50 protein-coding genes and 2 pseudogenes (1 of these 52 cut by a window edge) are annotated in these 57,671 nt (G+C 65.4%); 27 read left to right on the top strand and 25 right to left on the bottom strand.

The window, feature by feature from the left end:
* The 13 genes from NFX52_RS02355 to NFX52_RS02295 form a co-directional block, all read right to left on the bottom strand.
* Nucleotides 1-1,124: part of a condensation domain-containing protein coding region (locus tag NFX52_RS02355; protein ID WP_252635363.1), annotated on the bottom strand (this coding region is incomplete at its 3' end). Its footprint begins 923 nt before the window's first position; the window shows 1,124 of its 2,047 annotated nt.
* A gap of 9 nt (nt 1,125-1,133) precedes the next feature.
* The gene (locus NFX52_RS02350; protein WP_055397014.1) at nt 1,134-5,687 is read right to left on the bottom strand and encodes a type I polyketide synthase; all 4,554 of its coding nucleotides are present in this window, start codon (nt 5,685-5,687) and stop codon (nt 1,134-1,136) included.
* Entirely contained in the window at nt 5,684-11,023 is a 5,340-nt protein-coding gene (locus NFX52_RS02345; protein WP_252635362.1) for a non-ribosomal peptide synthetase, read from the bottom strand. The genes NFX52_RS02350 and NFX52_RS02345 overlap by 4 nt, the downstream gene beginning before the upstream one ends.
* 25 nt (nt 11,024-11,048) lie before the next feature.
* The gene (locus tag NFX52_RS02340; RefSeq protein WP_055397018.1) at nt 11,049-12,026 is read right to left on the bottom strand and encodes a TauD/TfdA family dioxygenase; all 978 of its coding nucleotides are present in this window, start codon (nt 12,024-12,026) and stop codon (nt 11,049-11,051) included.
* Nucleotides 12,027-12,072: 46 nt separating this feature from the next.
* The gene (locus tag NFX52_RS02335) at nt 12,073-12,798 is read right to left on the bottom strand and encodes a 4'-phosphopantetheinyl transferase family protein (protein ID WP_055397020.1); all 726 of its coding nucleotides are present in this window, start codon (nt 12,796-12,798) and stop codon (nt 12,073-12,075) included.
* On the bottom strand, nt 12,776-13,516 hold the full coding sequence (locus tag NFX52_RS02330; RefSeq protein WP_055397195.1) for a thioesterase II family protein: 741 nt from the start codon (nt 13,514-13,516) through the stop codon (nt 12,776-12,778). Before NFX52_RS02330 ends, NFX52_RS02335 begins: the two co-directional genes overlap by 23 nt.
* Before the next feature lie 8 nt (nt 13,517-13,524).
* Nucleotides 13,525-13,797, bottom strand: coding sequence for an MbtH family protein (locus tag NFX52_RS02325; RefSeq protein WP_055397022.1), 273 nt, complete (start codon nt 13,795-13,797; stop codon nt 13,525-13,527).
* A gap of 308 nt (nt 13,798-14,105) precedes the next feature.
* Complete coding sequence (locus tag NFX52_RS02320) at nt 14,106-14,354, bottom strand: hypothetical protein (protein WP_055397024.1); 249 nt, start codon at nt 14,352-14,354, stop codon at nt 14,106-14,108.
* Between the two features lie 172 nt (nt 14,355-14,526).
* A complete protein-coding gene (locus NFX52_RS02315) occupies nt 14,527-15,051 on the bottom strand; it encodes a sigma-70 family RNA polymerase sigma factor (protein WP_055397198.1) in 525 nt (174 codons plus the stop codon).
* Between the two features lie 237 nt (nt 15,052-15,288).
* Nucleotides 15,289-15,858 carry an acyl-homoserine-lactone synthase gene (locus tag NFX52_RS02310; protein WP_055397026.1) on the bottom strand — a complete coding sequence of 190 codons (570 nt, stop codon included), beginning with the start codon at nt 15,856-15,858 and terminating at the stop codon, nt 15,289-15,291.
* Nucleotides 15,859-16,219: 361 nt separating this feature from the next.
* Complete coding sequence (locus NFX52_RS02305) at nt 16,220-16,633, bottom strand: DUF4902 domain-containing protein (protein ID WP_162239759.1); 414 nt, start codon at nt 16,631-16,633, stop codon at nt 16,220-16,222.
* Nucleotides 16,634-16,707: 74 nt separating this feature from the next.
* Nucleotides 16,708-17,406, bottom strand: a complete 699-nt coding sequence (locus NFX52_RS02300; protein WP_055397030.1) for an autoinducer binding domain-containing protein — start codon at nt 17,404-17,406, stop codon at nt 16,708-16,710.
* 260 nt (nt 17,407-17,666) lie between these two features.
* Entirely contained in the window at nt 17,667-18,647 is a 981-nt protein-coding gene (locus NFX52_RS02295; protein WP_055397032.1) for a tyrosine-type recombinase/integrase, read from the bottom strand.
* 746 nt (nt 18,648-19,393) lie between these two features.
* Between NFX52_RS02295 and NFX52_RS02290 the strand changes: the two genes are divergently transcribed.
* The 3 genes from NFX52_RS02290 (at nt 19,394) to NFX52_RS02280 (ending at nt 26,680) form a co-directional block, all read left to right on the top strand.
* On the top strand, nt 19,394-24,406 hold the full coding sequence (locus NFX52_RS02290) for a helicase-like domain-containing protein (protein ID WP_202907149.1): 5,013 nt from the start codon (nt 19,394-19,396) through the stop codon (nt 24,404-24,406).
* A gap of 219 nt (nt 24,407-24,625) precedes the next feature.
* Nucleotides 24,626-26,194 carry a Fic family protein gene (locus NFX52_RS02285; RefSeq protein ID WP_055397034.1) on the top strand — a complete coding sequence of 523 codons (1,569 nt, stop codon included), beginning with the start codon at nt 24,626-24,628 and terminating at the stop codon, nt 26,192-26,194.
* A gap of 78 nt (nt 26,195-26,272) precedes the next feature.
* Nucleotides 26,273-26,680, top strand: a complete 408-nt coding sequence (locus tag NFX52_RS02280) for a hypothetical protein (RefSeq protein ID WP_156358681.1) — start codon at nt 26,273-26,275, stop codon at nt 26,678-26,680.
* A gap of 88 nt (nt 26,681-26,768) precedes the next feature.
* Here NFX52_RS02280 and NFX52_RS02275 read toward each other — a convergent pair whose 3' ends face one another.
* The gene (locus NFX52_RS02275; protein WP_341928378.1) at nt 26,769-27,065 is read right to left on the bottom strand and encodes a helix-turn-helix transcriptional regulator; all 297 of its coding nucleotides are present in this window, start codon (nt 27,063-27,065) and stop codon (nt 26,769-26,771) included.
* Between the two features lie 406 nt (nt 27,066-27,471).
* On the bottom strand, nt 27,472-28,281 hold the full coding sequence (locus NFX52_RS02270) for an AcaB family transcriptional regulator (RefSeq protein WP_055397038.1): 810 nt from the start codon (nt 28,279-28,281) through the stop codon (nt 27,472-27,474).
* A gap of 474 nt (nt 28,282-28,755) precedes the next feature.
* On the opposite strand from NFX52_RS02270, the gene NFX52_RS02265 reads away from it, so the two are divergent.
* The 7 genes from NFX52_RS02265 (at nt 28,756) to NFX52_RS02235 (ending at nt 35,068) form a co-directional block, all read left to right on the top strand.
* Complete coding sequence (locus NFX52_RS02265) at nt 28,756-29,316, top strand: hypothetical protein (RefSeq protein WP_202907150.1); 561 nt, start codon at nt 28,756-28,758, stop codon at nt 29,314-29,316.
* 68 nt (nt 29,317-29,384) lie between these two features.
* The gene (locus NFX52_RS02260) at nt 29,385-29,627 is read left to right on the top strand and encodes a hypothetical protein (protein WP_156358682.1); all 243 of its coding nucleotides are present in this window, start codon (nt 29,385-29,387) and stop codon (nt 29,625-29,627) included.
* A 9-nt stretch (nt 29,628-29,636) separates the two neighbouring features.
* On the top strand, nt 29,637-29,960 hold the full coding sequence (locus tag NFX52_RS02255) for a hypothetical protein (RefSeq protein WP_055397044.1): 324 nt from the start codon (nt 29,637-29,639) through the stop codon (nt 29,958-29,960).
* Nucleotides 29,961-30,032: 72 nt separating this feature from the next.
* Nucleotides 30,033-31,634 carry an ATP-binding protein gene (locus NFX52_RS02250; protein ID WP_055397046.1) on the top strand — a complete coding sequence of 534 codons (1,602 nt, stop codon included), beginning with the start codon at nt 30,033-30,035 and terminating at the stop codon, nt 31,632-31,634.
* Nucleotides 31,635-31,802: 168 nt separating this feature from the next.
* On the top strand, nt 31,803-32,816 hold the full coding sequence (locus tag NFX52_RS02245; protein WP_055397048.1) for a DUF7146 domain-containing protein: 1,014 nt from the start codon (nt 31,803-31,805) through the stop codon (nt 32,814-32,816).
* Between the two features lie 287 nt (nt 32,817-33,103).
* A complete protein-coding gene (locus NFX52_RS02240) occupies nt 33,104-34,162 on the top strand; it encodes a DUF932 domain-containing protein (RefSeq protein WP_055397050.1) in 1,059 nt (352 codons plus the stop codon).
* A gap of 189 nt (nt 34,163-34,351) precedes the next feature.
* Nucleotides 34,352-35,068, top strand: a complete 717-nt coding sequence (locus NFX52_RS02235; RefSeq protein ID WP_055397053.1) for a DUF5983 family protein — start codon at nt 34,352-34,354, stop codon at nt 35,066-35,068.
* A 97-nt stretch (nt 35,069-35,165) separates the two neighbouring features.
* Here the strand turns inward: NFX52_RS02235 and NFX52_RS02230 are convergent.
* Nucleotides 35,166-35,378 (bottom strand): annotated as a pseudogene (locus NFX52_RS02230) (MocR-like pyridoxine biosynthesis transcription factor PdxR); the annotation flags it as partial.
* Between NFX52_RS02230 and NFX52_RS02225 the strand changes: the two are divergent.
* The 10 genes and pseudogenes from NFX52_RS02225 to NFX52_RS02180 form a co-directional block, all read left to right on the top strand.
* Nucleotides 35,369-35,491: pseudogene (locus NFX52_RS02225) on the top strand (IS5/IS1182 family transposase); the annotation flags it as partial. The pseudogenes NFX52_RS02230 and NFX52_RS02225 sit on opposite strands and share 10 nt — an antisense overlap.
* A gap of 275 nt (nt 35,492-35,766) precedes the next feature.
* The gene (locus tag NFX52_RS02220; protein WP_055397056.1) at nt 35,767-36,090 is read left to right on the top strand and encodes a flagellar transcriptional regulator FlhD; all 324 of its coding nucleotides are present in this window, start codon (nt 35,767-35,769) and stop codon (nt 36,088-36,090) included.
* Complete coding sequence (locus tag NFX52_RS02215) at nt 36,087-36,734, top strand: FlhC family transcriptional regulator (RefSeq protein WP_055397058.1); 648 nt, start codon at nt 36,087-36,089, stop codon at nt 36,732-36,734. The genes NFX52_RS02220 and NFX52_RS02215 overlap by 4 nt, the downstream gene beginning before the upstream one ends.
* Nucleotides 36,735-36,812: 78 nt before the next feature.
* Nucleotides 36,813-38,552, top strand: a complete 1,740-nt coding sequence (mobH, locus tag NFX52_RS02210; RefSeq protein WP_055397060.1) for a MobH family relaxase — start codon at nt 36,813-36,815, stop codon at nt 38,550-38,552.
* Between the two features lies 1 nt (nt 38,553).
* Nucleotides 38,554-40,461, top strand: a complete 1,908-nt coding sequence (gene traD, locus NFX52_RS02205; RefSeq protein ID WP_055397062.1) for a conjugative transfer system coupling protein TraD — start codon at nt 38,554-38,556, stop codon at nt 40,459-40,461.
* A complete protein-coding gene (locus NFX52_RS02200) occupies nt 40,458-41,081 on the top strand; it encodes an IncC plasmid conjugative DNA transfer DtrJ family protein (protein WP_055397064.1) in 624 nt (207 codons plus the stop codon). The genes traD and NFX52_RS02200 overlap by 4 nt, the downstream gene beginning before the upstream one ends.
* Nucleotides 41,082-41,258: 177 nt before the next feature.
* Nucleotides 41,259-41,753: a sigma-70 family RNA polymerase sigma factor gene (locus NFX52_RS02195; RefSeq protein ID WP_238385554.1), complete on the top strand. Its 495-nt coding sequence runs from the start codon at nt 41,259-41,261 to the stop codon at nt 41,751-41,753.
* On the top strand, nt 41,740-42,792 hold the full coding sequence (locus NFX52_RS02190) for a FecR family protein (RefSeq protein ID WP_082437379.1): 1,053 nt from the start codon (nt 41,740-41,742) through the stop codon (nt 42,790-42,792). The genes NFX52_RS02195 and NFX52_RS02190 overlap by 14 nt, the downstream gene beginning before the upstream one ends.
* On the top strand, nt 42,789-43,310 hold the full coding sequence (locus NFX52_RS02185) for a sigma-70 family RNA polymerase sigma factor (RefSeq protein ID WP_055397066.1): 522 nt from the start codon (nt 42,789-42,791) through the stop codon (nt 43,308-43,310). Before NFX52_RS02190 ends, NFX52_RS02185 begins: the two co-directional genes overlap by 4 nt.
* Nucleotides 43,297-44,376, top strand: coding sequence for a FecR family protein (locus NFX52_RS02180; protein ID WP_055397068.1), 1,080 nt, complete (start codon nt 43,297-43,299; stop codon nt 44,374-44,376). The genes NFX52_RS02185 and NFX52_RS02180 overlap by 14 nt, the downstream gene beginning before the upstream one ends.
* A 48-nt stretch (nt 44,377-44,424) precedes the next feature.
* On the opposite strand, the gene NFX52_RS02175 is transcribed toward NFX52_RS02180, so the two are convergent.
* Nucleotides 44,425-44,937 carry a hypothetical protein gene (locus NFX52_RS02175; protein ID WP_055397070.1) on the bottom strand — a complete coding sequence of 171 codons (513 nt, stop codon included), beginning with the start codon at nt 44,935-44,937 and terminating at the stop codon, nt 44,425-44,427.
* A 36-nt stretch (nt 44,938-44,973) separates the two neighbouring features.
* A complete protein-coding gene (locus tag NFX52_RS02170; protein WP_055397072.1) occupies nt 44,974-45,345 on the bottom strand; it encodes a hypothetical protein in 372 nt (123 codons plus the stop codon).
* A 138-nt stretch (nt 45,346-45,483) separates the two neighbouring features.
* Between NFX52_RS02170 and NFX52_RS02165 the strand changes: the two genes are divergently transcribed.
* Nucleotides 45,484-47,913: a TonB-dependent siderophore receptor gene (locus NFX52_RS02165; RefSeq protein WP_162239760.1), complete on the top strand. Its 2,430-nt coding sequence runs from the start codon at nt 45,484-45,486 to the stop codon at nt 47,911-47,913.
* A 143-nt stretch (nt 47,914-48,056) separates the two neighbouring features.
* On the opposite strand, the gene NFX52_RS02160 is transcribed toward NFX52_RS02165, so the two are convergent.
* The 5 genes from NFX52_RS02160 to NFX52_RS02140 form a co-directional block, all read right to left on the bottom strand.
* Entirely contained in the window at nt 48,057-48,299 is a 243-nt protein-coding gene (locus tag NFX52_RS02160; RefSeq protein WP_055397076.1) for a PIN domain-containing protein, read from the bottom strand.
* Between the two features lie 5 nt (nt 48,300-48,304).
* Entirely contained in the window at nt 48,305-48,724 is a 420-nt protein-coding gene (locus tag NFX52_RS02155) for a type II toxin-antitoxin system VapC family toxin (RefSeq protein ID WP_055397078.1), read from the bottom strand.
* A complete protein-coding gene (locus NFX52_RS02150; RefSeq protein ID WP_055397080.1) occupies nt 48,721-48,981 on the bottom strand; it encodes a FitA-like ribbon-helix-helix domain-containing protein in 261 nt (86 codons plus the stop codon). The genes NFX52_RS02155 and NFX52_RS02150 overlap by 4 nt, the downstream gene beginning before the upstream one ends.
* Nucleotides 48,982-49,050: 69 nt before the next feature.
* A complete protein-coding gene (locus tag NFX52_RS02145; RefSeq protein ID WP_055397082.1) occupies nt 49,051-49,479 on the bottom strand; it encodes a type II toxin-antitoxin system VapC family toxin in 429 nt (142 codons plus the stop codon).
* Nucleotides 49,476-49,748 carry an antitoxin gene (locus NFX52_RS02140; RefSeq protein ID WP_055397084.1) on the bottom strand — a complete coding sequence of 91 codons (273 nt, stop codon included), beginning with the start codon at nt 49,746-49,748 and terminating at the stop codon, nt 49,476-49,478. The genes NFX52_RS02145 and NFX52_RS02140 overlap by 4 nt, the downstream gene beginning before the upstream one ends.
* 144 nt (nt 49,749-49,892) lie before the next feature.
* On the opposite strand from NFX52_RS02140, the gene NFX52_RS02135 reads away from it, so the two are divergent.
* The 6 genes from NFX52_RS02135 to NFX52_RS02110 all read left to right on the top strand — a co-directional run bounded on the left by NFX52_RS02135 (nt 49,893) and on the right by NFX52_RS02110 (nt 57,040).
* Nucleotides 49,893-50,402, top strand: a complete 510-nt coding sequence (locus tag NFX52_RS02135) for a sigma-70 family RNA polymerase sigma factor (RefSeq protein WP_202907151.1) — start codon at nt 49,893-49,895, stop codon at nt 50,400-50,402.
* A complete protein-coding gene (locus tag NFX52_RS02130; protein ID WP_202907152.1) occupies nt 50,399-51,490 on the top strand; it encodes a FecR domain-containing protein in 1,092 nt (363 codons plus the stop codon). Before NFX52_RS02135 ends, NFX52_RS02130 begins: the two co-directional genes overlap by 4 nt.
* A gap of 115 nt (nt 51,491-51,605) precedes the next feature.
* The gene (locus NFX52_RS02125; RefSeq protein ID WP_202907153.1) at nt 51,606-54,032 is read left to right on the top strand and encodes a TonB-dependent siderophore receptor; all 2,427 of its coding nucleotides are present in this window, start codon (nt 51,606-51,608) and stop codon (nt 54,030-54,032) included.
* Nucleotides 54,033-54,079: 47 nt separating this feature from the next.
* Nucleotides 54,080-55,327: a PepSY-associated TM helix domain-containing protein gene (locus NFX52_RS02120; RefSeq protein WP_055397212.1), complete on the top strand. Its 1,248-nt coding sequence runs from the start codon at nt 54,080-54,082 to the stop codon at nt 55,325-55,327.
* 110 nt (nt 55,328-55,437) lie between these two features.
* Nucleotides 55,438-55,956 (top strand): sigma-70 family RNA polymerase sigma factor, encoded by a 519-nt coding sequence (locus NFX52_RS02115; RefSeq protein ID WP_202907155.1) that lies wholly within the window; start codon nt 55,438-55,440, stop codon nt 55,954-55,956.
* Nucleotides 55,946-57,040: a FecR domain-containing protein gene (locus tag NFX52_RS02110; RefSeq protein ID WP_055397090.1), complete on the top strand. Its 1,095-nt coding sequence runs from the start codon at nt 55,946-55,948 to the stop codon at nt 57,038-57,040. Before NFX52_RS02115 ends, NFX52_RS02110 begins: the two co-directional genes overlap by 11 nt.
* A 41-nt stretch (nt 57,041-57,081) precedes the next feature.
* Here NFX52_RS02110 and NFX52_RS02105 read toward each other — a convergent pair whose 3' ends face one another.
* Together NFX52_RS02105 and NFX52_RS02100 are read right to left on the bottom strand one after the other, a co-directional pair.
* Nucleotides 57,082-57,366, bottom strand: a complete 285-nt coding sequence (locus NFX52_RS02105; protein ID WP_055397092.1) for a type II toxin-antitoxin system RelE/ParE family toxin — start codon at nt 57,364-57,366, stop codon at nt 57,082-57,084.
* Nucleotides 57,366-57,644: a CopG family ribbon-helix-helix protein gene (locus NFX52_RS02100; RefSeq protein WP_055397094.1), complete on the bottom strand. Its 279-nt coding sequence runs from the start codon at nt 57,642-57,644 to the stop codon at nt 57,366-57,368. The genes NFX52_RS02105 and NFX52_RS02100 overlap by 1 nt, the downstream gene beginning before the upstream one ends.
* Nucleotides 57,645-57,671 lie beyond the last annotated feature (27 nt).

Below are 57,671 nucleotides of genomic sequence, written 5' to 3'. Positions count from 1 at the left end.
TCAAAGGGCAGGTCCTGATGAGCTTGGGCGTCCAACACCGTCTTGCGAACCTCGTCCAGCAGGTCGGCAAAACTTTGTGTAGGGTGCATTCGTGTACGCAAGACCAGCAGGTTGAGGAGGTAGCCAATCAACCCGTGCGTTTCCGCCTTCTGGCGGTTGGCGACCGGTGCGCCGACACGCAGATCGTGTGCGCCGCTGAAACGGTACAGGGTCAGTTTCAGCAGCGACAGCATCACCATGTACAGCGATCCCCCGCGGGACCGCCCCAGATCGCGCAGACGATCGCTGATCTCTCGCGAAAGCTGGAAGACATGACGCGCCTCACGGGGTTGCACCACGGCTCCCCTCGGCTGCTTCAACGGAAGCTCGATGACCGGATGCTCAGTGCCGAGTCGCGACCGCCAATAGTCCATTTGCCGATCGCGCTCGCCTGCATCGAACCATTCGCGCTGCCACACCGCGTAATCGGCGAACTGAATCGGCATCGGAGGTAGCTGCGGGGGCGATTTCGTCTTGAGGGCTTCATACAGGCTGAAAAGCTCCTCGATCAGGATACCGATAGACCATCCGTCGCCAGCGATGTGGTGCAGAGACAAGCCCAAGAAGTGCTCGTCGTCGCTCAGCCGATATAACGCCGCCCGAAATGGCACCTCCTCCTCCAACGAAAAGGACTCTTCGGCGAACAGCCCGAGGAGTCGCCGCACCTCGTCCCGGACCGCATCCCGCGGGACACTCGTCAGATCGAAGTGGCGAAGGCCGACAGTTGCCGCATCCAGGATGTGTTGGAATGGTTCCCCGTCGTCTCCCGCTGGATACGCGGTACGCAGAATCTCATGTCTCCGGACCAACCCATCCAACGCATCCCCGAGAGCGCGCGTGTCCAGAGATCCCTTAAGCGACAGTCCACCCGCCATGTTGTAGGCAGGACTGGTCGGGTCGAGCCGCCATGTGAGCCACAGGCTACGTTGAGCATAAGACAACGGAATTCGCTCGGACCTGCGGCACGAAGGAATTGATACTTCGCTTGTTTGTGCGCTTCCGGCTCCACTGAGTCTGCGCTGGAGTTCGGCACGTTGGACTGAGGACAACCTCGCCCGTCTGGAATCTAAATCATTTTTGGACATGGTCAGCTCTCACACAGCTTCGGGGGTAGAAATCAATGCTCCGCACTCGAGGGCCGCCCCCTCGATCTGCTCAATCAGCCGCTCCTCGACAAGCAGAGCCAAAGCAGCGATCGTCGGCGTAGTAAAGAAGGCCGCGGGATGGATTTCGGCGCCATAGGCATGACGGACCTTCGCCAGTAACTGAATTGCCAGAAGCGAGTCGCCCCCGAGTTCGAACAGGTTGTCATTCACTCCCAGGGGAGCAATGCCGAGCGCATCGGTCCAGATGCGAGCCAGGCCACATTCAAGGTCTCCGGCCGGCGCCACGTATTCGGCAGAAATGCGGGGGCGCGGATGGCTGTGATCGGGCCGACGTTGGGACGGTTCGGCAACCGCCATGGACAGAATGGCGTCGCCCTTCACGTCCAGGCGAGCGCTTAGGTCGGTCGTCGACACGACGATTTGTGAGTGCAAAACAGCGGCAGCGACGCGCTCGAAGATCAGTACCCCTTGCTCGGGTCCGATCCCAAATTGGTCAGGTAGCAAGGTCCTTGCTGCCATGCCGACCTCGCGCCAACCGTCCCAATTGATCGAGACCACCGGCGCACCGGTAGAACGCGCGGCATTCGCTGCCGCGTCGAGATAGGCATTTGCGGCGGCATAGTCGACCTTGCCCAAGCCGCCAGCGAGGCTGGCGAGCGAAGAGCAGAACACAACGAAATCACGCGCCTCATTCGTGATTTGCGACATCAACACCTGAGTGCCTAACACCTTCGCCGCGAACACCTGCTCTACCGCCGCACGCTCCCGCTGCGCGATCATCCCGCCTCCAGCCACACCCGCCGCATGGATAACCCCATGCAAAACGCCAAAGCGGCGCCGCACTTCGTCGAGTGCCGCTCGCATCTGCACAGCATCGGCCACATCGGCCTGAAGGGCCAGCACCTCCGCGCCAAGCGCCTCTAGCTCGGCCACCGCTTTGGCTTGATCCGACGAGATGTTGCGCCCGATCAGTACCAGCCGTGCCTGCCACTGCCGGGCCAAGTAGCGAGCGAATGTGAGTCCGATACCGCCCAGGCCGCCAGTGATCAGATAGACGCCGTTCTTGCGCAGCCGCTGGACAGGAGCATCTTCGCCTCGAAGTGCGGGATGGGCGGGCTCGAATGCCCTCACCCAACGATGCGGGCCGCGGTATGCCACAAGCGACTCGCCGTCTGGCATCGCGATTTCGGCGACGATCTGCTGCACGACCCGGTCCAGCACATCGGCGTCGGCAGAAGGCAGCACCTCGACCACCCGGCATACAAGATGCGGATACTCCTGCGGCATAACCTTGCAGGGGCCGTGCAGGGTCGCTTTTTCCGGGCACAAAGGCTCGGTTCCCGTGACATCCTCAAGCTGGTTCGCCACCACCGTGAGCGAGACCTTTCGCCCGCCCGCGGCGCCCAGCACTTGCGCCAGCGCCAGCAGACTAAAGAAGCTGCGCTCAAGCACTTCTTGCGGTTGCGACGGAGCGTCTCCGAGATCGACATTCCACAGATGGCAGACATCGGACGGCAGGCCGACCTCCGCTTCCACGTGGTGCAGCAGCCGCTCGAGCTCTGCCCGCTCGCCGGGACGCACTGCGTAGCGGTGCTCCCCCATCTGCGCGAACTCGTGCCCCTGCTGCACCCGAACCACAGTTCGACCCATCGCCCGCAGTTGTTGGCACAGCCGGTCGGTCAGCCCATTTGGGTCGCCGATCATCAGCATGCTGCCGCGAGGCGACGCAGGTTCGTCCGCAGACCGCACCAGGGGCTGAACACGCTTCCACGTCGGCACGTAGAACCAGTCGGCAATATCGCGCCCGACAGACGCTGGCTTCTCCGCGACCTTGCTGGCCGGTTCCTTGGGCGGCTCCACCCAGTACGATTGGCGTTCAAACGGATAGGTGGGCAGCGGCACGCGACGGCCTGACACACCACAGAAGAGAGGCGCTGTCTCGACCTCAGCTCCCGCTGCCCACAATTGCGCCAGGCAGCGCACCGGCTGGTCGGCGTTGTACGCAGCGCGCTGGGGGTGGCACTGCGATGCCAGCATCGGTCTTGCACCAGCCCGCGCATGTCGGCGTGCCAGCGTGCTCAAGGTCTCGCCCGGTCCGACTTCGAGCAGCACGCGGTCGGATTTGGCTAGCAGCTCGTCCAATCCATCGGTGAAACGCACCGTACCGCGCACATGCCGTACCCAATAAGCCGGACTGCATGCCTCATCGGCAGTGATCCAGCGGCCGCTGAGATTGGAAACAAAAGGAATCTGAGGTGCAGAAAGCTCGACGCGCGACAGCAACGCCTCGAACTCGCCAAGCATGGGTTCGACCAGGGCCGAGTGGAAGGCATGCGACACGTGCAGGCGTCGCACCGCCACACCGTTGCTCGCCAGACCGCGCTCGGCTTGCTCGATCGCCACGACAGGACCAGAGAGCACACACAGATCAGCCGCGTTGACCGCAGCCAGATCGCATCCGGCGTAGGTGTGAGCCTTCAGCTGCGTCTCAGGCAGGCTGACGGCCAACATGGCGCCAGGCTCCGTGGCTTGCAGAAGCCGGCCGCGCGCCGCGACGATGCTCAATGCACCCTCCAACGAGAACACACCGGCCAAGCAGGCAGCCACGTACTCGCCGATGCTGTGTCCAAGCATGGCGTCGGGCCGGATGCCTTGGTGCATCCACCACCGAGCGAATGCGTACTCGACCACGAAGAGGGCTGGCTGGGTGATTGCGGTCTGCGCCAGTCGCTCTCCGGCCGTCGTTTCATCCGAGGCCGCAGGAAACAGCAGTTCGCGCAGATCCAGTGCCAGGTGCGGGCGCAGCAACTCGCTGCAGCGATCGACCGTCTCCCGAAATACGGCCTCGCGCTCATACAACGCACGGCCCATATTCGTATGCTGCGCACCCTGGCCAGGAAAAAGGAAAGCCACCGTGGGACGATCCGACAGCGCCTCTCCATGGAAGAAAGTGAGCGAGTCACGCTGGGTGAGCGCGTGAACCGCATCCTCGCGGTTGCGAACGAGCGCAACCGCGCGATGCCCGAAGTGCTTGCGCCCGACGCGCAGCGTGTGGGCGACATCGGCCAGGCGCGGGCCAGGATGCCTCTCCAGGTACCCCGCCAGTTCGCGGTTGGCCGCCTCCAATGCCGCGGCGCTGCGCGCCGACAGCATCAGTGCCTGCATACCGCCGCCGGACGCGCCGGCGTCGTTCTGTTGCGTGACACCTTCGCTGGCCTGAGGTGCTTCTTCCAGAACCAGATGCACATTGGTTCCACCCATGCCGAAGGAACTCACTCCAGCGCGCCTCGGAGTAGGCGCCGCGGGCCAATTCTTGGCCTCGGTATTCACAAAAAAAGGACTACCGGAGAAGTCGATCTGCGGATTGGGATCATCGAAGTTCAGGCTCGGCGGCAAAGTGCGGTGCTTGAGCGCCATGACTGTCTTGATGAGACCCGTCACACCGGCCGCAGCGTCCAGATGGCCAACGTTGGTCTTCACCGAACCGATGGCGCAATGGCCCTTGCGGTCGGTGCCACCCCGAAACGCCTGCGTCAAGGCGGCAATCTCGATCGGGTCGCCAAGCGTGGTACCGGTACCGTGCGCCTCGACGTAACCGATGGTGTCTGCGCTCACGTCCGCCATGGCCTGCGCTGCGAGAATCACCGCTGCCTGGCCGTCGACGCTCGGCGCCGTGTAGCCCACCTTGGCCGCGCCGTCGTTGTTCATCGCCGACCCTTTGATGACGGCATGAATGGTGTCGCCATCGGCAATCGCCTCGTTCAAGCGTTTGAGCACCACCACGCCGACGCCGCTGCCGATCATCGTGCCTCCGGCCTTGGCATCGAAGGCACGGCAGTGACCATCCGGTGACAGAATGGCGCCGGGCTGATAGTGGTAACCGCTGCCCTGCAGCACATTGATCCAGACGCCGCCGGCCAGGGCCATGTCAGCCTCGTGGTTCAACAGCCCTCGGCAAGCAAGGTGGACGGCCGCGAGAGAAGTGGAGCATGCCGTCTGCACCGCAACCGCCGGTCCACGCAGATCGAGCTTGTATGCGACGCGCGTAACCAGGGAATCGAGGTCGCTGCCATTGAGCAGGCCGAGCAGCGAGGCAATGTCACTGTCACGCAGATTCGTCGACGGCAACAGATGCTGAAGCAGGTAGAGGCTTGGACCGCTGCCGGCATAGACACCGACCATAGCCGCACCCGTACCGCCGCCGTAGCCGGCGTGTTCCATGGCCTGCCACGCCGCCTCCAGGAACAAGCGCTGCTGCGGATCGATGCGCTCGGCCTCGCGAGGCAAATAGCCAAAGAAGTCAGCGTCGAACCGATCGATGTCCTCCAGGAGGAGGCCCTTCTTGACATAGCCCGGATCGGCCAGTGCCGCAGCTGAAACGCCACGTGCGCGCAAGTCCTCGTCACCCAGGGTGGTGACCGATTCGACGCCATCGCGGACATTGCGCCACAACGCGTCGACGTCCGGGGCACCTGGAAAGCGACCAGCCATGCCGACAATGGCGATCTCGACGCCAGTGAAAGCTTCAGGTGTATGACTCATGAGCCGGTCCTCTCCATCTGCGGCCGACGCGGCAAGAACGCTTGCCGCTGCCGTACCGCCCGCTCTGCAACTTGTTGCCGCGTGTCGCCCGTGGCTGGGCCAGTGGTCAGAAACACGGCCAGGGACTCGATCGTCGGATACCGGAACAGATCGACGACCGAAGGAGTGACTGCAAAACAATGGCCATCGAGACGCTGGTGAAGCTTGAGCAGCAGCAGCGAATGCCCTCCCAGCTCAAAGAAGTTGTCGCGCCGGCCGATGCGCTCGATGCCGAGCAACTCGGCCCAGAGCTGCGCCAGCACTGCCTCCACTTCACCTTGCGGGGCCTCGAATGTGAGCCGGCTCGGGCGTTCGGGTTGGGGCAGTGCGCGCCGATCCACCTTGCCATTCGGGTTCAGCGGCAAGGATTCCAGCGACACGACCACGCCGGGCACCATGTAGTCCGGAAGCACACGGGTGAGCCGGGCGCGCAGTTCGCGCACATCGAGCGCCCTTCCCCTGTGCGGCGACACATAGGCGACCAGCCGGGCATCCTTCGCCACCACCACTGCCTCCCGGACCTCGGGCTGCGCCAGCAACTGCGCCTCGATCTCGCCCAACTCGACGCGGAAGCCGCGCACCTTCACCTGATGGTCGATGCGCCCCAGGTATTCCAAGTCCCCATCAGCATTCCAGCGTACGCGGTCGCCGGTGCGGTACAGACGGCCGCCATCCGCGTCGAAGGGGTCAGCAACGAAACGCTCCGCGGTGAGTCCTGCCCGGTCCAGGTAGCCGCGGGCGAGCAGCGGGCCGCCGATGTACAGCTCGCCCGCCACACCGGCCGGTACCGGCTGCAGATCAACATCCAGCACGCGCAAACTGCGGCCCGGCAGTGGCCGGCCGATTGGCATGTGAACCGGCAGAGCACGTTCACCCGCAACATGGGCGGTGCAATCAAGCAGGGAGGCGACGACCACCGCCTCAGTCGGTCCGTAGGTATTGAGAAGCTTCACCCCGCTCAGGCCAGCCTCGTTCCAGACCGGTACTGCCTCGGCTGGCATTGCCTCGCCGCCGATATGAACCTCGCGCAGACTGCCGTAATCGCGTTGTCCGGTACGGACGAACGACTGGATCAGCGCGAACCAGTAAGCGGTCGGCAGATCGACGATGCTGATGCGGCGTTCGCGCACCTCGCGCAGGAACTCGTCCGGACTCCATAGATCCGTCCCACGCAGGACGACGGTCGCCCCCAGGATCAGCGGCGGAAACAGCTGCTCAATGAAGCCATCGAAATTCAGCGTCGCGAACTGGAGCATCCGGTCGTCCGGCGTCAGGCTGGAAAACGCCGCCGACAGCTGGGCGTGCTCAACGAGCGCGCGATGCGCGACAGCCACGCCCTTGGGCTTGCCGGTTGAACCGGAGGTGTAGATGACATAGGCGAGGTTCTCGCCGTGCAGTGCGATCACAGGCGTGTGGTCCGACTCGCCATCGAGATCCAGTTCGTCCAGCGCCAGTACATGCAGCGCTTGTCCGGCGGGAAGCCGCTCGCGGACGTGGCTTTGTGCAAGCACGAGTCGGATTCGGCTATCCTCAGCCATGGCAGCCAGCCGCTCGGCCGGATACTGAGGATCCAAAGGGACAAAGACCCCGCCCGCCTTCAGGACGCCCAGCAAAGCCACGATCATGTCGATCGAGCGCTCGACCGCCAGGCCCACCCGCTGCTCCGTCGTCACCCCCAGGCCAATCAACCGGTGTGCAAGGCGATTGGCGCGGGCGTCGAGCTCCGCATAGCTCAAGGCCTCCTCGCCCAGGATCAAGGCTGTCGCATTGGGCCGATGCTTCACCTGGCGTTCGATCAGGCGATGAACAGGCTCCGCATCGGGGTAGCGCTGCGCGTTCTGCGCCCATTGCTCGATCTGTCCCAGCTCCTCGCCGTCCAGCATTGCAACGTCGCCCAGCGCCTGCTCGGGCCGCTCGACCAGCGCACGCAGCAGCACGATGTAATGGCCGGCCAGACGCTCGATGCGCGACGGCTCGAACAGGCCGCGCGCATAGGTCAGATGGGCAGTCACACGACCGTCCGAATGCTCACGGGTGTCCAGCGTCAATTCGAACTGCGCTTCCTGTTCGAGCAGCGGCAGCCTCTCCACGACCAGACCGGTCTGGCGCGCAAACGCGCCGTAGTCCTCCTGAAGGTGGTTGAACATCACCTGGAACAAGGGACTGTGGCTCAGGCTGCGCTCGGGCTGCAGCACCTCGACGAGTTGCTCGAAGGGCAGGTCCTGGTTCGACTGAGCACCGAGCCCAGCCTCTCTGGCCAGAGCCAGAACCTGGGTAAGGCCCATGCGCCCGTCGAGACGCAAGCGCAAAACAAGCGTGTTGACGAAGAAGCCGACCACCGCCTGCAACTCGGGACGGCCGCGGTTGGCGACCGGCACGCCGACGCGGATGTCGTGCTGGCCGGTATAGCGGTACAGCAGCGCCTGGAGAGCGGCCAAGAGCACGGTGAAGAGCGTCGCCCCGTGGGACTCGGTCAACCCGCGCAAACCCACCAGCAGTTCAGCCGGAAGCTCGAAGCCGTGCTGGGCTGCACGGTAGCGGGCCACCGGCTGGCGCGGATGATCGGCGGGCAATGCAAGCACCGGCTGCGCTTCACCCGGCTCAACCTCGAGTTGCTTGCTCCAGAACGCCAACTGGTGTTCATGTGCGTCCTTGTCCGGCTGGCCGTGCTGCCAGGCGGCGTAGTCCGCGTACTGAACGTCAAGAGCAGGTAAGGTCGGCGCCCCCGCGCCGGCAAGCCGCGCCGCGTAGAGCGCCGCCAGCTCATCCACGAGGATCTGCATCGACGCCCCGTCGGAGACGATGTGATGCATCACCAGCGCCAGGACATGAACCTGATCGGCCAGCCGGACGAGGGCGGCTCGCACCAGCGGCCCGCGGGTGAGATCGAAGGGCTGGGCGTTGAGTGCACCCAGGGCCTCGGCCGTGCGTGCCTCCCGCTCGGTGTCCGCGGCATCGCGCAGGTCGATCAGATGCAGATCCAGCGAACCGCCCGGCTGGACGATCTGCTCCACTTCGCCGTCCGCTCGCACACGGAACAGTGTGCGCAGCGACTCGTGCCGCTGGGCCAAGCCGGCGACGGCCTCGCGCATGGCTTCGGCATCGAGCGCGCCGCTGAGCCGCAGCGCACCGTGGACATGGTAGGCGGTACTTTGCGGATCAAGCTGCCACAAGAACCACTGTCGCTGCTGGGCCGATGAGAGCGGCAGGGGCTGGGCGCGGTGCTCCGCAGACAGCACCGGGATGACGGATGCCGACTCCCGCACGCCCGCTTGCTGGCTGCGCCGGATCGCTGCGCCTTGGTCCTGCAGGCGGGGATGCTCGAACACCAGGCGTGGCGGGAAATCGCACTCCCACCGCTGCGCAATGCGCGCTGCCAGTTGCACCGCTGCGAGCGAGTTTCCGCCCAGAGCGAAGAAGTGCGCGTCGCCAGCATAAGGCCGTGCTGCATCGTGCTTGAGAACGTCACGCCAAACGTCGGCGAGCGCCCGCGCCAATTCATCGAGCGGCGGTGCGTCGATGCCGGCAGACTCCGCATCACCTTCCCGCCCACCAACGGCGCGACCGCCCTCGAAGAGTGCATAGGCATCCAGCGACCGCTCCATCCATCCCTTGCGGCAGGCGCTGCGCTGCAGCTTGCCGCTCGACGTCTTGGGCAGCGCACCTGGATTGAGCAGCACCACAACCCGCGGCGCCTCGCCACACTGTTCGCTCACCACCGCACTCAGCGCATCGGCCAACGCCTGGGGTGCAATGAGCTTCTGCAGTCCGCGCGGCACCTCGGCCGCGAGGCCGACGCCTTCCTGCCCATCAACTTCCACCGCGAAGGCCGTCACTCTGCCCTTGCGCACCGCCTCCACCTCGGCTTCGACGGCGCGCTCGATGTCCTGCGGGTAGAGGTTGTGCCCGCGCACGATGATCATGTCCTTGAGCCGGCCGGCCACAAAGAGCTCACCCTCGCGCACGAAGCCGAGGTCGCCGGTGCGCAGCCAACGGGTGCCGTCGCGCTCGACGAAAGCCTCTGCCGTCTCGCGCGGTTTGTTCCAGTAACCCGCAGCAATGCTGGGGCCAGCAGCCCAGACCTCACCGATGGCGCCTGCCGCAGCAACCTCGCCGGTCTGCGGATCGGCGATGCGGATCTCATGGGCGGAAGGCACCCGGCCGCAACCGACCAGCGCCGTGCCACCGGCCGCCTCCACGGCTGAGCGCCGCGACAACGCGTCGGCATCGAACCGGTTCACCACCATGCCGCTGCCGCGTCGCCCGCCGGTCACGAAGAGCGTGGCCTCGGCGAGGCCGTAGCACGGATACACGGCGCCAGCCTGGAATCCAATCGGCGCATAGCGCTCGATGAAGGCGTCCATGGTGTCATGCCGCACCGGCTCGGCACCGGTATAGGCAATGCGCCAGCTCGAGAGATCCAGTCCGTCGACCTGAGTCTCCTTCACCCTATCCAGGCACAGCCGATACGCGAAGTCCGGACCACCGCTGATCGTGACCCGATGACGGGAGATCATTTCGAGCCAACGCACCGGTCGCTCCAGGAAGAAACGCGGCGAGCACAGCACGCAAGGGATGCCGCTGTAGAACGGCTGCAGCAGGCCGCCGATCAAGCCCATGTCGTGGAACAGTGGCGACCACACGCCGAACTTGTCGTCCGCACCGATGGAGAGCCCTTCGCGGATCGCGCGCTCATTGGCCATCAGGCAGCCGTGCGTCACCATCACGCCCTTGGGAGATGAGGTGGAGCCGGAGGTGTACTGCAGGAAGGCGACGTCTTCGGGCGCAGGCTCGTGCGGATGCCACTCGTCCGCCGTGGCGAGGTCGACCTCATCCACGGCGATCACCGACGACAGGCCAAACTGCGCGGCGGCCCCGCCAACCAAGCTCCGAATCGCACTGGCGGTGAGGATGCCGCGTGCCTGGGCATCGGCGGCGATGCCCGTCAGGCGCGCCAGATGCTGAGGGCGAATCGACTCGGGGGGAAACGCCGGCACCGCGATCACGCCCGCAAAGAAGCACGCGAACATGCTGGCGGCGTAGTCACCGTCGTTGTCCAGCAGGATCAGCACCCGGTCGCCCTGGTCGAAGCGGCGCTGCAGCAAAGCAGCCAGGGCTCGCACGCGTTGGTCGAACGCCCGATAGGTGAGCGCCGCTTCAACAAGTTGGCCATCCCGCTCTTCCGCGACGATCAACGCCACATCCTCCGGCCGGTCCGCCGCGAGGCGCCGAAGGCATTCGACGAAGTTGTCCGGAGGAGTGAAGGCGTGATCCGGAGAGATGTTTTGAATCGTCATCGGGTGTCCTTGCTGGCCGCCAGGCTCAGAACTTGTCCAGGTTGTCGTGGGGCTCGGCCATCGCCACGACCACTTTGCGTGGCCCCTTGAAGGGCGAACGCGCATGGGCGATCAACATGTTGTCGAGCATCGTGACGTCCCCCTTCTCCCACAGGAACGACACTGTCTCGGCATCCAACACGGCCCGCACTTCATCGAGCATGGCGTCGGGAATCGGGGAGCCATCGGCGAAGTAGGTGTTGCGCGGCACGTTCTCGATGCCCAGCAACTCCTCCAGCGATTCGCGCACCTCGGGCTGCAGGTTGGAGATGTGGAACAGATGCGCTTGGTTGAACCACACCAACTCACCGGTGACCGGATGGGTCTCGACGGCTTGGCACAGCTGCGTGGTACGCAAGTCCCCGTCGGGCTTCCACTCCCAGCGGATCGCAGCCTTGCGGCAAAACGCTTCGACCTCGTCACGGCTCTCGGTGTTGAACACCTTCTGCCAAGGCACATCGAAGTCACCGAAGTTGCGCACGTAAATGATCCCGGGCGCAAAGCGATCCCGAATTGCCGCAGGCATGCGCCGGTAGATCGCCCGGCTGTCGGCAATCGGTGTCTCGCCGCCCTCCGCAGCCGGCGTGACGCAGTGGAACCAGGCCTTCATGGGCCACATGCGGGTGTAGGCTTGTTCGTTGTGCAGCGGAATTGACTGGTGGGCCGGGTACTCGGTCGTCGTGTAGACGCCGCCGCCCACCTCCGTGCGCGGGGTAGAGCCAAAATCGTAGGAAAGCAGCGGATGACCGAAGCCCGCCGCAAATGCACGGAAGTCTTCCACGCTGGGCACATCGAACCCCCGCAGCAGCACGCCTCCGACGGTCGAGACCATGGATTCGATGTCTGAGCGCAACCGATGCTGCGCGTCCAGCAGCGACTCCCCCGGCATGGACGGCGTGATCAGCACGGGCAGATCGGATCCCACCGGCGCCTTGCGTTCGAATCGAGTCAATACCTCATTCATGTCGAGTCCTTCCCATCAGCCAAAATCGTCTTGAGCGGCCTGTCCGCTAACACTGCGCCGCAGCAGCGCGCCTGAGGAACGGCCGAGGCTCGTCGTGGAGCGCGCAGGCCACGGCAGCCGCATATCCCGCGGGGGCATCGAGTCGCCATGCGCCCAACCGGGGCCAAGCAGGTTCAGCGTCGTGCAGGCGATAGCGACAGTCGTCGCCCGCTGCGGGCTGTTCCACGGAGAGCCGCTGGAGGTGGTCGGCCACGCCCACACCGACCGCCTTGAGCACCGCCTCCTTCGCCACCCAGCGCTCGAAGAACCCGGGCTGCCGTCCGGCATCCATCTGCCGTTCGCGGGCAGAAAGCACCTGCAGTTCCAGACTCGGAACGTCGAGTGACGGATCGCAGCGCTCGATGTCCACACCGACGGCGCCGCAGTCAGAAATCGCGATGAGCGCATGGGAGCCGGCATGGGACACGTTGAACTCCACGCGCAGATCCGCCCCACACGGCTGGGCATGCTGCGGCTTTCCCCGGGCGTCAACGAAAAAGCGCAGATCTTGTGGGCGACGCCGCGTCCGAGAGGCAAGCAGACGCCGCAAAGCGGCGCGGGTGGTCGCGTAGCGCACGCGATCCTCGGCCTTCGCGTACCGAAGCGCCCTCGCCCCCTCGTCCTCGGCGAGGACCGCCCAATCAGCGTCGGCCACGGGCGCGGCAAGGTCCAGGTCAAGCCGCCAGACCTGGACGTGTGCAGGTACGGAATCAGGCAGTGCAAGCTGCTGCATGCTCTGCTCCAGAAAATCGATGCACCAGATCGCGCACGACGGCCGCCAACACCTCCCGCTCGCACGGACGAATGAAGAAGTGCCCGCCGTCGAACCAGTCCAGAGAGAACCGAGCACCCGCCTCCTGGCGCCACGCCTCGATGCGGTCAGCGGCGATGTCGTCGTTCTTGCCCGCAAAGACATGGACGGGAACAGGCAACGGCGCGGACTCGACATGCCGAAAGCTCTCGCACACGCGGTAGTCGGCCCCCAAGGTGTCGAGCGTGAGCCGCAGCAGTTCCTCGCTGGCAAACACCTCGTCCGGCGTGCCGCCCTGCTTGCGCAAATCGGCGACCAAGGCTGCGTCGTCGTTCTTGCCGGCGAAACGCTGCGGATCCCGCTGCGACGGCGCCGGGCTGGCGGACGCAAACAGCGCCCACGGCAAGGGCCGCTCCAGCGCGCGCTGGCGCTGGGCAATGCCATAGGCCACCAAGGCGCCCATGCTGTGTCCGAAGAGGGCGTAGCGGCCGCGCAGCGAGTCGGCATGCTCATCGCAAAGCTGCGCAACGAGCTGCTCGAAATCCTCGACGAAGGGCTCGCCCAGGCGACCACCCCGGCCCGGCAGCTCCACGGGAACGATGCGAATCCACTCGGGGAGCAGACGACGCCAGCGCAGGTACATGGTGGCGCTCGCGCCTGCGCACGGCAGAGCCAGCAGGTCGACGTACGGGGGCCGCATGGAAGGCATCACTGGGTGGCTACGGCGGAAGCGTCCACCACCTTGGCGGCCTGCTCGTCCATCCACTTGCGCAGCGACAGCGGGCGCATGTCGGTCCAGGTCTTCTCGACGTATTCGAGAACGGTCTTCTTGTCACCCTTGATCTGGACACCCTTATCGTCCGTCACGGCGTTCCAGCCACCGGGCACCTTTTTCCAGTGCGGCCAGATCGAATACTGGTCCTCATGGTTGACGAGGACGATGAAGGTTTCATCCTCGCGATCGAAGCAACTCGTCGTCATCTGGCATCTCCTTGCGTTGCAGGTGAAGGGCGCCGGGCGCCGAGCGGCGGTTGCCTCTCGTGAATTGCCCGTCCTTGCCATCAAGACGAGGCAGCCGAGAATTTGTTTAGTCCATCGTCGTCCCGACCCGTCTCACGACATGGCGGCGGGATCCTGTGCTCGCAGCAGGACAGCGCAAGCAAGGGGGCATCGACAGCCGCGCCAGCCGCTTGGCGGCCCCCATGAAGACAAATGGCGGCTACCGGAGACCGGTCGCCGCCATTTGCAGTGAAAGGGAAGTATGGAGAACTACACCCCGCCCGCGATGCTCATTCGCCGGCAGGGTCGCCACCTCGGGATGGTGGCGAAAAATCGTTGACCGGCGGCACCAGACCCGCAAGCAGCCAGATCTTTGCCGCCTTGTCGTAGGCCGCCCGGTTGGCTAGATCAGCCTGCAGCCAGGCTGCCAACTCTGCGTTGAAGGCCGGATCGCCAAACCCCACCTCATGCTGCCTCTGAACCCAGGTCCAGGCAGCGTCCCAGCAGGCGTCTTGGCGAGTCGAAGGTTCGTTGTTCATGGAAGGAGCGCAGTCATGCAGCGATGCCTCCAACAATATCAAGATGAAAGTACCGTGACCAGAGTGCTACAACCGGTATCGACACCGGCGTGCATGCATCACGGTGATGTTGCCTGGACGACGAAACCGCTCTGACCGCCCCCGGTGGGGAGCATACGCACCCCTGGCGCCGTCAGTCGTCGAGGATGTCGCGGCAGCCTGCCAGCGCCGTCATCACATCCTTGATCATGAAATTCACGAGTGTGGCCGAGACGCCCACGATCTTGGCGATCTCCCGCTGGGTCTTGCCTTCCAGGCGATACAGTTCGAACACGAACCGCGTCCTTGGCGGCAGCGCAGCGAGAGCGACCTCGATCCGCTCGAGCATCCGGCGCTCGTCGAAGCCCGCATCGGCCGGTTTGCCGCCCTCGACCTCGGGCAGATCGCCATCCGGGCTGCTGACAATGCAACTGCCTTCCACCACGCGGCGCCGGCAATAGTCGAGAGCCATGTTCCGCACGACCTGGCAGCAGTAGCCGAACGGGTTCAGCACTTCCCGGGCACACACGCCGTCGACCAGTTTGAGGTAGGCATCCTGCAAGACATCGTCAACCTGGTCGTGGCGGCCGACGATCTTGGAGGCAATCGAGCGAAGATCGCTGCGGCGCGCGAGATAGACCTCGACCAGCGCATGTTTCGGCGGATCAGATGTCGTCATGAAGACCTCCCTGCTCAGGTCGGCCACCCAGGGGCGGCACAAGATGCTCTTTCAGCGAGAAACACCGACGCTCGGCGGCGTCTTGCTGGTGATCCCGCGGTGCGCGGCGGCCCGAGGTGCTGGAATTGCACTGGACATGACCGCCGGAAGAAGGGAACGATGCGCTCCATGGCCCTGCAAGGGCCGGCGATGCCACTTGGCCTCGGCCCGGCCAGCAACGGCCCTCTGCGCGGTCCATCAATGGCTCTGCAATTGAGGCACTTCGATCCAGCAGGCGAAGATGGGATGGCCATCGATCACCATGGGAGATGCGGCGCGGTGGGCCAGAAAGCCCGCACGGCGCAGCAGCCGCTCAATCCCGAGCGGCGACACGGTGATGAGACGTTGAACACCATGCTCGGCAGCCACCTTGAGCACCGAGCGCAGCAGATCGACCGCAACCGGCGAGGAGAACTGCCTGGCCGCGCCGCCAACGGGCCCCGCCTCGAGATCGACCGCCGTGAAGCGAGAGATCTCCCACACCTCGGGATCCCTGGGCACGGGCAGCGAGCCCATCAGTTGCGGAAACACTTCGCCCAGCAGGTAGGGTCTGTGGGTCGGCAGCAGGCGCGCCATGCCGACCACCTCCTCCCCTTTGCGGGCGACCAGGTACACCGTATCCTCCCGGTCGAACTGATCCAGTTCGAGCCCATCGCGGCAGGGCAGGTCCCAGCCCAGCATTTCGACGAAGACCCGGTACCGGAACCGGGCCACCCGACCCATCATGTCGTTGGCCAGGGTGCGCTGCGTACCTGCAAGGATTTCCATCGGATGCCCCGTCGATAAATGCGAATGCTTCGCATTTCACATCAATCTGCGGACACGAGGAAACTCCACTATTGTTCAGGTGCACAAACGGACACCTTGTGCGTCCGGTCTTTGCGCATGGATAGTCCAGGTCGATGGCCCGCTGCAGCGCAGCACCGCTCGCCATGACATGAGCAGGCGTGCCCGCCGGGCCCACTAGACGGCGGGCGACGATCAGTTCTCAGGGCAAGAGGCGGGAAATTCTGCCTGCCCAGGACGACAAGACCCTTACCGATTTCAGGTCATTTGCGTCGAAGCAAGTGTAGCCAGTCAGCGCGAAAGCGCACGACCGCGCGGCCGGGGGCCGCTTGACGCGAACCGATCAGGTGGTGACGGGGCACAGCGCAATGGCAGAACGCGTTTCATCTGCCCATGGGATGGCGTCGACAATGCTGGCGAGCACCTGCAAGTTGCGCTCCCAGCCGTAATCACGCTTGGCGCTGTCGATGAGCATCACATTCGAGCGCGGCAAGCCAACCCGCATGCAGTTCGCCTCACCGGTCTGCAACCGATCAAGGCGCCAGTCCCATCCCAACGAGACAGGCTCGGCCATCCCCTCACTCACCCATTCGGTGTACCCCATGATGGTGGTCATGGTTCCGCAGCGACGCACCTGACTCGGGTCATCCTCGTCCAGGCCAGACACCAGATGCACCAAGCGAACAGCCAGCAGATCCTCGAGTGCGATCCGCAGGAAGCCGTCACGAGGCGCTGCGGGTTTGGCTTCGGTTTCCACCAATCGATTCACCTCTTGAACTTCGGACGCCCATCCTGGTCTCCTGACACCAGGAGTGTCGGCAGTCCTTGCGCTCAAAACAACAAGCCCATGGCGACCGCACGGGCAACCGCTGCGGTGCGATTGACTGTGCCGAGTTTCTCCGCGGCATTGCGGGTATGGAACTTGACCGTGGCCACAGAGATGTCCAGGATTGCGGAGATCTCGGTGACGGTCTTGCCATCGGCCGCCCAGCGCAGCACCTCCTTTTCCCGGATGGACAAGGGGATGTTCCACTTCGCCGCCAGCACCCTTCGGAACCCCTGATGTGCGGTTTGGGCAAGCCAGCGCATGCGGTGCTCCTTCGCAGCCAGTTCCTTGTCCGTGAGTGGCTCGCAAGTTCTCGATAGCGTCAGCATGCCGCCGACGCTCAGCCCCTCCAGCGTTGACTTCGCCCAGCCGACACGCAAGCCGGCGTCACGCGCGTCGTCCCAGAGTTCGGGCGTCGTCGCGAATACCTCGTCGCCCCAGATGATAGGTTGCTGCGACACCGCCCCCAGCTGCACCGTCGGATCGACGTCGAGATAATTGCGCTCTGCATAGCGTTGCTGCCAGAGCGTCGGGTAGCTGTTGAGCATGATGGTCCTCGGACTGGTGACCGGCACCGGAAGCCGCATGCCGTACGCGCAATACTCGAAGCCCAATTGCTCGGCAGCGTGCTGCACCTTGTCAAACAAGGCGTGCTCGCTGTCAGCCCGATCGATCTCGTGGAGCAGGTCATCCGCCCAAGTCATCAACACCTCCGAACAAGCGGGGACCCGCTCGGTCGCGCCCCGTTGGCTGCCCAGGGTTCGAACCGAGCGGCTCCACAAGAATGGGAACCGCTGTCTTGCGACAAGCGCTGCTCGGCTCCGTCTGCCTTGACCAATCAGGCCCCCTGGGTGGACAGAATTCCGGCTTGGTTTTTCAGAGTAGCACGCCATCGTAGACAAGCCGCACGGTTTAGCAGCATCGCATAACAAGGAAATGACGCGGGCGCCCATGTACCGGCACCTCATCCAGGCAAGCGGTCGTCCAGCATCGCGCCGGCGGGAACCGTCATCGGTAGCTCGACGTCGGTGTAGAGATCGGTCATCAGCTCGAAAATCTCCGGCCTTCTGGGGAGCAGTTCCCGCACGGCCTGCTTCTCCGTGATCCCGAGAATCAGTCCAATCTGCTCCTCGTCAGCACCGCGCGCATCCAGCCGGAACGCGACCGTCCGTCTGAGTGTCATCGCCGAGAGGCCATGCATGTTGATGCGCTTGAAGATGCGGCGGTAGGTGTCGAGCATCTGGCGGCACAGGAAGCGAGTTCGCCCGTCCAGATCCTGGCACTTCACCACGTAGGGCTGTCCTGCGTCGTTGAGGAAGAGCCGGTCGGTCGGCGTAAAGCCCCGATAGGGCGCCTCGGCTTCAGGCACCATCCCGTGTTGCACGAGGCGAAAGGCCAAGTAGCTATCGATGGCCTTGACCGCCGCCGCGCTCCGAAAGAACAGCGGCCGCTCCTTGCGGTTCACCGACACCGCCGCGCGCATGACCGAGCAGGCGCGCACGGCCCCACCCGGTTCAAGGTAGTCAGCAATCTCCAGCCTTGCCACCTCGAGAGGTCGCGCACCCGTGGCCAGCACGACGTGAATCAGCGCCATGTCGCGCAACGGCGTCGGACTGCGCAGACCCGCCCGATGGATCATCGTTCTCACATCCTTGTCGGAGAGGACTTGGGGCGGAGCATCGGGCAGAACCTCACCGGCTTCGAACTGATTGAGCGCCGCGTCAACACCTGCCCTTGCTGCGCGCAGCTTGTGCACATAGCCCGTCGCCTCGGGGTTGAGCCCGTCGATACCGACCTTGCGTTGCAGCAGCTTGGCCAAGCGCTTGACACGATGTTCGATGGCCGTCCGGGTCAAACCATGGGCGGCAGCAACGGCGTCATAGGTCTCCCCGGCAAGGACTGCCCTCAGTATCGCAATGGACAGGCGGGTTGACTCACTGTGCATTTCAAGCGCGGTGCATGCGGAATGGCCTGCCTCCGATGCTCTCGATCCAGCCCCATGCGGGACAGGAGAAGTTCGGCCCAAAGAAGGCCGAACTCGGCATCAGCTTCCGCCCGGGAAGCGGGTCGGATGTGCCCAGCCCACGCTCGCCCGTCCGCGCACAACACGCACTGCTCATGCACACCCCACCTCAAGCGGTTCCGCTCCTGAGGTCGATCCCCGTGTGAATGGACGGGCTCGATGCCCAGCCCGCCACAAACAACCGCCCCACACCGCCTACCGGACGAGAAACCAAGCTTCCCAGGTGACACGGCATCTCCTTGTCGGCCAGGACGGCCGGTGACATTGGCATCCCCAAGACCCGGGCACGCCAGAGATTTGGACGTGGCGCGCTCGCGGGCCATCGCACGGCGCCCACTGCACGCGAGACACTGAACGGGCTTGCGGGTCATCGCGACCCGGCGCACGTCCTGACGGACGATCCGATCCTCATCGGCGTCGCGGTCGTTACCCGCCCCTCGCCAAGAAGTGCCACCTCCGCCCTTGCTGCGGAGAACGTGGCACTGCCGCACGACGAGCGTTACGCGCCGTCGAGACGCCGCACATGCATCGCAAGCGGCCCGGTCGTGAGACGACCGAACGTCGTTGTCCGGGTCTGCACTGCTTCGGCCCGCACCTTCAAACCCCATCGAGGAGTTCCACTCCTCATGACGGGCGTGGGGACTCCTTGTTTATCCGGAGTCCTCAACATGGCGAAGAAAGCCACATTTGTTTCCATTTCGTATTGGCTCCCCGGCTTCGAGCCCGAAGCTGACCCAGCGAGTACGCCGGCCAGTCCAGGACATCAACCTGGCCACCAGACGCCGCAAGTTCTGGCGCACATCGCGGCGATCCCCAGCGATGAAGCCATCGAAGTCGCAGCGCCCCGGGTACAGAGTTGGCGGCTCTCCTTCGTCGAATCGAACGGCGCTGTCCGGGAGACCTTCCCGCGATTGCATCCTGCCGATCTGGAAGGCCTGGGGAGCGCCGTGGCCAAGTTCGACGCCAACGTGCGCGCGATCGAGGTCCTGGCCCGCATCGAGACCGAGAACCGCTCGCCGGACAAGGACGAGCGCCTGGCCATGGTGCGCTACACCGGCTGGGGCAGCCTCCCGGCGGCGTTCAACCTCGAAGGGAAGGAACCGGCCTGGAGCACCCGGGCCCGGCAGTTGCAGTCCCTGTTGAGCGAGGCCGACTACGAGTCGGCCCGGGCTTCCGTCAACAACAGCCACTACACGTCGCTCGACGTGATCGATGGCCTGTGGGCCGCCGTCCGGCGGCTGGGCTTCACCGGTGGGCGAGTCCTCGAACCGGCGGCCGGCATCGGCCACTTCATCGGCGCCATGCCGGAAGACCTGATGGCAGCGTCCCAACCGACTGCGGTGGAAATCGACCGTCTGTCGGGGCGGCTGCTCCAGGCTCTGTACACACCGGCCGGCGTCACCGTGCACGTCGCGCCCTTCGAGAAGTCGTCCTTCCCGGACGGCTGGTTCGATCTGGTGATCGGCAACGTCCCGTTCGGCAACTACAAGGTGCCGGACACGAGCAACCGGCCCTATGCCGGCTTCAGCATCCACAACTACTTCATCGCCCGTTCGCTGGACTTGGTTCGACCGGGTGGCCTGGTGGTCCTCATCACCAGCAGCCACACGCTGGAATCGCACAGCACGGCCGTGCGCCGGCATCTCGCCTCACATGCTCACCTGCTGGGGGCGATCCGCTTGCCCAAGGGCGCATTCGCCGAACTGGCAGGGACGGAGGTCCAGACCGACGTCCTGATCCTGCGCAAGCGGGAAGGATCGGAACCGGTCGAGGGTGACTGGGTCGAGCGTTTCCAGGCCCCTGACGGCCTGATCGACCCGAGTCACCGCCGGCCCTACATGCCGGTCAATGCGTGGTACGCCCGTCATCCCGAATGGGTGATCGGCCGCCTGCGCATGGAGAGCAACGGCTACGAGGAAGCACCAACAGCGGTCTACGAGGGCGACCTCCCCGCCGCGTTGGCCGAGCGGATCGCGATGCTGCCCGAGGGCATCTATCGCCCCGCCAAGACCGCCGCCCTGGTCGTGCATCCCCCGGTCCCCGCCGAACCTGGTGCAAGGCCAGGAAGCTTCCGTATCCGCAACAGCCGGCTCCATCGGGTGGATGGCGGATCGCTCGTCGATGTGCACGAGCTGTTCAACGCCACCCAGCGGGCAAGGATCACAGGCATGTGCGCGATCCGGGACCATGCCCGCGCACTGCTGGATGCCCAGCTGGCCGAGGACGGTGACGAGAAGCTACGCCCCTTGCGGGCCATGCTGAACGGCACCTACGACCGCTACGTGGCGAAGTACGGCTACCTGTCGACGCGGGCCAATGCGCTCGCCTTCCGGCGCGACCCGGACTATCCCCTGCTCCTGTCCCTGGAGCACTACGACGAGGAGACCGAGACCGCCCGCAAGGCGGCCCTGTTCACCCAACGGACGCTGCGCCGCGTGACGGCGCCGAACTCGGCCGACGAGCCGACGGCGGCGCTGGCGGCGTCGATGCAATGGCGTGGCCGGGTCGATCCGGGCTACATGGCGCAGTTGCTGTCCGCTCCGGAAGAGGCGGTCACGGCGGCGCTGGCGGAAGCCGGACATATCTTCCAGGACCCGCTCGACGAGACCTGGAAGACGGCCGATGAGTACCTGTCCGGCAACGTCAAGGTCAAGCTCGACCAGGCGAGGATGGGTGGGCCAGCCTACCGGCGCAACGCCGAGGCCCTGACGAAGGTGCAGCCGGAAGATCTGCCGCCGGCATCCATCGAAGTCCGCTTGGGTGCCGTCTGGATCCCGGCCGCCGACGTCGAGGCCTTTATGCAGGAAGCGTTGGAGATCAAGGACTGCAAGGTCCGGTATTCCGGCGAGGCGGGCGCGTGGTCGGTCGAGTACTCCGAGTGGTCGGTGCGGCAAAGCGTCAAGGCCACCCAGGAATTCGGCACATCGCGCATGCATGCGGTCGCCCTGGTGCTGTGCGCCCTCAACGTGCAGACCCCGACGGTCAAGGATCCGGTGCCCGACAAGGACACCTACGTCGTCAATTCGGACGAGACCCTGGCCGCCCGGGAGAAGCTCGGGCTGCTGAAGGATCGCTTCGCCACCTGGGCTTTCGAAGACATGGCCCGGCGCGAGCGGCTGTGCGCGCTCTACAACCGGCTGTTCAACGCCACCCGGCCGCGGACTTTCGACGGTTCGCACCTGGTGCTGCCGGGGTTCTCGCAGTGCTTCAAGCTGCACCCGCAGCAGCCGAACGCGGTGTGGCGCATCGTGCAGTCCGGCAACACCGGGCTGTTCCACACGGTGGGGGCCGGCAAGACGGCAGTGTGCGTCATCACCAGCATGGAGCTGCGCAGGCTGGGCTTTGCAGCCAAGCCTTGCCATGTAGTTCCGAATCACATGCTGCAAAGCTACACGGCGGAGTTCGTCCGGCTCTATCCCCAGGCCTCGGTACTGATGGCCACGAAGGAAGACCTGGAAGGCGACCGCCGCAGGGAGCTCATCTCGCGCATCGCCACCGGCGATTGGGACGCGGTAGTCATCACCCACGCGAGCTTCGAGCGCATCAAGACATCCCCCGAGTTCACCGAGGGGTTCATCAAGGAGGTCATCCATGACATAGAACTGGCCGTGCGTGCGGCCAAGAGCGAAGACCGGTCCAACCGGATCGTGAAGCAACTGGAAAAGATGAAGAAGAGCTGGGCAGCGCGCCTGGACAAGCTGTCGGCTCAGAGCAAGAAGGACGACCTGCTGACCTGGGAGCAACTGGGCATCGACTGGCTGTTCGTGGACGAAGCCCATTTGCACAAGAACCTGTTCCGCTTCTCCAAGATGCGGGTGGCAGGCCTGCCCATGGCCAGTTCCGAGCGCGCCTTCGATCTGTACCTGAAGACGCGCTACACGATGCAGTTGCACGGCAACCGGCAGCGGGGCGTGGTGTTCGCAACGGCGACGCCCGTGGCCAACACCATGGCCGAGATCCACACCATGCAGCGCTATCTGCAGCCCAACCGGCTCGCAGAACTGGGCCTGCAGCAGTTCGACGCCTGGGCCGCCACCTTCGGGGAAGCGGTCACGGCGCTGGAGATCGCCCCCGACGGCAGCGGCTACCGGATGCACACGCGTTTTGCGCGCTTCATCAACGTGCCCGAGCTGATGTCGATTTTCGGGGAAGTGGCGGACATTCAGACCGCCGAGATGCTGAAGCTGCCGGTGCCGAAGCTGCGCGGCGGCAAGGCCCGCATCGTGGCCTGCCCGCCGAGCCCGCAGTTGAGGGCTTTCGTGCAAACCTTGGTCGAACGTGCGTCGGCGATCCGCAGCGGTCACGTGAAACCGGACGAGGACAACATGCTGGCGGTCACCAACGATGGCCGCAAGGCCGCGCTGGACTTCCGGCTGATCGTGCCCTCGGCCAAGTTCGACACCGCGGGCAAGGTCGCCGCGTGCGTACGCGAGGTGCATGCCATCTGGCAGCGCACGGCGGCGTTCCGCGGTGCCCAGCTGGTGTTCTGCGACCTGTCGTCCCCCAAGGGCGGCAAGGCATTCAGCGTCTACGAGGATCTGCGTACAAGGCTCATCGACGCCGGCATTCCCGAGCAGGAGATCGCGTTTATCCACGACGCGGACACCGACGCCCAAAAGGCGAAGCTCTTCAAGAATGTCCGGGAAGGCCGCATCCGGGTGCTGTTGGGGTCGACCCAGAAGATGGGGATCGGCACCAACGTCCAGGACCGGCTGGCAGCCCAGCACGACCTGGATGCGCCGTGGCGTCCGTGCGACGTGGAGCAGCGGGAAGGCCGCATCCTGCGGCAAGGCAACATGAACGATGAGGTCGAGATCTTCCGCTACGTCACCGAGGGTTCCTTCGACGCCTACTCCTGGCAGACCCTGGAGACCAAGGCGCGCTTCATCGCGCAGGTCATGCGCGGGGATCGTGGCATCCGCTCCGTCGAAGACGTGGCGCTCGCCGCCCTGTCCTACGCCGAGGTGAAAGCCCTGGCGTCGGGCAACCCGCTCGTCATCGAGAAGGCGGGCGTGGACGCGGAGGTGGCCAAGCTCTCGACGCTGCAGTGGGTGTGGCGCAACCAGCGCTACGCCAACGAGCGCGAGGTGACCGAGTTGCCGCTGTCGATCGCGGCGCTGGAGAAAAAGCTGGCGGCCCACGAGGCCGACCTGTCCCGGCTGGAGCCGCAAGAGATGGGCTCCATCTCGGTGGAGTTGGGCAAGCGGCGCATCGTCGGACCGGACTCGGTCGGCGAGGCGTTGCGGGCGAAGGTGCTGGCGACGAAAGAAGAGGCCGCCAGTGCGCACATGCGCGTCGATCGCGTCATCGGGCGCTTCGGTGGCTTCGATTTGGGCATCGTGTGCGCGAGCGGTGAACACGTGCCGGAGCTCTACCTGGCGGGCAGCGCCGTGTACAACGCGACACCCTACCAGACGGGGCCGGCGCTCGTGGCGGGCTTGCTCGCCACGCTCGGTTCCGTCGAGGAACTGGCTGAGAAAGCCAGAACCCTGCTGCAGACACGCCGCAAGCGCCTGGCCGACCTTGAAGTCGAGCTGGGCCGGCCGTTCGAGCATGAGCTGCGCCTGAACACGCTACGAGCGCGTCAGGCTGAACTGATCGAGCAACTCGACCTCACGAAGGACGAGGCCGGCAGCCACGCGGCTGACGCCGACGCCGACGCCGCGCTTGCCGCCGCATGATGGACTCCCCCAGTCGCAAGGCTGGGGGATTTTTTTTCGCCCCGAGAAAGAGTCGTTCCCCTGCCGAGCAGCGTTGCCGCGGAGAGCTACTTCGAAGTTCACCCATCGCAGGCCGTTCGCAACATAAAATTAGTGAAATCGCGAAGCACAATAGTAGTCTGTTGACGCATCGCAATAGTAGTGTAACCATAGCGCGCAATACTAGTGTCACCATCAGACATGGCCACACCCAACGAGAAACTCGCCGCATCCCTGGAGCAACTCAAGGCGCTCCAAGACAAAGGCCTGCGCGTCATCCGCAGCACAGCCCTGTCCCGGACGCACCGCGAGCGCCTGAGCAAAGCTGGATACCTTCAGGAGGTCATCAAGGGCTGGTATCTGCCGGCCCGGCCGGAGGTGTCCTCCGGCGGCCACGAAGGCAGCACGGCCTCATGGTTCGCCGGCATGCGCGACTTCGTCGCCGGCTACTGCGAGGATCGATTCGGCGCGAGTTGGCACCTGAGCCCCGATCAATCCCTGCTGCTACGCTCCGGCGAGCGCACCTTGCCCCGGCAACTGCAAGTCTGGTCCACCGCCGGGAACAACCAGTTGGTACCGTTGCCCCACGGCTGTTCCTTGTTCATCTACCGCGCGCCCGCTCTCCTGCCGGCCGAGCCGCATGCAGAAAACCAAAGCATCCGCCTCGTGAACCTGACGGATGCGCTCGTGGCCGTGTCAGCAACTTTCTTCGTTCAGCAACCTCTGGCGGCGCGCGTGGCCCTGGGAATGATCGACGACACCGTACCGCTGCTGCAGAGGCTGCTGGACGGCTCCCATTCCGTCATCGCAGGACGGCTCGCAGGCGCGTTCCGGGCGGTAGACCGGGCGGATTTCGCAAACGGCATCACCCAGACCATGCGTGGCGCCGGCTACACCATCCAGGAGGTTTCGCCGTTCGATGTGCCACCGGCACCACTACCCGGTGGCCGCCCCGTGTCGCCCCACGTCCAACGCCTGCGCCTCAACTGGGCGGCCATGCGCGACCCGGTCATTGCCGCCTTCCCGGCACCCCGCCCCCCCCGGTCCACGGAACAGGCGCAGATCCTCAGGGACATTGAGGAGCGCTACGTGGCGGATGCCTACCACTCGCTGTCCATTGAGGGTTACCACGTCACGGCGGACCTGATCGAGAAAGTGCGCAACGGCGCCTGGGATCCGGAAGGCGCTGACCGCCAGCAACGCGACGCCATGGCCGCCAAGGGTTATTTCGAGGCCTTCAAGCTCGTCAAAGACTTCATCGCCGGCACACTGCAGCGGCAGGCGCAACAGATGGGGCCACAACCCTTGCGAGAGGCAGTGAGTGCCTGGTATCTGGCGCTCTTCAGCCCTAGTGTGCAAGCCGGCCTGCTCAAGCCTTCGGACCTGGCGGGATGGCGCAACAGCCAGGTGTTCATCCGCGGTGCGCTGCACGTGCCCCTGGCAAAGGAAGCCGTGCGCGAGTGCATGCCCGCACTGTTCGAGCTCATCGAAAGCGAGCCCCACCCCGCCGCGCGGTCCATCCTGGGCCATTTCCTGTTTGTCTTCATCCATCCCTACATGGATGGCAACGGCCGGCTGGCCCGTTTTCTGATGAATGCGATGCTCGTCACCGGCGGCTACGTCTGGACCGTCATTCCGGTACAGCAGCGGCAGGCCTACATGGATGCCTTGGAGCGGGCCAGTTCCTACGGCGAGATCGAACCGTTCGCTCGCTTTATCGCGCAATTGACCCGTGAGCAGGAACGGAGTCCCCTGCCCCGGCCGCGCTGACAGGTATTGACCTCTCCCAGGCCTACCAATCTTGCAGACCGGACCAACCCAATGACCACACCTGCAGCAGGATCAATCATGAGTAAGCTCACTCCACGCGAGCGGACAACTTCACGTTTTGCAAGGCTGTTCTTCGCCGCAGGCTGCACTCTCGCGGTGGCGCTTCAAGCCACGGTTGGCCTCTACTTCACGCGCCACTATTTTGTCGCGCATTTCCTGCTGGGGCTGTTCCTTCCCTTCCTGTTCTACAGCATGGGTGGCATGCGCCTGACCTTCTGGATAGGCATGGCGCTCACCGCCACGTGGCACTTCGGATACGAGTTCTGGGAAGACCAACTCGATCGCCCGGTTTACACACCGGACTGGGATCAGATCGTGTCGGGGACGGTGGGGCTCGTCGCAGCCTGGGTGACTTACCGCGCGTGGAATCGCCACCTCGACGTGAGAGCGCAGCAGTCGGTAACCGCTCCGCGCAGTTCATCATAACGACGAGAGGCCCGACCCCGGTTTTCCGACCGCCCCTTCCAGGGGAACCCCCTGTCGAAAAGCGGGGGCCGGGCGCCTCGACGACGGCTCACCCGGAGGCTGCGCCGCCTTCTCCCTGAGCCTTGATCCAGGCACGAACGTCTTCCGCCCGCCAAGCGGTGACACGCTCGGACAGCTTGATGGGCGCGGGGAACGTTCCCGCGGCGACACGGCGCCACAGTGTCGAGTGGGAAAATGGCAGGAAGACGAGCAATCGGGCTTCGCGCACGAATCCCGTCTCGGGCAAGGTTGGCGGAGGTGCGCTCGCCGCACGCGAGGGCGAGACGAGTTGAAGGATGGTGGTTGCGGTGGGCATGTTCGGTTCCTCATACAGGCCGAAGTTCATGACCCCCTCGTCACGATCGTGCTAGGTCAGTGTCGAACGATCGCTAGGGAAGCGCACACGCAAGGCTTGCCATCGGCTTCCCAGGCGACGGCACATACGAAGAGACGGGTTCTCGGCGGACCAGACGGTCCTTCTTGACGAACGGAATATCGGGCAATCAACCGCAGCGACCGCGGCTTGCCTGCAGCAAGAAAGGCGGGTCACGTCCGCAACGCCCAGCGCTCCATGGGCGCCAGGTTCATCGAGCCGAACAGCATCTGCTGTAGCACTGCTGTTTCACGGCTTGACGTGGGCGATACGGTATCGCACGTTCTGAACGACGATCAAGGCACTCCAATCCAACGCAGCAAGACTCCACCCGCAAGTGGCCGTAAAGGCGATCGCCTGAGCTGGTCCTGGCGATCCATCAGGCTGGATCTCCGGCCTTTGGTGCCGGCTCATCAACAGGGGATTCGTAGCGAGCCCCCTCACCAAGGTGCTCCGCCTCGATGCTGGCAACAGCCTCTGCGCCTTCGAGCGATTCCTCGACCAAGCCATTGTTGTGAGGCTCCTCGGATGCCTCGCGGACATCACCACCGGCCTCTTGGCCCCTCGCGGCAGAACCTGCTGCCGCAGCCAAGGCATTCATCCGGCGCCGCAGACCCGACGCCAGGCTACGTGCCGAGTTGGCGACATCCCGAACCTGGCGCTTCAAGGATGCCCGCTGCTGGTCCAAGAGCTGGGTGTTGATGACCTCGTGGATTTCCAAGGTCTGCAAGAGCGGCATCAACTGGTCGAGCTTGGCGATCAGTTCGAGATATCGCCTGCCGGTCGACGAAATGACCCCCACCTCGATCTCCAGCGGCCTGGTGTCGTAGGTGGCGGCGCTGGTGATGCCGTTCGCCTTGAACAAGGCCTCCGCGCCGTCGATGGCCTGATTGAGATTCGTGGCGACACCGTCGATCCTGGACTTGATGGCCTCCTCCACCTTCGCCACGTCGGCCGACTCCAATCGCGTACGGGCGATCACGGAAATGAAGTGTGCGTTGAGCTGCAGGGTGCTGAAGAAGCGCACGAACAGGCGCTTGCCCTCGGCGCTCGTGAAACGGGCCAGCACCTTGATGCTGGCTGCCTCGACTCGCCGGAAGTCCGCCTTGGACTCGCGCGCCAGGATGCGCGCGTTGACCGCGCCCTCGTCGATCTTGACGATCTGCATATCGGATTTGCTTGCCGCCATCGGAGCTCTCCACTATCGAAACGAGGCCGATGTTCCTCGCACGGCAACCTGAACTCCATCCGAATATCCCGCCCAAACCGCCCCAATTTGCCATCACGAGGTGGACTTCGCATCAGGTGGGATTGACCGCCCTGGCGCCGGTCACTATCGTTACCGCATGCAGTAGCTGGCCCTGCGCACCTCTTCGGCAAGCCCCGCGTTCCGAGCGAATCGCGTCCGCGATTCCACGTGCCACCCTTCTCCGCGTGGTGGCTGAGCTCCGCTTTGGACCCTGCTTTCGAGGCGGGAGCCTGCCGCTCCCGTGCCGAAAGCATTTTTCCCAGCGGTAGCTGGCATACCGTCCGGCGGATCGTCCGCCCCAAGCCAGTCTCGTCACCACCAGCCAACGCCCACACGCGTCGGCCCATTTCCACCCTGCGGGGCACACGCCCCGCTCGGACGCGTCGTGCCCCGCGTTTCCTTCCGGAGGCCACGATGCCTGACTCCAACCTTCAGCCCGTTTCTTTCCGTGCGTGCCACATGGGATTTCCTCCGCAGCGGTTTCCCCGTATCGCGGATACCGCCCCCGACCCGCAATCGGTTCAGCACCAACTCGACGAAAGCGACGAAGCGCCGCCCATCGAATGGACCGAAGAGGATGTAGTCCGGCTGCACTGCCTGCTGCTGGACGACCTCGCCGCCCTGGCCGACCCCAGCACGCCGCTCGAGGAGAAGTTCGACACCCTGCGGTGGGTCTTCACGGATCCGGACAAGGACGGACAGCCCTTCTCCTTCGCCAGCTGCCTGCAGGTCGCGGGCTGCAGCCCGATGTCGAACTACCCCTACTTTGGCCGCCTGGACGTGAACGACGTCCGTGACCTGTTGCAGGGCTACGTCCGGCGCTGGCTGCGCGAAACACTCGACCGCTATCCCGCCTGGGTTCGCGAGGCGATCTCGCACAACCCGCAATGGGCGGCGGATCGCCTGAGCAAGAACCCGCAATGGATCAACGAGCAGCTCAGGCGCCAGAACGTGCTGGGCGACCTGTTCGCATGAATCGCCGATCCATGCCCCCATTCACCGGGGAGCGCCCGCGCTCCCTCTTCCGTTTCCAAGGAGACGTCATGGCGACGCTCAAAGACATCCTGATCCTGCTGGCGGTCCTGGCCGCCTACGGGATCGTCGGCCGGATGGACTACGACGATGCCGTGCGGCACGAAGAGTTCATGCGCGCGAGGCGCCTCGAACAAGAGGCTTCATGTGCGCCGGCCACGACTCCGAAACGCGCAGACACAGCGGCGGCGGCAACCCACGACCTTTTGGTGCAAGCCGTGATCGCCCGTGACTGCCCGACATCCCGCCTATAGGAGGCTCTCATGTACATGGACTCACAGAAGCGGCCGGAACCCCGGGCCGCGCATCTGATGCGCGTGCGCGGGCTTGCGGAGATCGAGTTCCTCATCAAGGAAAGCGAAGTGCTCACCGGCCAGGCCGGTCGCGTCTTCGTGATCTCCGGCGCCGACAAGCTGACCTACCGGGTGCGCTGGCACCCCATGATCATCGAGGTCGAGCGCCTGGACAGCACCGGCGCCGTCATCGACACGCAGCACCTGCCCCCTCATGACTTCGCGACACACAGCGTCGTCGAGGCCCTGGTGGCGGGCCAGCTCTACACCGCGCCAGTGCAGACCCGGCACTGACGCTTCTTCGTTCCCCATCGTGGGCCCTCCCTCGATGGGTGCGGGCCCGCATGCACTTCACAGGAGCATGTCATGGACACCGTCCAAGTCCGCATCAATGAAGAAGGTACGTTGCGCAACCAGCGCTTCGCCTTCAGCGACCGGTTCACGCTGGTCACGGAACTGCTGCAGAACGCACGCCGCGCCGGCGCGACCTTGATCGAAGTCAGCCACGATCCCGTCTCCCGCACCCTGCGTGTGCGCGACAACGGGCACGGCATCGACGACTTCGGCAAGCTGCTGGCCTTCAACGAGTCCGGTTGGGGCGAAGCGCTGCGCGCCGAGGAGCATCCTTTCGGCGCCGGCTTCTCCCGCTGCCTCTATGCCGCGACCCGCTGCACCGTCATCTCGCGGGGCAGGCAGATCGCCTTCGACACGGCGGCGGCCCTGGCGCGGTCCGAAATCCCGGTGGAGGAAACCGGTTACGGACCGGAGATGGGAACCCTCATCGAACTCGATGGCGTAGAACTACCCGATCTCGATTCGCGGCTGGCTACCCTGTGCATGGGGTTCCCCGTGCAGGTGGAATTCAACGGCCGGAGCATCGACCGGCCCCGCGCTCCCTATCGCTTGAGCAGCGTCGAGACACCGATCGGCTCGATCCACCTCGTGGGGACGCACAGCGGGCAGCACTCGCTGTCCGTCGATGTGTATCTGCAGGGCTTTCGCGTGATGTTCCTGCCGAACTACCTGTCGATCACCGAGACGCCGAACGTCGTTCATCTCGATTCGAAGGTCTTTTTTGCACGCCTGCCCGACCGGGACACCCTGATCGACGCCGACGTGCAGGAAACGAGAATCCGGCAGCAAATCCGCCAGAACTGGCGCGACACGCTGCTCGATCGCAGGGCGGGGATGGCCGCGGGAGAGTTCATCGAGGACTTCTTCAACGTGATGCGCCACCACCGGCATCTGGATTTGCTCAACGACATCGAGCTGATCCCGAGGCAGGTCTGCGAGCGCATCAGGGGGTACCCGCAGCGGACCCTGACGCCGCACCTGGACTTCCTGGAGCACCCGGTGCACGCCCTGCCCCGACAGGACATCGAGAGCGGACGGTTTCAACTGGTCAGGCTCGACTGGCCGGATGGGCAAAACGCCGCAAAGTGGATGCTGGCCCTGGCCAAGGGCTATGTCGTCATGGCCTCGGACGATCTCGATGCGGGCCATTGGGTCCATCGGTACGTTCGCGACCTGAACAAGGAAGACGTGTCGATCCGCGTCACCCATGAGCATCAGCGCTCCTACCTCGATGGTGGCTGGATCTCGGCACACGTGGTTCTGTGCGAGGAAGTCACCATAAGCATGGGCGACGTGGAGGCAACGTTCTCCGAGGACGGCCTCTACCACGACGGCACGCTGTACATCCCCGCCGGGGAGCGCAGCGGTCGCGCGGTACGCCAGTACGCGTCCTACTACGACGGCCATGATCGGTTCCACGAATCCGACATGAACGCCGATGTCGGCGCGCTCGCAGACCTCATCCGCCGCCTGCGCATGGCAGACCCGGAGGAGGCCATGCGCTCGCTGATCAGCGACGCACGATCCGAGCGGTATCCGCTGTTGCGCGGCCTCAGCTTCCGCGTGCAGATCGGCATCGACGCCGGTAGCCACGAAGTCAGCCTGATCGAGTGATGCCCGCCGTGGCTGGCTTCGTCGGCCGCGGTATTCACCCGAGCCACACGCGGCTCCATTTCAACCCGTGCGTCCGGCTTCCACCGGACGCGCCCCGTCCCCTGTATCGCATCCGAGCCTCGCCCGAATCGGCAGGCCTTGCCCAGGGGGCTCGTCTTGGAGGTCATCATGACCAAGGAAGAGTACCAACGCCGCATCGACGATGTGAAGACCCGCGCCCACGGACGCTGGCCGGAGTTCCTGCTGCACCTGGGCCTGGATCCCCGGATGATCAAGAAGCGCCTGAACCTGCCCTGCCCCTTCTGTGGCGGAACGGATCGTTTCCAGTTCACCGACAAGTACGGCGAGGGCAACTACCACTGCCGCAACTGCGGACCGGGTGGCGGCTTCCAGCTCGCGCAGCAGGTAACCGGGATGGACTTCAACAGCGTCCTGGAGGCGGCCGAGCAGTACTTCGGTTCGTACCCGCGGCCCCCACAGGCTGCCGGCAACGAAGCATCGCCGGATCGCATGAAGAAGCTTGTCCAGCGCATCTGGAACGAAGCCCAGCCGATCGTCCACGGCGACGTGGTGGACCGCTACCTGAGGTCTCGGGGCCTGGTCCTCGATCGCTACCCTTCGGTACTGCGTTTCCACCCGAAACTCGGGTACTACCAGAAGGACGAAGGCGGCAAGTCGCGCAAGATCGCCGAGTACCCCGCGATGCTCGCCAGCATCCAGGGGCCGGAGGACAACATCGTGTCGCTGCATCGGACCTATCTGCCCGAAGGGCGCAAGCTCGCGGCGAACGATGCCAAGAAGGTGCTCACCTCGGGCATCACCGGCGCGGCGGTGCGACTCTTCGAGGCGACGGACGAACTGGCACTCACAGAGGGCATCGAGAAAAGCATCGCGGTGCACCTGCGCACCGGCAAGCCGGCCTGGGCTGCGCTCAGTGCCGGCAACCTCGAGAAGATCTGGATTCCCGACACGGTGACCAAGGTCTCGATCTACGCCGACAACGATGCTGATGGCGATTTCGCGGGACAAGCCTTCGCTTTCGCCCTCGCGCGCCGCCTCAAGAGAGAGGAAAAGGGTGGTGGGCGGCGGCAGGTCCAGGTCTTCGTGCCCAAGTGGCCCGGGGTCGACTGGTCGGACATCTGGTTCCGGCGTTGGCAGGCCCAGATGCGGCAAGCCGCATAGAGATCGATTGCGTTGAGAGGGGTGCAGCCACGGGCTGCACCGCCTTTTCAGTGGCACCTGCCCCTCGGTGCCAGCGAAAAGGTTCTCTCCGGGAGCCTCGCTCCCCTGGTAGCTGCCATACCTGCCACGCCCCTGGGCGTCGCCAAGGCAGCCTTGAAGCCCATGCGCGACACATTCGCGCCGAACCCGGGCCGGCCAGTTGGCCGGCCTTCATCAACCCTGGCGGGGATGCGCATCCCCGCAGGGGTCGTGCCGTCCCCGCTTTTCATTCCGAAAAGGAGAATCACATGAAAAGCGGACGTTCTCTCCAAAGCCTGGCCCAGGAACTCGATCGCCAGCGCCTCAGCAAGCGCGACCTGGTCCTGCCCTCCTCGCTCATCCATCACACCACTCGGGAAGACGGCGAGACCGAGCTGATCGTCGAAGAGCCCGAATCGCCGCGTCGGTATGACGTGACGCCGCTCGCCCGCCGGCAGCTCGCGGACAAGCTCCGCATCCCGTTGGCGTACTTCGAACGCATGCGCAGCGAGCAGCCAACGCTGCTCGATCGCAACGTCAACACGTGGCTGGAGCAGGAAGGTGATCGGCACATGCTGCGCACCCTCGACGGACGGGTGCGCGCGGTGCTCTCGGATCGCTATCGCCGTCTCGACAACTACGATCTCGCCGAGCACGTGCTGCCGATCCTCGGTCATCTGGACGGCCGTGTCGAGTCGGCCGAGCTCACCGGGACGAAGATGTACCTCAAGTACATCCTGCCGCGTCTGCAGTACGAGATGCGTGTCGGCGACGTGGTCCAGGCCGGCATCGTGATCTCGAACTCCGAAGTGGGCCACGGCACCCTCACGGTCCAGCCGCTGGTCTTCCGGCTGGTGTGCAGCAACGGGCTGATCGCCGTCGACCAGTCGCTGCGCAAGACGCACCTGGGCCGCGCACTGGGCAGCGATGACTCGGTGACGATCTTCCAGGACGACACGCTCCAGGCGGATGACCGTGCTTTCTTCCTGCAGGTCCGCGATGTGGTTCAGTCCGCCCTGTCCGAAGCCACCTTCCTGCAGGTCGCCGCGAAGATGCACAAGACGATGGGCATCGAGCTGAAGGGCAGTCCCGTGAAGACGGTCGAGGTGCTGCGCCAGCGCTACACGCTGACCGAAGCCGAAGGGGATGGCGTGCTGCGCCACCTGATTACGGGCGGTGACCTGTCCGGATACGGGCTCGTCAACGCCGTGACGCATTACAGCCAGGAGGTGGACGACTACGACCGGGCCACCGAGTTCGAAGCGTTGGGCGGCAAGCTCGTCGAGCTGTCCAGCCGCGAGTGGAAGGGGTTGGCCGAAGCGGCTTGAGCCATTGAATAGCTGGCGCACCAGGAGACGCCGGTCCGCTTGTTCGCCACCTGTTCCTATTTCCACCCACGAGGGACACATGCGCCTCCATTCGAGGCCGTGTCCCTCGCCGTTCTCAACATCTCTTCAACCACGGAGCTTGCTCCCCAGCCGGGGAACAGGCTCCACTTCCTCTGATGGAGAAACCCCATGCACCCTGATTCAAACCCTTTCCTCCGCGGCTACCAGAAGCTGCGCATTGATCGCTCCCTGTACATCACGTACGAGGACGACTGCCCGCCGGTCTGGCGCCTGCTGCATCCCAGCCAGGCGCATCTGCCAGACGAGCAGGTCGCGCTCTTTCCCTGCATCTTCAACAGCGACTACGCCCTGATCACCGAAGGCCAGGATCTTCCCGAAGATCTGGAGGTCCAGTGCCAGACCGAAGGCGTGGTGCGCACCGTGGTCTATGCCATCAGCGGCGACGACTCCGGCCAGCCCGTGCACGTTGGCGACACCTACTCGGAGGAGGCCGCGCGGGAAGTGGTGCGGCGACTGAGCTTCGAGACAGGCTTCTACAGCCGCTGCTGGGAGATCAGCAGCGCCCATCTCACCGCCGAAACGGGCCGCTTCCTCGCCGAGCTGGCGGACATCGCCACGCCGAGTGGCTTTCTGTTCATCGCCTTCCGCATCCCGTACAGCCCCGCGATCGGCGTGAAGCTGATCGCCACCCCCTGGACGGATGCGAACCTGCAACTGATCGAAGGCATCACCGCAGAGCAGTTGCGACAGGAGCATCGCAACAAAGGCATGCCGGAATCCCTGGTCGAGGTGCTGCACCTGGCTGCGGTCGCCGACGCGCGCATGCTGGTGTTCGATGCCGATGCCCCGATACTGGAAGGGTTGACGCTGTACGGTGACGAATGACCCCCAAGCAAGCCCCCGCGTGGGGCTCGTCTTACTCTTGTCGATTCGTCGATTCACACTTTCGTCCGACAATCGGCATGCGTCCACCCGCATGCCGTTATCGGCGCCGCAACGCCATGAGCGCACTGGCGAGCTTCTTGACCGCCACTTCCAACTCATCTCGGGTATAGGCCGCGAGCCCCATCAGGAAACCAGCCTTGTGTTTGCTCGACGCATGCAACGCCGTCAGCCCCAGGAGATCAATGCCGGCCCGGCGCGCAGTATCGATGGCCTCGCGCTCGGGAATGTCGCGGATGAAGACGCAGGGCAAGAGAGCGGGTGATGGCGCGCACCTTTGAGCGCCAGGTGATCGAGTTCCATGTGCGGGTCGCGTTGCTCAATCGCTTGAGCCAGATCGACCGTCCTCAGACTGCCGCCGTGGCACGAGTCCGTCCGGGGCTGGGGTTATGGCGCCGGGAAATCGATTTGTGCAGCAAAGCCACTTCAGATACATGACAAGGCGATCAAGTCAACTCGCATTGCCTTCCCCGTTCCGACCTTTGCGAGTGGCCCCCGCATTTTGCGAGTTTGACGATATTGACGGAGCCATTCCCGCGCAAATAGTCTCGATCCCAACGACGCTGCCGTTCGCCGGAGCATGCCAATGACGAAGCTCACTCTCGGCCGCGTGTCTCGTCAAAGTCTGCGCGGAGAAGGCAATGGGCAAACTCGAGCTTTCGCAGGTCCAGATCGCGAATCTGAACATGCTCATCTTGATTGCGGAATGTGCCAAGCACGATAACGCAATCGCATGCAGCCGCTTCGGACTCGATGCCGACCAGGCCGAGTTCCTCGCCTCGCTCGCCCTTCAGGACATTCTGAGTCTCGTCACACACCTCGGTGACGAGTGTCTCTTCCCCCCGCGTGCCGACCTCGTCCAGGTTCTGGCCTGGCCGCCACAACTCGCCGGCGCGCTGTTGATGGTTCATCCTGCCCAGGCTGCCCGCCCGGTTCGCCCACTGGATGGGAGTGCATTGCCATGAAGAGCGAACGCAATCTTCTCCATGCGCAGAGGCACATCCATGCCCTGGCCGTGGCCACCGAATGCGCCGAGCTCGGGGCACGGATCCGGACCATCCAGTTGCTGACCGGCCTTTCGGCAAGCCAACTGCACCAGCTGTTCCGCCATCCCCTCGGCGGACCACGCCGCGGCCGCCATCCCGATTCCCGCGAGTGGTACCACAACGCGAACCTGCTGTGCCGAACCGAGGCCTCAATCATCGTCGTCCTCTTCCGCCGGCTGGCTTCCCGCGGTATCGACCCGCCGCTCGCACTGATCGGCGCCTATCGGCACTACCTCAATTTCTGCAAAGCGCAGCCCCGAATCAGCTTCGATCGCGCCTTCGACCTCGTGGCCCACACCACCGGGCGCTGGTTCGTGGCCGCAAGGAGCTTCTCGATTTTCACCTGCCCGACCTGCAAGAGCGAATACCTGACCAGCCTGAGCCTGGCACCGCTCACCAACCACGAATGCCCGTTCTGCAGGCTGCTCAGTCGCCACACGAAGGATCCGCGCATTCAAGCCGCCTATCCGAGGCAAACGCTTCAACGCGACATCCAGATGTTCTGGATCAGCGCGTGCTGGAGCAAACGACTGGCTCCGCACCCGACGTCGAATTCGCCTTGATCCGGGGCCAATTCCTGCTGGGCGGGTCGGGCGCCGGCACGCACGATGCGTCCATCGATCCGGATCAGGTACCCCGAGATGGATGTCGCCACAAACAGTTCGCCGCCTGGGGCACAGGTGCTTTCGACCGAGTTTCGCTATCCCTCGGTCGACCCGGGCATTCCTGCCCTCGACGTGGAAGCCCTGCTCGCGGCGCATCAGGAACTCATCGACCGGATCAAGCTGTGCTTCGGCATGGATCGCACCGGCTTCGAGCAGACAATCCTCCCCCAACTGCGCCGGTATGCCACCTATGTGCATCTGCTCCCCTGCACGGCGGACAACTACTTCAATGAGCCGGGCGGCCTTCTGCGCATCGGCCTCGAAACCGCCTTCTTCGCGCTGCAAGGCACCGATGCCCACATCTTTTCCGGGCGGGCGACGATCACCGAGCGTCGCAACCTCGAACCGCGCTGGCGCCTGGCCACCTTTGTCGGCGGGTTGTGTTGCGAGCTGCACCGCCCACTGAGCCATGTCATCGTCACCGATGAAGCCGGCAACGAATGGTCTCCCTACCTTCGGCCCTTGACCGGCTGGCTCCATCACCATCAGGTCAAGCGCTATTTCCTGAAGTGGCGCCCCAACGCCGTAGAAAGCCGCTCGCTGGGCCTCTTCGCCTTGCCGCATGTAGTGTCTGCGGAGACCCTGCAGGACCTCGCCACGGGAAACACCCAGATCGTCCCGCACCTGCTCGCGGCGGTTGCCGGCATCCCGATCTACCGCGACCACAACGTACTGGAATCCCTGGTCCGCCGCGCCCTGGCGCTGGTGATCGATCGTTTCCTTCTGGCCAGCGCCGAACGCTATGGCAAGCCCCAACTGGGGTCGCACCTGGAACGCTATCTCGTCGATGCGCTGCGACGCCTGGCGGCTTCCAATCCCGGCTGGACCCCGAACGCGGAAAAGTCTCGTGTCTGGTATGGCCCAGACGGGATGTTCATGGTGTGGCCCGGCAGCGCCGACGACATTCGCAAGCTGCTCGAAGCCGACCAGCTTCCCGGCATTCCCAAGGCGCCCGAGACCATCCTCGAAGTTCTGCTCACGGCCGGTGTGCTGACCGCACAGGAAGATGGGAAGGCAACCTGGCTCATCCATCCGCCAGGCAACAAGCCCGCGCTGGAGGCCGTCAAGCTCAGCGCCCCGGCGATGCTCTTCACGGAGTCGGACAAACTGCCGGAAGCCTTCACCAATCCGCTGCTGACGCCACCGACGGCGGATGCGGCAGCCGTTGCGCCGGCCGTCTCGACCAAGCCAGCGCTTCTGACCACACCAAGCGCCGATGACAGCGCCAAAGGAAGCAGCAGGAAGCGCCCGCGTGCCAGCCCGCCATCGATCTCACAAGTTCCCGAAGCGCCCTCCCCGCAACATCCCGAACAACTGGCCCTGCTCGACCCGCCGCCTGCCGCACCAGCGGACGAAGCACCCACGCCCACGCCGATCACCCCTCGCCCAGACGAGCCACAGCAAGCCAGGCTGCTCGCGCCCCTTCGCCTCCCTGTCACCGTCCGCGATGCGCTGGCGGCAATCGTTGCAACGCTGTCGGGACCCGAAGCCGAGTGGGCGGCAAAGCCTACGGACGACGGACTGTTCGTTCCTCTGGCTGCGCTGACTGCACGCAAAGTAGCCCCGCCTGCCGCGATGCGCTCCCTGAGCGAGGTCGGCATGCTCGCGGAGCCGTCGCCGATCTCCCGGCATTTCCAGGGACAGGAGGTTGTCGGCATCCTGATCGACAAACGGCACGTGATCGGCCTGCCGAGTCAGCAGAAGGAAGCTGTCTGACATGCTGGCGCGCGCATACGAGATGCCTTGGCGCCGAGCCTACGAGGCCTACGCCAGTGCCATGTGGCTGCTGGCCGTATTCGCCACGGTCACGATGGCCGTGCGAGCCCAAGCGCCCATCAGGATCGCGATGCCGCTGGCAGCCGCATGCCTGCTCATGGCCGTATGGCGAGCCGCGCAGGCCGCCCACATCATGGTGCTGCGCGCCGCCTTGAGCGGCCGTGCCATGCAGGTCATCGGGCCAAGCGAACAGGAACGCCTGACCCGGAACCCCGAGCAGGTCTTTCTCGGCTTCGGCTTCGACTGGCAGCCCCTGCACTCGCAGCGCCTGTACGAACTCGCTAAGATCGACTACCGCAGCTATACAGCATCCCCCGCGCTCCTCAACTGGCTGGGATACAAGGTTACCCCCCAGCCGGACTCCGAGATCGGCCTGCCCTACATCCACGGCGTCGAGCCCCGCGAGCGCCCGCTCTACCGGCCGCTGCAGAACTTCGAGGGAGGAACGCTCCTGGTGGGCACCACCCAGGCGGGCAAGGGCGTCGCACTATCCAATCTTGTCACCCAAGCCATTCGGCGCGGCGACGTCGTCATCGTCATCGACCCGAAGAACAGCCGTCGGCTCAAGCGTGCCGCCATTCGCGCCTGTGAGCGCTATCGGGAGGCCGACACCTTCCTGGAATTCCACCCCGCCTTTCCCGAGACTGGGGTGAGACTCGACTTCGCCTTCAACTGGCAGAAGCCGACTGAGCTCGCCTCGCGAATCCAGTCCATCCTTCCGCCGGATACGGCCGGGGCCTTCGGTGCCTTCTCGTGGGACGCGGTCAACGTCGTGGTGCAGGGGCTCGTGGACCTCGAAGAACGTCCGAGCCTGGCCAAGCTGACCCGCTACATCGAAGGCGGCATCGAGCCGGTCCTCGAACAGTCCCTGCGGCGCTTCTACGACGCGGAGTTCCGCGACGGTTGGCGCGAGCACCCCGAGATGAAGCGCCTGCTCCACGAAGCGCACCGCGGCAACCTGAAGCGCCCTTCGGAAGCGGCCAGCGCCGACCTCATGGCCTTCGTCGCCTTCTACGAGCATCACGTTCCCCAGAGCCAGCGCAGCAAGGTCATCGATTCCCAGGTCCGGGTCTTCCGGCACAACCGGGAGCACTACCAGAAGATCACGGCCAACCTGCTGCCCATCCTCTCGATGCTGACCTCCGGCGATCTGGGCCGCAGCCTGAGCCCCGATCCGTTCGACCCGGCGGACAAGCGGGCCATCATGAACTTCGAGAAGATCGAGCGCGCCGGGCACGTGCTCTACATGTGTCTGGACTCCCTGCCCGACCCGTCGGTGGCTTCGGCCATCGGCGCCCTGGCCCTCGCCGATCTCGCCGCCCGCGCCGGCATGCGCTACAACCTGGGCGGGTACCGGCGGATCTCGCTGTTCGTCGACGAGGTCAGCAACGTCATCAACCAGCCCTTGATCGAGATCCTCAACAAGGGGGCCGAGGGCGGCATCTACACCACCTGCGCCATGCAGACCCTGGCCGACCTCGCCAAGCGCCTGGGCAGCGAGGACGCCGCCCGCATGGCGCTCGGCAACCTCAACAACCTGATCGCGCTCCGCTCCAAGGATCGGCCGACACAGGACTTCGTGGTGGAGACCTTCGGCAAGACCGCGATCCATACGCTTCGCGTGGGCCTGAGCCACGGTGCGGACGCTCACCTGGGCGATTTTTCCGCCAGTCACTCCACACAGATCACGGAGAGCTTCGAGGAAATGATCCCTGCCGATGTTCTGGGCAAGCTGCCGAATCTGCAGTACTTCGCATCGGTATCGGGCGGGCGCATCATCAAGGGACGCTTCCCCATCCTCGACACGGAAACACCGTTCCCGAAGCCGCGCCATCGGGTTGCAGCATGATCCGCGTCATCGCTGTCGCGGCCCTGACCCTGCTGCTGGTCTTCGTGCTGTATCTGCCGGCCGCGAATCCTCCCGAGCGCTTCCTGAACCAGATCCACAGCGAACACGAGCTCAACGCGGCAACGTGGAGCGAGGCGCGCGCAGTGCTCATCCTTGAGCGCGCGCTCTCGATGAACCAGGCCCTGAGCGCCGCCAGCCCGGTACCAACCTCGGCACAAGCGCCCGGCACGGACCGCATGGCCGAAGCCGTCGCTCAGGAAATGGCTCGGGTCAATCAGCGCTTCTTTGGCAACACCTACTTCCGCTCGATCGATGCCCAGCTGCTACTTGCGACCTACCGGCTCGCTGCGCTGATCGAGTGGCTGCCGTTGCAGGCATTCGTCATCATTGCCACCGCGATCGACGGCTTCGTCGTCCGCATTCTGCGTGCCAAGCAGTTCAAGCCGCACGATCCGGAGTGGTTCGCCCTCCACGCCAGCGCCTTCGTTCTGATGGCGTGTGCAAGCATCGTCGCGGCCGTAACCCCGATCACCATTGCCCCTGCACTGCTGGCCATGCTGCCGGTTTCCTGCGCCTTCTTCCTGAGCAGGGTGGTGGCTAATTTCCATCGCCATGGCTGATCGGCTCGACCCCGCATGAACGGAGGGCATGAACTTGCCCCTGAGGCGTCGAGCCCGTTACAATAAGAATAATTCTTATTCAACACACTTCCCTGATCCCGAAAGCTGTGCGGGCAAACCATCGCGCGGCGTGATGACTTGCCTGTGAGCGCCCTGGACCCAACGCTTTCTCCCTCCGTGGAGACCCTCTACTGCGACCACCATGACTGGTTGCAGGGGTGGTTGCGCCGCCGCCTGGGCAATGCCGCGGATGCCGCCGACCTCGCGCACGACGCCTTCCTGCGCTTGTTGGTGACGCCCCGGCGCTTTGACGGTCCACCCGAGGCGCGCCTCTACCTGCGCACCATGGCCAATGGTCTGTGCGTCGATCTCTGGCGTCGCCGTCAGGTGGAAGCGGCCTGGCTGGAAGCGCTGGCCGCCCAGCCCGAATCGTTCGCCCCTTCGGCCGAGCAGCAGGCCATCGTCCTGCAAACCCTGCAGGACATCGACGCCATGCTGCAAAGCCTCTCACCCAAGGCCGCTCGGGCCTTCGTGCTGGCGGTGGGTTGCGAGATGACCGACAAGGAGGTTGCGGCAGAGTTGGGTGTTTCCACCCGCATGGTGCGCAAGTATGTGGCACAGGCGATGCTGCTGTGCATGCAGATGGAGGCGCAGGCCCATGTCCGCGGCTGAACTGCCCCTGCCTCCTACGCCCAAGGCAGCCACGAGCGGCACCACCGTCAACACCACGCACCGGGCCATGCAGGAAGCGGCCGAATGGTTCGCGCTGCTGCGCTCTGGAGAAGCCGGCCACACTGATCGCACGGCCTGGGAATCCTGGCTGGCAGCCAGCGAAGCCCACCGCGCGGCTTGGGGCCACGTCGAGCAGGTCAGCCGCCGCTTCGAGCCCATCCAGAGCAGCGTCAACCCGCGTTCCACCGTCGAAGTGCTGCAAACCGCGCGGCACCATGCGCTCCGGCGCCGCGTCCTGCTGGGCTTGGCCACTTGTGGTGGCACCGGGCTGCTGAGCTGGGCTGTATGGCGCCATACGCCGCTGCCCGCCATGGCCATGGCCTGGGCGGCCGACCACCACACCGGCGTGGGCGACGTGCGCGAAGTCTCCCTCCCCGACGGCACCCGCGTGTGGCTGGGCTCTGCCAGCGCATTCAACGAGGACTACCAGCCCAGTCTGCGCCGCCTGCGCTTGGTGACGGGTGACATCTTCATCGAGACGGCAGCCGATGCCCGCCGGGGCTTCGTGGTCGACACCCCTAACGGGCGCCTGCGCGCCCTGGGCACGCGCTTCAATGTGCGGCTGGAAGACGACGGGCAGACCTTTGTCGCGGTCTATGAAGGCGCAGTCGAGGTGCGCACCGCCACCAGCGGCACCACCCGAGTCCTCCGGGCCAGCGAGCAGACCCGCTTCAGCGGCAGCGGTGTCGAGCCCCCCGCACTGGCCGACCCCGCCCGCGAATCATGGACCCAAGGCCTGCTGATCGCCCAGGACATGCCCCTGGCCCAGGTCGCGGCCGAACTGGCGCGCTACCGCCGCGGTCACCTGTCCGTCGCCCCCGAGGTCGCCGGCCTGCGCGTGTTCGGCAGCTTTCCGCTGAACGACACAGATCGGGCGCTGGTCATGCTCGCCACCGTGCTGCCCGTTCAGGTGCGGCACACACTGCCCTGGTGGAGCAGCATTGAGCCCAAGGGCAAGGGAGCGGCTCCATCACCATGAGCTTCAGCGCCACAGGATCACCCGAGGCCGCCGCGCTCCAGCAGCAAATACACAGCCTCTACAGCGACCACCACGGTTGGCTGCACGGCTGGCTGCGCAAGAAACTGGGCTGCACCCACCGCGCTGCCGATCTGGCGCACGACACCTTCGTGCGGCTGCTCACCTCCCGCATTCCGGCCCGGCTGGACGAGCCCCGCGCCTATCTGACCACCGTGGCCCGGCACGTGCTGCTCAACCACCAGCGGCGCCAGCGGCTTGAACTTGCCTGGGCGGCCGAACTGGCCCTGGTGCCGCAGGAGTTTGCACCCTCCGCCGAAGAGCGGGCCATGGCGCTGGAAACCCTGATGGCCATCGATGCCTTGCTCGACGGCCTGTCGGCCAAGGCGCGACGGGCCTTTCTGCTCAGCCAGCTCGACGGTCTGACCTACGCCGAGATCGCCGCCGAGATCGGCGTCTCCGTCAGTCGCGTGCGGCAGTACATGGCCGAAGCCCTCACGCGCTGCTATGCCGCGCTCTGAGGCCCTTGCGGGTGGCCTGGGTGACGATCCGGGCGCAATACCAACCGCCGACCGCTCCGTGCCGAATGCGCCCGACCCACTTCCCGAGCCAGACGCTCCCTCCAACCCTACAGACCCCATCGCCGCCCGAGCCATCGCCTGGGCGGTCCAACTGCGCTCCGGCGAAGCCAGCGCGGCCGACCACGCCGCCTTCGACGCCTGGCGCCGCGCCGACCCACGGCACGAAGCCGCCGCCGCGCGCATGGAGCGTGCGCTCGGCCGCCTGAACGAACTGCCGCAGGAGCTGGCACCCCGCCAAGCCATGCGCCGCAGCCTGCTGGCACAAGCCGGGCGGCGCAGCGCCCTGCGCAATACGCTGGGGCTTGTACTCGCGGGCGTGGGTAGCGGCCTGCTGTGGTCCCACGGGCAGCGGCCCCTGTCCGCGATGGTGGCCGATTTTTCTACCGGCACCGGCGAACGCCGCGTCTTCGCCCTGGCCGACGGCAGCCGCCTGTGGCTCAACGCCCGCAGCGTGGTGGACCAGTCCTTCGACGGCGCCGCCCGCCGCCTGCACCTGCGCGCCGGGGAACTGATCGTCGAAGTGGCCAAAGAGTCCCAAGAGGCCGGCGGGGGGCGCCCCTTCATCGTGCACACCGCGCAAGGCCACATCCAGGCCCTGGGCACGCGCTTCCTGGTGCGGCAGGACGACGGCAGCAGCCTGGTGGCCGTGCTGCACTCGGCGGTGCGCATCGAGCCCTTGCAGGGCCCAGCGCTGACGCTGGCCCAGGGCCACAGCGCCCGCCTGACCGCGCAGGGCGTGGCGCAAGAGGCGCTGGCCCCCCAAGCCGCCAGCGCATGGGAAGACGGCTTCGTCGAGGTGCACGACCGCCCCCTGCAAGATGTGGTGGACGCCCTGCGCCCCTACCACCCCGGCGTGCTGCGCGTCTCGCCCCAGGCGGCTCACCTGCGCGTGACGGGCAGCTTTCCGCTGGACGACAGCGAGCGCACCCTGGCCGCGCTCGCCCGTGCGCTCCCGATTACAGTGCATCGGCGCACCGGCTGGTGGGTGAGCATCGACATGCGCTGAACAGCCGCCAGGGAGGATTTCGGTCTAAAGGGGGCCTGGATGCCGCGATCACTCAGGCGGAAACCGCAGCCGGGAAAACGCACGCCCTGCCAGGACGGCCCGGCGTTCAATCTCTGCGGCAGAGTCAAGCCACCCTTTGTGCTCAAGAAAGAGCAGGAAGGATCGCGTGCTGATCTTGCGGCAGTTGTCGGGCACGAGGAAGCTCGCACGGGCGATCTTGTGATCCTCGAACAGAAAAACGCCGGTCCTCGGCGCCTCCATGAGGGCAAAGCCGTTCATGGTCTCCTGAATGGCCAGCTCCCCCAGATGGGACTTTCGCGGCGCACCCTGCTGCACCGCCCGGGACTGGGCCTGCTGGTAACGCTGGAAAGTCCGGGTCGGCACCACCGCGAGTTGCCTGTCGCGCACCCATTGCGCCAGTCTTTCGCTCGTGGGGGTCGAGCTGCGCGTCACCTCGTGCAGCACCATATCGACCATTTCCACCGGCCAGCCCGGCCGCAGCAGCAGATCCAGGGCATCGGCGTAGGCCAGGGTGATGAGCGGGCCCGCATCGGGCAGCACAACGGTGTCTGAGCGGGACGGCACCTGACGCCCCGCTCAAGACGACAATGCGTTCAGGCTCTCGACCATCCCTTGCGTCACCGCCTCCGGCAGACGCGGCATCGGCAGATGCGCCTGCGCCATGAGCAGAAAGAGATCCTCATCGCTGTCGATGCCCAGCGAGCCCTTTGCAGCATGGTCGTCGATCCGGCCCAAAGAAAAGTCGAGCAGCGTCTTGTAGTTCTGATTGCCGGCTGCCTCGGCGGCCTCGAAGGTCTCGACCAGATAGCGAAGCTCGGCATTGAACAGCGCGTTGATCGATGTGTCCGACTTGGCCGCGATCACCTTGGCGCGCCTGAGCAGCTCACGATCCACAGAACCCGTGAAATTGACAGTTGCAGCCATCTGGATGCCCTCGACGATGAACACATAAATCAGTGTAGCACTTATTTGCGTGGATCGGGCGCAGTATTTCTCGTGCAGCCCCTGTCACTTTTCTCCGCTCGCGGTTCAAGGCTGATGAAGACATTGCTTCCAGCCATCCAATCGTTCTTTCGGAGAAACCGCATGCACCCTCAACACCCCCGACCCACCTTGCCTGTTGCGCTACACCCGCTGGCGCTGGCCGTTCTGCTCGCCCTGGGCGGCACCCTGGCCCACACACCGGCCCGCGCGCAGTCTGCCGCCGGCGCCCAGACCACCGCTTACGACCTGCCCGCCGGGCCGCTCGACGCCACGCTCACCGGCATCGCCCGCCGCGCCGGCCGCATCATCGTCATCGACCCCGCACTGGTCAGCGGCCGCACAGCGGGCCCGGTGCGCGGCAGCCTGACACTGGAGCAGGCTTTCGCCCAGGCCCTGACCGGCAGCGGGTTGGAGATCGCACCCGGAGGCGATGGCAGCTACACGCTGAAAAAGGCACCGCCAGCGCTGCCGAAACCAGAGACCGCTGCCCCGCTCAAGGAGGCGGTGTTGCCGGTGGTGACGGTGAGGGCTGGGGGCGAGCGGGAGACGGCGACGGGGCCGGTGGTGGGCTACGCCGCCAAGCGCAGCGCCACCGCAACAAAGACCGATACGCCCATCACCGAAGTCCCGCAATCCGTTTCCGTGATTGGGCGCGAAGAAATTGATACAAAGGGCATGCGAGAGGTCCTCGACACCCTCAACTACACGCCAGGAGTCTTCACCCGGACCTATGGACGTGACGACCGTGGCTACGAATTCCTGACCCTGAGAGGCTTCGACAGTTCGACCCACAACTACCTGGATGGGTTGGCACAGTTGGGTTTTCTCGATATCGGCCAGATGACCGAGGTCTACGGCATGGAGCGCATCGAAGTGTTGCGTGGTCCGTCCTCGGCCACCTTTGGGCAGGGTGATGTCGGTGGTATCGTCAACCGCGTCAGCAAGCGGCCATCGTTGAACGATTCCATCCGGGAGGCCCAGGTGCAGCTTGGCAGCTTCAAGCACCGGCAATTGGCCATAGACTATGGTGACCGGATTGGAGACGATTTCGCGTTCCGCCTGGTTGGGCTGGCACGAAGCACCGACGATCAGGCGAAGTATCCAGGAGGTGAGAGGGCCGAAACCAAGCGCCAGTACTTCGCCCCCTCTCTGTTGTGGCAGCCCTCAGCCGCCACGTCGCTGACCTTGCTCGCATCCACGCTTCGCCATGAGGCTGGCGACGATGTCGGTTATGTGGCTGACTCGAACGGGCGACCAACCAACGTTCGCGAAGGTGATCCGCGCTACAGCCGCATCACCCACAAGGCATGGACCCTCGGGTACGAGTTCCGCCACGACTTCAGCGACAACTTGGGCTTCCGGCAGAAATTTCGCTACGCGGACCGCGAAACGGACAAGCACCACATCTGGTCGTCGCTACAGGCCGACGGACGTACGTTCACGCGGACAGCGGTATACCACTTTGGCGACCTCAAGCAGACTTCGCTTGACAGCTTCTTTGAGGGCCGACTCCAGACCGGCGGCGTAGCGCACAGGCTGATTGCCGGCGTGGATTGGACCCGTGTACGCGCCAAAGAACAATATCTGACGGGAAGCGCCCCTGATCTGGATCTGCTAAACCCGGTCTATCTGACAATTCCCGCCCCCAACACCCTCGGCGACGTCTTTGGTCCCAACAATCTCCGTAACGTGGGCTTGTACGTACAGGATCAGGCCAAGTTCGCGGACCGATGGCTGCTCACACTATCGGGCAGGCACGACACGGCGAAGGGAGAGGACAGTTCATCCTCTCGCGGCGGCAGTCAAAGTAGCACGCACAAAGCCTGGACCGGTCGTGCAGCGTTGACTTGGCTTGCCCCGGGCGGCTGGGCACCTTATGTCAGCTATGGCACCTCGTTCCAGCCGGCGTTCGGGGCTTTTGATGCGCTGGATGAGAAGCCCACCGAAGGCAAACAGTGGGAAGCAGGTGTCAAGTATCAGCCCAAGAACGGTGACCTGTTGTTGACCGCTGCGGTATTCGACCTGGAGAAAACGAACATCACGGTGACCAACCCGCTCAGTGGCATCAGCGAGCAAGTGGGTGCCGTGCGCTCGCGTGGCCTTGAATTGGAAGCCAAGGGCAAGCTGATGCCCGACCTCTTTGCTACAGCCTCTTTCACCTACAACGACATCAAAGGCCGCAAAGGCGACACCTGGTATGTGGAGCAAGGGAAGACGCCGATTCAGGCCCCCAAACAGATGGCATCGCTGTGGCTTGACTACACGTTTCGCGATAGCGGCCTGCACGGTCTGAACATTGGTGCAGGCGCACGGTACGTTGGTAAGCGATGGGACGATGCAGCCAACACCAAATCGCAACCTGGCTTCACTCTGTTCGATGCAAGCCTGCGTTACGACCTGGACAGCCATTGGCGTCTTGCGCTGAACGCAACCAACCTGTTCAACAAGCGCTACTACACGAGCAATGCCTTCGATGGCTGGTATCGTGGCGAGGAACGCACCGTCACCGCAACAGCGACTTATCGGTGGTAGCAGGTCGTAAATGGGCACGGAATTGTGAGAGATGACCGCGATCTGATTGGCGCAGCGCTGACATCTGTTGCAAGGCGAAGAAGTAATGGTTGCATGGGGTGCCAGTCGTTCCGCACGTAGTCCCGCAGCAAGTTGTGGCGGGACTACGCCTGCACTCCAGTCGCCATCCAGTCCTCCCAATGCAGCCCGGGCGTGCCCTCGAAGTGACGCACGTTGTGCGTCACCAGTGTCAGCTTGTCGGCGACGGCTTGGGCGGCGATCTGGGTGTCGATGTCGCCTCGCGGTGTGTCGTTGCGCTTGTTGTAGGCCTTGATGGCGCAAAAGCAATCGGCAGCTTCAACCGCCCAGGGCAGGTGCGGCAGCCGCTGCGCAAAGGCATCGAGCAAGGTGCCTACACCCTCCAAGGATCGATCACATCGATCCCGCAGTCGGCGAAGTCCCGGACGTTGCGCGTGGCCAGTCGTGCACCGCGTGAGCGGGTCATGGCGGCGATCATCGCGTCGAAGGGGCTGATGGGCTTGCCCAAGCCCTTTCTCGCGGCGGCAATCTCGGCGTAGGCATCGGCGGCGTCGTTGTCGAAGCCCAGCACGCGCCCGGCGAGGTCCTCGTCGAAGATGGCCTGGGTGGCTTTCCACAGCCCCTGCTTGCGTGCGCCGTCGGGCAGGATGCGGATGCCGTAGAAGATCTCCGCCCGGCACACCGTGGTGCTGAACAGCGCTGCGCGCGGCTGCATCGAGAACCAGTCCAGCACTGCCTCGTGCGGAGCCGGCCGAAGCAGTTCGGACAGCACATTGGTGTCCAGGACGATCATGCGCCCAGGTCCAGTGGCGCGCGCACGGGGTCGGGCATCGGCTCGCGCGCAGGAAGGGCCAATTCCACGCCGCCCAGCGGCTCGATGCGGGCGCGAACGGCCTGCACCAGCGTTGCGCCACTGGCGGGCTCGGCGGACAGCGCCGCACGCAGGATGTCGCGGGCTTCGTCCTCCATGGAGCGGCTGTGCATGGCTGCCTGCACCCGCAGCCGTGTCTTGAGGGCTTCGTCGATGTTGCGAATGGTCATGGTTGCCATGGGCGCTCCAGCGTATCAGTCAATGACTGCATTTTAATCATTGCATGCATGCGCCGCAATGCCTCGTCGCTACGCCCGCACTCCGGCGGCCATCCAGTCCTCCCAATGCAGCCCGGGCGTGCCCTCGAAGTGACGCACGTTGTGCGTCACCAGTGTCAGCTTGTCGGCGACGGCTTGGGCGGCGATCTGGGTGTCGATGTCGCCTCGCGGTGTGCCGTTGCGCTTGTTGTGGGCCTTGATGGCGCCAAAGCAATCGGCGGCATCACCCGCCCAGGGCAGGTGCGGCAGCCGCTGCAGAAAGGCGTCGACCAGGACGCGGCGCGGGTCGTCGTCGGCCATCAGCGCTTGGCAGTAGCGCAGCTCGGCTCGGGTCAGCACCGAAACGGCGCAGGCGTGGGCGCGCAGCGCGTCGCCTACCCGCTGCTCCAGGGCAGGCGAGACGCGGCGCAGGTAGTAGCTGACGATGTTGGTGTCCAGCAGGTAGCGAAGCTCGCTCACTTCGCGGCCTCGGCAGTCCAGTCCGCGAAGGGGTCGTCGGCCGGAGCGTCGTCGCGTGGCGGGATGAACTCAGGGCTGTGGCGCGGCGCGGCTTCCAGCAGGCTGAAAAAGGCCTGCAGTTCATCAGCCCCAGGTTTGGGCTGGAGCGTGATTTCACCTGTAGCTTCGTTGCGCGTGACCCAGACCTCGGTGGCGTCCATCCGGAAGGCCTTGGGCAGGCGCACGGCTTGGCTGTTGCCTGTCGTGAACAGTTTGGCGGTGGCGTGCATGGTATGGCCTTGATGAGATGTATATATGAAATCACTCGCGTTGCACCACCCTGACGCAACACGATAAAATGCGAACAATTCCCAATTACAAACTCACCAGCCAAGGTGCCGAGCACCCCAGCCAGCTTTCACGCAAGGGTGTTCGTGTCCGCCGCTCAGTCCGCCATTCAGCAGCAAGTGCATGCGCTGTACAGCGACCACCATGGTTGGCTGCACGGCTGGCTGCGCCGCAAGCTGGGTTGCACACACCAGGCCGCCGATCTGGCGCAGGACACCTTCGTGCGCGCCTTGCTGGCCCCGCGGCTGGACGAGTTGCGCGAGCCGCGCGCCTGGCTCACCACCGTGGCCCATGGCCTGATGGTGAACCACCTGCGCCGGCAAGACCTGGAGCGAGCCTACCTCGAAGCGCTGGCTGCCCAGCCCGTGCCGCATGCGCCCAGCCCCGAAGAGCGGGCGATGATCCTCGAAACCCTGCATGAGATCGATGCCCTGCTCGACGGCCTGCCGCCCAAGGCACGCAGCGCCTTCCTGCTCTCGCAGCTCGAAGGCTTGAAGTACGCCGACATCGCCACGCGGCTGGGCGTGTCGGTCAGCATGGTCAAGAAGTACATGCTCCAGGCCATGACGCGCTGCATGGGCGTCGCAGCGCCGTGACCACGGCCCCGCCATCCCCTGGCGCATCCACTTCTGGCCTCGACGCAGCCCCATCGGCCGAACTCCTGCAAGCCGCCGCCCGCTGGTTTGTGCTGCTGGCCTCGGGCGAAGCCACCGAGGCCGACCAGCAGCGCTGGCAGGCCTGGCGCGCCGCCGATCTCCGGCACGAAGCCGCCTGGCAAAGAGCCCAGGCCGTGACCGCGCCCTTTGCCCAAATACCCCATACCCATGCGGGCGTCTCGGTGGCCGCACTCGAAAAGCAGCAAGGCCGGCGCGCCGCTCGCCGCCAGGCGCTCAAAAGCCTGGGCGGGCTGGCCGGCTTGTTCTGCGCTGGTTGGTTCGGCTGGCAAGGCTGGCGCAGCAGCGACGCCTCCGCCGATGCCCTGACCGCCGTGGGCGAGCAGCGCGACCTCCTGCTCCCCGACGGCAGCCAACTGCGCCTGGACACGGACACCGCCATCGACGTGGCCTTCTCGGCCAGCGAGCGCCTGATCCGCCTGCGACGCGGTCGCGTGCTCATCACGACCGCCAGACCAAGAGGTGAAGGCGATGGTGGTCAACCCCCGCCACCGTTCTGGGTCGAAACCGCCGAAGGCCGCGTGCAGGCGCTGGGCACGCGCTTCGCGGTGCGGCAGGACGCTGGCAGCACGCACGTGGCCGTGATGGAGGCGCGCGTGGCCATACACGCCGGGGCTCTTGGTGGTTTCGGGTTCGCGCCCACGGCTAAGGCCACCCCGGCGACACACGCAACGGACGGCGCCCCCATCCTCGCAGCGGGCGAAGCCGCACGCTTCAACCGCCTGGGCCTGTTCGGTCGCAGCGCGGCCCGCAGTGCCGACAGCGCCTGGGCGCGCGGCATGCTGGTGGCCGACGACCTGCCCCTGGCCGACTTCGTGGCCGAACTGGCGCGCTACCGTACTTCGCCGCTGCTGTGCGACCCGGCCGTGCGGGCGTTGCGCATCTCCGGCACCTATCCTTTGACCGACACCGACAAGGCGCTGGCCGCGCTGGCTCGCGCGCTGCCGGTGCGCGTGGCGCTGGCAAGAGGGAACGATCCGGCGGGAGGGCTTGCGATCCGCCCGCGATAGAGCGGCTTTGTCATGACGGTCGCTGGCCGAATGCGATCCGCGCTGTACTTTTTTCGCGTTCGATTGGCGTGCAGGGTGAAAACCTTCATCCAACCGAACCCGAGGAAGCTCTCCCATGCACAGCCAGCACATCCGGATGCCCATCCGCCGCCCATCACACCGACCTGCCATCCATCCCCTTGCACTGGCGCTGAACCTCATCTTCGGCGGCACCTGCCTGGCTGCGGCCATACTGCCCACTCCGGCCATGGCGCAAGCGCAGAGCGCGGCGCGCGAATTCGACATCCCCGCCGGGCCGCTGCCGGCCACACTCAATCGCATCGGCGAATCCGCCGGCCTGCTGCTAAGCTTCGACCCGGCCCTGGTCAAGGGCAAGACGGCCCCTGCGATCAAAGGCCGCATGACCGCCCAACAGGCGCTGGAGCAGGCTCTGGCGGGCAGCGGGTTGGCGGCCAATGCCGATGGGGCATCCATCGTCATCAAGACCGCGCCGCCTGCGCCTGTGAGCGCGAAAGAGGCGGTGCTGCCGGTGGTGACGGTAAGGGCTGGCGCCGAGCGCGAGACGGCCAACGGGCCGGTTACCGGCTACGTGGCCAGGCGCAGCTTGGGCGCCACCAAGTCCGATCTTCCACTGGCGGAAACGCCGCGCGCTGTGTCGGTGATCACCGAGGACCAGATGCGCGACCGCAAGGTACTGACGGTGGAGGATGCGGTGGCCTACACGGCCGGAGTGCAGGTGGCCACGGCCGGCGACGATCCGCGGTTCGACCAGATCAAGGTGCGCGGCTTCGACGTCACCACCGACGCCGACTATCGCGACGGCCTGCGCCAACCCAACACCGGATGGCTGTCGTACTTCCACACCGAACCCTATGCGCTGGAGCGCCTCGAAGTGATCAAGGGACCCGATTCCGTGGCCTACGGGCAGATCAGCCCCGGGGGGCTTGTGAACCGGGTCAGCAAGCGGCCCAGCCGAGACGCGGTGCGCGAGGTGGAGGTGCAACTGGGCACCAACGACCACCGCCAGGTGCAATTTGACCTGGGCGGAGAACTGGCACCGCAGAGCGACTGGATGTACCGCCTGGTGGGCCTGACGCGCAAGGCCAACACCGGCACGGTTGGTGTCAACGACGACAGCGCCTACATCGCTCCGGCGCTGACCTGGGCCCCCTCGGCGCGCACCCAGGTCACTTTCCTGTCGCATTGGAACCGCTACGAAACCTCGGGGTCGCCCAAACCTTTTCAGATGCCGGACGGCACGCTCACCGAATTCTGGAACGGCGACGTCGACTTCGACGGCTTGAAGCAGACGCAGTGGGCGCTGGGCTACGAGGCCCGCCACCAGTTTGCCGACGACTGGACCGTGCGCCAGAACCTGCGCTACGCCCGGGCGCGCACCGACAACCAGTATCTGGAAGGCACGCTGGATGCCGACGGCACCACCATCCTGCGCGACAGCTACGGCGTCTACGAGAAGATGCGGACCCTGGCCGTGGATACCGCGCTGGAAGGCCGCCTGTCCACCGGGGCGCTGCGCCACGCGCTCACCCTTGGCCTGGATCACTCCCGCCTGACGGCGGACGTGAGCTACCTGTATGGCAGTGCACCATCGATCAGCATGACGAGCCCTGACTACCATCAGGCTGTCGCCCGGCCCGATACCGTGCTGGTCGAGCAGGGCGTGAAGGGGACCCAGACCGGCCTCTACGTCAACGACCAGATCACGGTGGACAACTGGCGGCTGTCGGCCGGCGTGCGGCGCGATACAGTGCGCCAAACCCAGACCGATCAGACCACCGGCGACCGCGCCCGCCAGACCGACCGCGCCACCACCGGCAGCCTGGGCGTGCTTTACCGCATCGACAACACCTGGTCGCCGTACGCCAGCGTGGCCACCTCCTTCATCCCGCAGTTCGGCAGCAACCTGGCGGGCGATGCCTTCAAGCCCACCAAGGGCAAGCAGGTGGAACTGGGGTTGAAATACCAGCCGGACGGCGGCCGCGTCAGCCACACCATCAGCGTGTTCAATCTGGTGCAGCAAAACGTCAAGACCCGCGATCCGGCCAACGATGTCAACTATGTGCAGACCGGCGAAGTCCGTTCGCGCGGCCTGGAACTGGAGTCCACCTTCAGTGTGGCCGCAGGCCTGGACCTGACCGCCAGCTACACCTACAGCGACGTCAGGATCACCCGCAACAACGACGGCAACGAAGGCAAACGGCCGGTCACCACGCCCAAGCACATGGCTGCGGCGTGGGTGCACCAGCGGTTTGGCAGCGGGTTCCTGCAGGGCGTTGACGTGGGCCTGGGTGCTCGCTGGACGGGTGCGACCTTCGCGGACGCCGCGAACACCGCGCGCAATGCCGGCTACACCATCGTCGATGCGCGCATCGGCTACGACCTGCGCGAGGTGCTGCCGGGCGCCAAACTGGGCCTGAACGCCACCAACCTGACCGACAAGCGCTACCTCTCATGCCAGGACGGCTACTGCTACCGGGGCCGCGGGCGCACCGTGGTGGCGAGCTTCAACTACCAATGGTGAGCCCGGAACCCAGCGCAGGCCCTCGCCGTGGGCGTGTCCGGTCGGCCATGGTTCTGCTGCACCGGTGGGTGGGCCTGGGCATGGCCGCCTTCCTGTTCGTCGCGGGGGTGACCGGCGCCGTGATCTCCTGGGACCACGAGCTGGATGAGTGGCTCAACCCGCACCTCGTCGTGGCCCCCGCGCAGGCTGGGTTGGCCGGCCCGGCGCTGGCACCATTGGCCTTGGCGCGGCAGGCGGAGGCACGCCATCCGCAGGTGGAGGTGACCTATGTGCCGCTGGCGGTCGAGCCGGGCCATTCGCTGGCGCTGTTCGTCGAGCCTCGGGTGAACCCGGAAACCGGCAAGCTCTACACACCGGGTTTCAACCAGGTGTTCGTGGACCCGGCTACCGGCGAAGAGTTGGGGCGGCGCGAGTGGGGCGCCGTGTGGCCGATCAGCCGGGAGAACTTCGTCTCCTTCCTCTACGTGCTGCACTACAGCCTGCACCTGCCCACCTGGGGCGGCATCGACCGTTGGGGCGTGTGGCTGATGGGCATCGTGGCCTTGCTGTGGGCGCTGGACTGCTTCACCGGCCTGTACTTGACCCTGCCCGCTGCCACGCGCCTGCAGGCACGCAGGCAGAGCGGGCCGTCGGCTGCCATCTCGCGTGCCCGTGCATGGTGGCAGCGCTGGCTCCCGGCCTGGAAGGTGCGCTGGCGTGCCAGTGCCTACAAGGTCAATTTCGACCTGCATCGCGCGGGCAGCCTGTGGGCCTGGGGCCTGCTGCTGGTGCTGGCCTTCACGGCGTTTTCGCTGAACCTATACCGGGAGGTGTTCTTCCCGGCGATGTCGTGGGTGTCCGACGTCACGCCCTCACCGTCGGACACGCGCGCGCCGGCGCCGCTGGATCGCCCCATTGCCCCAGGCGTGCCCTTCGAAACGATTCTTCCCGTGGCCGTGCAAGAGGCGGGGCGGCGCGGCTGGCCCGAGCCGGCCGGCGCCATCGGCTACGACCGCAGCGTGGGCATCTACACGGTCCAGTTCTTTGCGCCGGAGGACGAGCATGGCGCCGGGGGTGTGGGGCCGCGCGCCCTGTACCTGGACGGACAGGACGGGCGGGTTCTTGGGGCACGCGAACCCTGGCAAGGCACGGCGGCGGACCTCTTTGTACAGGCCCAGTTCCCTGTCCACTCAGGCCGCATCCTGGGGCTGCCCGGCCGAGTGTTGGTTTCGGTGGTGGGGCTGGTTGTGGCGATGCTGAGCGTGACCGGGGTGATCATTTGGTGGCGCAAGCGGCGCGGGCGACAGGGGCGCTGAACCACATTGATCCCGGGTACCATGTGACGATAAGATGCGAACAATTCCCAATTGCAAACCTACCAGCCAAGGTGCCGAGCACCCCAGCCAGCGTTTACGCGAGGGTGTTCGTGTCCGTCGCCGAATCCGCCATCCAGCAGCAAGTGCATACGCTGTACAGCCACCACCACGGTTGGCTGTACGGTTGGCTGCGCCGCAAGCTGGGGTGCAGCCACCAGGCCGCCGATCTGGCGCAAGACACCTTTTTGCGCCTGCTGACGCGGCGCGACGCGCTGGCGCTGGATGAACTGCGCGAGCCGCGCGCCTACCTGACCACGGTGGCCAAGGGCCTGGTGTCCAACCACTACCGGCGCCAGAAGCTGGAGTTGGCTTGGGCGGAAGCGCTGGCGTCCATGCCCGAGCCGCTGGCCCCGGCGCCCGAGGTGCGCGCCATGCTGCTCGAAACCCTGATTGAAGTCGACCGCCTGCTGGGCACCTTGCCCGGCCCAGTGCGCGAGGCGTTCTTGCTCTCGCAGCTCGACGGCCTGCCGCAGGCCGAGATCGCGGCGCGGCTGGGCGTTTCGGTGCCTTCGGTCAAGCGCTACGTTGCCCGCGCCTTGGCGCTGTGTTGCTTTGCCGATGAGGGCTGAGCCGCTGCCGATTCCGCCCCAGGTGCGGCAGCAAGCCGCAGAATGGCTGGTGGAACTGCAGGCCGACACAGTGGACGACGCCACCCGTGAACGCTGGCGCCAGTGGCGCGACGCCCACCCCGACCACGAGCGCGCCTGGCAGCGCATGACAGCCTTCAGCGAACGCCTGCAGGGCATGCCCGCCGCGCTGGCCCGCGACACGCTGGCGGCCACAGCCGAGTCATCGACCGGCGCAGCCCGCGCCCAGCGCCGCCAAGCCATCAAGACGCTGGCCGTGCTGCTGTTTGCCGGCGGCACCGCCTGGACGCTGCGCGAGCACACCCCTTGGCCCGAGTTGGTCGCCGATGCGCGCACCAGCCCCGGCGAGCGCCGCAGCCTCACCCTGATCGACGGCACCCGCGTGGAACTCAATGCCGGCACCGCGCTGGACATCCGCTACGGCGGCGAAGAACGCCTGCTGCGCCTGCTGCGGGGCGAGATCCTCGTCACCACCGCGCACGACAATGCGCCGAGCATCGCGCCGGGCAACGAACGCAACACAGTGGGGCGCCCCTTCATCGTCGAAACCGCCCACGGCCGCATCCGCGCCCTGGGCACGCGCTTTGCCGTGCGCCGGCTGAAGGACGATGCATACGCAGGCGCCGCCGATGCCAGCCTGGTCAACGTGTTTGAGGGCGCGGTGGCCATCCGCCCAGGCGATGTGCATGGCAAGGGGCTACCCGCCGAAGGTACTGACGCGGTCTTGCGCGCGGGCGAAGCGGCACGCTTCAACCGCCAGGCCGTCACCCCCGCCCAGGCGGCCGACCCCGCCGCTGTGGCCTGGGCTCAGGGAATGATCGTTGCGCAGGACATGCCGCTGGCCGACTTCGTGGCCGAACTGAACCGCCAGACCCGGCGTGACACCGAGACCGGCGCTGGCCGCTGGGCGGTTGATCCGGCCGTGGCCCGGCTCAAGGTGTCCGGCACCTACCCGCTGGCCGAGCCGGACAAGGTGCTCGACATGCTGCAGACCGCCTTGCCCATCCGCGCTGACCGGCAGCGCCGCTGGTGGGGAGGCGCAGAGGTGGTGCTGGCTGCGCGGTGAGGCGCTGCTGCGCGCTGAGCAGAAACGGATGGGCAGCCTGGTCACCATTTCAGCGGCAGCCGGCGCGAGGTGTGGAACACCCGCAGCACTTCCACCGTCTGCCCCTGTACGCGGTAGGGGACGATGTGGCGCGTTTTCAGCACCACCAGTTCACGCGTGCCTGCCACCCGCCCAGGGCGGCCGAGCGCGGGCTGCTCCGCCAAGGCCGCCACGGCGTCAAGAACGCGCTGCACCACCATCTGCGCGGCCTTGGGGTCGTCCATCGCAATGTCAGTCGCTTCGTCGTCGAGGTTGCGCAGCGCCGTGCGCAACCACCGGACCCGCATCAACTCGCAGCCCCACCAGATCCGCGCGGCTTGTCGGCCGCCGCGCCAGAGTGCCACTTGGCACCGAGGGCCGCAAGCTCCTCATCGCTGGCAAAGTCACCGGCGTCTGCTTCTTTGACCGCGGCCTGGATTTCGCGGATCTGCCATTCATTGGCCTCCACAAAATCGCGGATCGCCTCGGCCGCCAGGTAGGACTTGCTGCGGTGGGTGGCGCTGGCCAATTGATCGAGGCGGTCGCGCACCTCGTCGTCCAGTCGAATCGTCATGGTGGTGGTCATTCCGGACTCCTGTGCTTGAATGTGTAC

The organism is Acidovorax facilis, from assembly GCF_023913775.1.
Taxonomy (GTDB): Bacteria; Pseudomonadota; Gammaproteobacteria; order Burkholderiales; family Burkholderiaceae_C; genus Acidovorax; species Acidovorax facilis.
This window is presented reverse-complemented; position numbering and strand designations above follow the sequence as displayed.

Bases quoted from the DNA above. Each gene is read 5' to 3' on its own strand.
- NFX52_RS02255 (WP_055397044.1), top strand. From the start codon at position 29,637: ATGTACATGGACTCACAGAAGCGGCCGGAACCCCGGGCCGCGCATCTG.
- NFX52_RS02320 (WP_055397024.1), bottom strand. From the start codon at position 14,354: ATGAACAACGAACCTTCGACTCGCCAAGACGCCTGCTGGGACGCTGCC.
- NFX52_RS02200 (WP_055397064.1), top strand. From the start codon at position 40,458: ATGATCCGCGTCATCGCTGTCGCGGCCCTGACCCTGCTGCTGGTCTTC.
- NFX52_RS02350 (WP_055397014.1), bottom strand. From the start codon at position 5,687: ATGAGTCATACACCTGAAGCTTTCACTGGCGTCGAGATCGCCATTGTC.
- NFX52_RS02235 (WP_055397053.1), top strand. From the start codon at position 34,352: ATGCACCCTGATTCAAACCCTTTCCTCCGCGGCTACCAGAAGCTGCGC.
- NFX52_RS02150 (WP_055397080.1), bottom strand. From the start codon at position 48,981: ATGGCAACCATGACCATTCGCAACATCGACGAAGCCCTCAAGACACGG.
- NFX52_RS02290 (WP_202907149.1), top strand. From the start codon at position 19,394: ATGGCGAAGAAAGCCACATTTGTTTCCATTTCGTATTGGCTCCCCGGC.
- mobH (WP_055397060.1), top strand. From the start codon at position 36,813: ATGGATGTCGCCACAAACAGTTCGCCGCCTGGGGCACAGGTGCTTTCG.
- NFX52_RS02325 (WP_055397022.1), bottom strand. From the start codon at position 13,797: ATGACGACGAGTTGCTTCGATCGCGAGGATGAAACCTTCATCGTCCTC.
- NFX52_RS02245 (WP_055397048.1), top strand. From the start codon at position 31,803: ATGACCAAGGAAGAGTACCAACGCCGCATCGACGATGTGAAGACCCGC.
- NFX52_RS02240 (WP_055397050.1), top strand. From the start codon at position 33,104: ATGAAAAGCGGACGTTCTCTCCAAAGCCTGGCCCAGGAACTCGATCGC.
- NFX52_RS02265 (WP_202907150.1), top strand. From the start codon at position 28,756: ATGCCTGACTCCAACCTTCAGCCCGTTTCTTTCCGTGCGTGCCACATG.
- NFX52_RS02310 (WP_055397026.1), bottom strand. From the start codon at position 15,858: ATGGAAATCCTTGCAGGTACGCAGCGCACCCTGGCCAACGACATGATG.
- NFX52_RS02110 (WP_055397090.1), top strand. From the start codon at position 55,946: ATGAGGGCTGAGCCGCTGCCGATTCCGCCCCAGGTGCGGCAGCAAGCC.
- NFX52_RS02220 (WP_055397056.1), top strand. From the start codon at position 35,767: ATGGGCAAACTCGAGCTTTCGCAGGTCCAGATCGCGAATCTGAACATG.
- NFX52_RS02260 (WP_156358682.1), top strand. From the start codon at position 29,385: ATGGCGACGCTCAAAGACATCCTGATCCTGCTGGCGGTCCTGGCCGCC.
- NFX52_RS02250 (WP_055397046.1), top strand. From the start codon at position 30,033: ATGGACACCGTCCAAGTCCGCATCAATGAAGAAGGTACGTTGCGCAAC.
- NFX52_RS02185 (WP_055397066.1), top strand. From the start codon at position 42,789: ATGAGCTTCAGCGCCACAGGATCACCCGAGGCCGCCGCGCTCCAGCAG.
- NFX52_RS02340 (WP_055397018.1), bottom strand. From the start codon at position 12,026: ATGAATGAGGTATTGACTCGATTCGAACGCAAGGCGCCGGTGGGATCC.
- NFX52_RS02335 (WP_055397020.1), bottom strand. From the start codon at position 12,798: ATGCAGCAGCTTGCACTGCCTGATTCCGTACCTGCACACGTCCAGGTC.
- NFX52_RS02300 (WP_055397030.1), bottom strand. From the start codon at position 17,406: ATGACTTGGGCGGATGACCTGCTCCACGAGATCGATCGGGCTGACAGC.
- NFX52_RS02275 (WP_341928378.1), bottom strand. From the start codon at position 27,065: ATGAACTTCGGCCTGTATGAGGAACCGAACATGCCCACCGCAACCACC.
- NFX52_RS02190 (WP_082437379.1), top strand. From the start codon at position 41,740: ATGTCCGCGGCTGAACTGCCCCTGCCTCCTACGCCCAAGGCAGCCACG.
- NFX52_RS02100 (WP_055397094.1), bottom strand. From the start codon at position 57,644: ATGACCACCACCATGACGATTCGACTGGACGACGAGGTGCGCGACCGC.
- NFX52_RS02140 (WP_055397084.1), bottom strand. From the start codon at position 49,748: ATGCACGCCACCGCCAAACTGTTCACGACAGGCAACAGCCAAGCCGTG.
- NFX52_RS02120 (WP_055397212.1), top strand. From the start codon at position 54,080: ATGGTTCTGCTGCACCGGTGGGTGGGCCTGGGCATGGCCGCCTTCCTG.
- NFX52_RS02315 (WP_055397198.1), bottom strand. From the start codon at position 15,051: ATGACGACATCTGATCCGCCGAAACATGCGCTGGTCGAGGTCTATCTC.
- traD (WP_055397062.1), top strand. From the start codon at position 38,554: ATGCTGGCGCGCGCATACGAGATGCCTTGGCGCCGAGCCTACGAGGCC.
- NFX52_RS02105 (WP_055397092.1), bottom strand. From the start codon at position 57,366: ATGCGGGTCCGGTGGTTGCGCACGGCGCTGCGCAACCTCGACGACGAA.
- NFX52_RS02155 (WP_055397078.1), bottom strand. From the start codon at position 48,724: ATGATCGTCCTGGACACCAATGTGCTGTCCGAACTGCTTCGGCCGGCT.
- NFX52_RS02280 (WP_156358681.1), top strand. From the start codon at position 26,273: ATGAGTAAGCTCACTCCACGCGAGCGGACAACTTCACGTTTTGCAAGG.
- NFX52_RS02125 (WP_202907153.1), top strand. From the start codon at position 51,606: ATGCACAGCCAGCACATCCGGATGCCCATCCGCCGCCCATCACACCGA.
- NFX52_RS02345 (WP_252635362.1), bottom strand. From the start codon at position 11,023: ATGACGATTCAAAACATCTCTCCGGATCACGCCTTCACTCCTCCGGAC.
- NFX52_RS02295 (WP_055397032.1), bottom strand. From the start codon at position 18,647: ATGCACAGTGAGTCAACCCGCCTGTCCATTGCGATACTGAGGGCAGTC.
- NFX52_RS02165 (WP_162239760.1), top strand. From the start codon at position 45,484: ATGCACCCTCAACACCCCCGACCCACCTTGCCTGTTGCGCTACACCCG.
- NFX52_RS02285 (WP_055397034.1), top strand. From the start codon at position 24,626: ATGGCCACACCCAACGAGAAACTCGCCGCATCCCTGGAGCAACTCAAG.
- NFX52_RS02215 (WP_055397058.1), top strand. From the start codon at position 36,087: ATGAAGAGCGAACGCAATCTTCTCCATGCGCAGAGGCACATCCATGCC.
- NFX52_RS02330 (WP_055397195.1), bottom strand. From the start codon at position 13,516: ATGCGGCCCCCGTACGTCGACCTGCTGGCTCTGCCGTGCGCAGGCGCG.
- NFX52_RS02270 (WP_055397038.1), bottom strand. From the start codon at position 28,281: ATGGCGGCAAGCAAATCCGATATGCAGATCGTCAAGATCGACGAGGGC.
- NFX52_RS02180 (WP_055397068.1), top strand. From the start codon at position 43,297: ATGCCGCGCTCTGAGGCCCTTGCGGGTGGCCTGGGTGACGATCCGGGC.